Here is a 57,671-nt window from a genome sequence, read left to right as displayed (position 1 = left end):
CCGCTTCGATCTGATCCGGAATAATGGAGTACTCGGTCCCGTGGAACTTCGACACTCCTTTGATCTTAATGACGTCTGTACCTGCCCCGCGGATATTAGCTCCCATACTGTTAAGGAAGTTCGCAACGTCTACAACGTGCGGCTCCTTGGCTACGTTCTCCAGGATCGTCATGCCATCTGACATGGATGCCGCCATCATCACATTAATTGTCGCTCCAACACTCACCACGTCAAAATAAATATGGCTTCCTACAAGCCGTTCCGAATCAGCCAAGATCTTGCCATGCTCGATCTCCACCTCTGCGCCGAGCGCACGGAATCCTTTCAGATGCTGATCAATCGGCCTGCTTCCAATGTTGCATCCGCCAGGAAGCGCTACTTCCGCGTGCTTATATTTACCAAGTAGCGCACCCAGAAGATAATAGGACGCCCTGATTTTCTTGATATAGTCATAATCAATACTGAAATCATGCACAGAGCCACCGCTGATTTCCACCGTATGGCGGTCGATCCGCTTAATCCGGGCTCCGATTCCTTCCATCGCCTCTAATAAAACATTGATATCATTCACATCCGGAAGGTTATCAATGTGTACTGTCTCATCTGTCATAATGGCCGCCGCGAGAATCGCCAGCGCCGCGTTTTTGGCTCCTCCGATGACTACTTCGCCAACAAGCGGAGTCCCTCCCTTAATAATATACTGCTCCATATCACACCTCGACTACTATTTAATCGTATTCGTAATTTCGTCCAAATCTATCTATACATTCAACTGATGTTCACAAATCATTCACAAAACATAGCTTTACCGATCTAGTATAGCACAAAATCTGCCATTGTAAAACACCTAATTTCCAGCTCTGCCGGATCTATACCAAACCATCAGACAGACCGGACGGCTCATTCTCAGCTTTCTCCCCTGATATCACCGAAAATGGCAAGTACTTTTTCCACCGTTTCTCCCATGGACAGACCGTCTTCATTGATACGGATATCCGCGTACTGCTCAAACAGCCTGCACCGCTCGTCATAAAGATCCCGAAGCGTCTGCCCGTCTCTGAGCACCACGCCGCGGCTCCTTGCATTCTGAATTCTGGTCTCAATCTCTGTGTACGGTACGTGAAGATAAACAATGATCCCAATCTCCTGATAATGCCGCATGGCGTTCTCACAGTACACGACACTCCCACCCGGTGCGATCACTGTCCTCTCAGCCTGCACAGAAGCATTGACCTGGTCTTCTACCTCCAGGAAACCAGCCGTCCCTCTCTCCTGAATGATTTCCCGCAAAAGCTTTCCCTCCTGCTCCTGAATCATCAGATCCGTATCGATAAACCGGTATCCCAGACGCTTTGCCGCCACAATCCCGATCGTACTTTTTCCGGATGCCGGCATCCCTATAAAAATGAGATTCTTCTTCATCCGTCTTCCTCTTTTCTATTATCGATCCCTTTCTCCCTAGAAAAACGGTATCGCTTTTGTCTTTCGTTTTTATTTTATCATGCTTTAAACCTTGCGTAAACCCTGTATCCTGACGAAAAATTCAGGAAAAGTGTCTGCAATTTCTGCGATATCGGCATCTTCTTTGCACAATCTCCTGAAACAGCAGGATTTCCACCAAATCCATTACAGATTGTTCCCTTGTTTTCCTCTTTCCCCCCAGTTCCTGAGTCTTTATCTGTTCTTTTTCCAGTTCCATGGCGATCTCCTGCTTCTCCCCCTCTTTCATCCTGTCGTAGATCCTCCCCGCCATCAGATAAAGAAGCAGCCGATCCGGATATTCATCGTAAATCATACTGCCCTCATATTCCATCCGGTCGCACTCATCCTCCACATACGGCAGAATTTTCTTGGCAGACATCGGGTACATACTCTTCATGTATTCCATATCCCGGCGGTCCTGTTTTTCCTCACCGTACTCCTTCAAATCCATCGGATAGGTCATATAATAAGGTAGTTTATGTTCCATATTCTTCGCACTTCCTGTCTGATATAATCTACTTTACCATATGCAATAACTGGTATTTTGCAGCTTGGCCCCACGCTTTTCCGGGAAATTTCTTTATTCTTCTATTTCCTGTGTCAGAAAGCATGACGAAATTTTGCTTTTCTGCTATAATTCTTCATATCGCAAAACTGTGTACGAAAGGAAATTATTGGAAATGATAAAGAAACTGGCTGTTCTATTTAAAAATGATATTGTACTTCTGATCTCTTTTTGTCTGGCCTTACTATCGTGTCTGATCACGCCGCCCGGGCCGGAATACCTCGGCTATCTTGATTTTCATACCCTGATCTTACTCTTCTGCCTGATGCTCATTGTAGAAGGACTCCGGGAGGCCAATTTTTTCCCGTACATCGGAAATCTTCTGCTCTCACGAACTTCCTCCAAACGGGGGCTTTCCCTTGTTCTCGTGTTTTTATGCTTTGTGAGCAGTATGTTCATCACTAATGACGTCGCCCTCATCACCTTTGTGCCATTCGGCATCCTGATCCTGGAGATGGCCGGTATGGAATCGCGAATCTGTTATCTGATCGTCCTGATGACAATCGCGGCTAATTTGGGAAGTATGTTCACCCCGGTCGGAAATCCGCAGAATCTTTATCTGTACTCTCTTACCGGCCTGAAACTGCACGAATTTCTCCTGCTGATGTTGCCGTTTACCGCACTGTCTGCCGCACTCCTTGTTTTGTTTGCCCTCTTAGGCACGGAACGTGGATCCATCCGGATCCAGATGGAAAATACTTCCCTTACGAAAAAAGGGACGCTCCTGTTTCTTGGCCTTCTCTTTCTTTTCTGTATGCTCTCGGTAGCAGGCATCCTTTCCGACTGGATTTTGCTGATCCTCATCGTGATCCCGCTTCTGATCCATCAGAGGACCCTGTTTACAAGAGTGGATTATTCGCTGCTTCTTACCTTTATTTTCTTTTTCATTTTTGTTGGGAATATCGATCACTTTGAACAGTTAAGGGTTTTCATCAGCTCTGTCCTTGCGCACCATGAGCGGATCATCAGTATCCTTGCGAGCCAGGTTATCAGCAATGTTCCCGCCGCCATGCTGCTCTCCAATTATACGGCAGAGGTGCAGGAGCTGATTATCGGAACAAACCTCGGCGGTCTTGGAACTCTGATCGCCTCCATGGCAAGCCTCATATCCTACAGGCAGATTTCTGCCCGCTACCCACGGCAGAAAGGAAAATATTTTATCATTTTCACCATCTGTAATGTGATTTTCCTGCTGATTTTATATCTCGTATTCCGGTGTTTCTGATCCTGTTCTATGACAATGTAAGAAATGCACAATACGTTTTATCATCGCAATTCCCGGATCTTACACAGAATACATATTAACAAATGAACACGATCAAAGAGGGCGTTACGGACTGACAGTCCTTCATAGACTGCCACTCACGTATCCGCCCTCTTTACGATTACGCCTGATGCTCTTTATAATGATGTGCTTCTTCCAGCATCATATCTTTTACTTTCATCAGCCGGATCTGAGAACTTCTCTCATTTTCATCCAGCTTCATTGTGATATATCTGATATTTTCCCGTGTCTCAGGAATAATGACATGTTCCAGCGCGTTCACCCGGCGTCTCGTCTTCTCGATCTCGGACGCCATTAACTGACATGCCTTTTCCGTCTCCGCCAGCTTTAGCATATCCGGAAGGATATCAGCCAGTGACTTCACCGCTCCGTCCAGATCGCTGGACGTAAAGGCAAAGCCGTAAGAATAGATATCGTTTGCGTCCGCTGTTCTTGTCTTTGTTTCAAAAACAGGGATATCCACGCTCATAACATTCTTCTCTCCAACCCGAAGCTCAACAGACTGTTTCGGCATCATCAGAGCTGTACGCAGTGTCTCCCCGGACATACCTGCCCTGGCAATGACAAAGTTTTTATTAGCCGTCTTGATTCCGGCTTCTACCTTCTCTCGAAGAGCCATATTTTCCCTGACAAGATCCAGGAACTGGCGCATCAGCTCATCACGCTTATCTTTCAAAAGTTTATGGCCTCTCGTCGCAGTTACCAGCTTTTTCTTCAGCCTTGTGAGTTCCATACGGGTCGGTGTTACCTGTGTAGATGCCAAGCCAGTTCACCCCCATTTCTATTTGCCATAATACAGATCCAGATATTTATCGTCGATTCGTTTCAGCTCGCTTCTTGGAAGAATGGAAAGCAGTTTCCATCCGATCTCCAGCGTCTCCTCGATAGAACGGTCTGTTCCGTATCCCTGGGAAACATATTCCTTCTCAAATGCATCCGCAAATTTCGCGTAGATTAAATCGATCTCGGTCAACGCCGCTTCCCCAAGGATGACCATGAGTTCTTTCGCCTCTTTACCACGCGCATATGCGGCGAAGAGCTGGTTCATTGTGTTGGAGTGGTCCGCACGAGTCTTGCCTTCTCCGATTCCTTTGTCTTTCAGACGGGACAGGGACGGCAGTACGTCGATCGGCGGCTGTACTCCTTTCCTATAAAGGTCACGGCTTAAGATAATCTGACCCTCTGTGATGTATCCGGTAAGATCCGGAATCGGATGGGTCTTATCATCTTCCGGCATGGTCAAAATCGGAATCATCGTGATACTTCCGCTCTTTCCATTCTGGCGTCCTGCTCTTTCATACATAGACGCAAGGTCTGTATACATATATCCAGGATATCCACGACGTCCCGGTACTTCTTTCCGGGCTGCGGATACTTCTCGAAGTGCGTCCGCATAGTTCGTGATATCTGTCAGGATAACAAGGACATGCATGTTTTTCTCAAATGCAAGGTACTCTGCCGCTGTCAGCGCCATCTTCGGCGTGGAAATACGCTCTATCGCCGGGTCGTTTGCCAGGTTGATAAACAGGACTGTACGGTCCAGAGCTCCTGTCTCGCGAAAACTCTCAATAAAGAAGTTGGATTCCTCGAACGTAATACCCATTGCCGCAAATACAACGGCAAACGGCTCGTCAGTTCCACGTACCTTAGCCTGCCTTGCGATCTGCGCAGCAAGCTGTGCATGCGGGAGGCCGGATGCAGAGAAAATCGGAAGTTTCTGTCCACGTACCAATGTATTCAGGCCGTCGATTGCGGAAACACCTGTCTGGATAAACTCTTCCGGATAGCTTCTTGCCGCCGGATTCATCGGGAGACCGTTGACGTCCAGACGCGCCTCCGGCAGGATTTCCGGGCCACCGTCGATCGGACGTCCAAGTCCGTCGAACACACGTCCCAGCATATCTTCGGATACACCAAGCTCCATACTTCTGCCAAGGAACCGTACCTTACTGTTGGAAAGATTGATTCCTGTCGCACTCTCAAACAACTGTACCAGTGCGGTATCTCCGTCAATTTCCAGAACCTTGCAGCGACGTGTCTCCCCGCTTACAAGTTCGATCTCTCCCAATTCGTCAAACGCTACGTCTTCTACTCCACGGACCATCATAAGCGGTCCGGCAACTTCCTGAATGGTTCTATATTCTTTTGGCATTTAGAAGTCCTCCTTTCCGAATGTGTCCGCTACTTCTGCCGCGAGCTCTTCTGTTACCTTCTGATAAGCTCCATCCAGCTCATCTTCGTGGGTGTATTTAAAACGTCCGATCTGCTCACGTACCGGCATACTGATCAGCTTATTCATGGACGCCCCCTCTGCAAGCGCCTTAGAGGATTCCTCGTAGAATGAAAGCACCAGTTTCATCAGCAGATACTGCTTCTTCAGAGAAGAATAGGTGTCAATCTCGTGGAAGGAGTTCTGATGCAGGAAGTCCTCACGGATGGATCTTGCCGCTTCCATTTTCAGACGGTCGGACGGTGACAGTGCATCCATACCTACCATCTTCACGATCTCCTCGAGTTCTGCTTCCTCCTGGAGCAGCGCCATCATCTTCTGGCGGTTATCCATCCAGTCTTCTGCTACCTCTGAATTAAACCACTTTTCCATATCGTCCAGATACAGAGAATAACTCGTCAGCCAGTTGATCGCCGGAAAATGTCTCTTGTATGCCAGATTGGAATCCAGTCCCCAGAAAACCTTTACGATACGAAGGGTCGCCTGGGATACCGGCTCGGAAATATCACCACCCGGAGGGGATACAGCTCCGATTACGGAAAGGGCTCCCTCACGGTTATCCTTTCCAAGAGAAACCACGTGTCCCGCGCGCTCATAGAACTGTGCAAGACGGCTTCCCAGATAAGCCGGGTACCCTTCCTCACCTGGCATCTCCTCCAGACGTCCGGACATCTCACGGAGCGCCTCGGCCCAACGGGATGTGGAGTCTGCCATCAGGGCTACAGAATATCCCATATCACGGAAGTACTCCGCAATCGTAATACCTGTATAGATAGATGCCTCACGTGCCGCAACCGGCATGTCGGAGGTATTCGCAATCAGAACGGTTCTCTCCATCAGGGATTCTCCGGTTTTCGGATCCTTCAGTTCCGGAAACTCGTTCAGAACGTCCGTCATCTCGTTTCCACGCTCTCCGCATCCGATGTAAACAACGATATCAGCCTCCGCCCATTTTGCGAGCTGGTGCTGGATAACTGTCTTACCGCTTCCGAATGGTCCCGGAACCGCTGCCACACCGCCTTTTGCGATCGGGAAAAACGTATCGACAACACGCTGACCTGTAATCAAAGGCATCTTAGGCGGCAGCTTCTTCTGATACGGACGGCCCTTTCTTACCGGCCATCTCTGCATCATCGTGAGCTCCTTGTCTCCCTCCGGTGTGGAGAGTACGGCAACCGTCTCCTCCACTGTAAAGGAACCGGAACGGATCTCCTTTACAGTTCCCTTTACATTCGGAGGCACCATAATTTTTTGCTGTACGACAATCGTTTCCTGAACAGTCCCAAGCACGTCGCCGCCTTCCACTTCGTCTCCTACCTTTGCAACCGGGACAAATTCCCATTTCTTATCTCTTTTCAGAGAAGGAACTTCTACTCCACGTTTCAGGCTGTTTCCACCTGTCGCCTTCATAATATCGTCGAGCGGTCTCTGGATCCCATCGTAGATACTTGTGATCAGCCCAGGTCCAAGCTCTACGGACATCGGCACATCCATGGATTCTACCGGCTCGCCCGGTTTGAGTCCTGCCGTCTCTTCGTATACCTGTACAGAAGCCTGATCACCGTGGATCTCGATGATCTCGCCGATTAATCGCTGATCACTTACACGAACCACGTCGAACATGTTGGCATCACGCATTCCTTCAGCGATAACCAGCGGCCCTGCCACTTTCTTTATCGTTCCCTTACTCATTTCGACAATCACCTGCTTTCCTAATTACCACCAAACAGAATATCCGAACCTACTGCCTGTTCCACAGACTTCTTTACTCCTTCAATTCCCGATCCCGTGTTTCCACTGATTCCAGGAATCTGGATTATGGTCGGAACAATCGCATCCTTATATCTGTCTATCTCGTGTTTCAAAACAGCCGCCAGAGCCTCGGTGACATAGATGATCCCCGTCTTGGCCTCCGCAAGCTGTGTCAATGTTTGCTTTGCCTCCTCCGGGCCATTTACCGGAAAGATGTCAAGACCGAGGGCAGCAAAACCATAAATACTGTCATAATCTCCTAATACTGCTATCTTATACATACATCTCCCGTACCCTTTCCCGGATGGATTCTACCGGAAGATCGTTCTGCTTTCCGGTCAGTATAATCCTCACCGTTTTGATTTCGTTTTCCCGTGCCAGCACATATGCTACAACCGGGCCGATCGTAAACGGATTGTAAAGCTGCGGCCGGATCGTCTCGACAATCCGGTTGTCGCACCAGCACTCAAACGCCGAAGCCGACTCTTTGAGCGCCTTGGCTCCTCCTTTGTAAGCGGTGCTCTCCAGATATTCTTCGATGGCATCCATTCCGTTTTGTGCCGCTCTCATCAGGGCATTGATGTTGACACTGTCACATTCTGCCATTGCTCTTTTCATAAATTCCAAACTCTTTGCGGTCTTCTGTGAACGTACCGCAATTTTGATATCCGCAACCGCAACGGTAGATTCCGCATAGTCGCGGATAATCTCTTCTCCTGACCTTTTACCGGCCTCGTAAATTGCCTCCAGCGCGGCTTTGTCAACCATAATGTCGCAGAGCTGCCCGTCCTGCGTATGAAGCAGTGTCTCATACGCTTCCCGGGCGATCCCGGCCATAAAGCCCGGAAGTCTTCCAAATTCTTTCTTCTTAATGATGTCCAGCATCTCCTCCCCGGAAATCTGTGTATCGGGTATAAAGATATCGGACACAGCCCTCTCAGAAGCCGCCTGTTTAATGGCCGCTTTCAGATTCTGGAACAGATCCGCATAGGAGATCACGTCAAACACCGACGGATCATCCGCAAGGCTTTTGACCTCTTTCCATGTCTTTTCACGTTCACATGATAAAATCGCTTCTGCATCGAGCGGGGTATCCGCATTTCCCCATCCTTTCTCCTGAAGGAGCAAAAGACACTGCTTCTCATCTTTGCAGGCAAGAAGCTGGTCTATGACCGCCTGGGAAAACAGCGATACTTCCATCGCCCTGATCCGCGCAACCGCATAGGTGTATTGATTTTTTGCCATTGATTACATCCTCCTTTTCGCGGAATTGCGCTGTTTAAAAAAATAATACCTTGTGTACCCTGTCCTGAAGCTCATCCCTCTTTGCGTCAAAGATTGCTCTGAATGAGCAGTTCTCTTCGATTCCATTATACAGAAGGACGAATCCGCCTTCCATGCTTCTCGTCTCTTGGGAAACAGTAAGCTTGCCGCCCCTTTCATCCGCAATCCGGGCAAGCTCCACCGGAAAGCTTTCAGGCATTCTTGCCAGGTCCTTCTCAGAAAAGAGAATCTTTCCCTCCTGCGGAAGTACATATGTTCCAATCATCTTCCGGATGGTCTCAAAATACTCTCCCGGCTCCATGGAGCAGAACTTCTGATAGGCAGACTCGATCACCTCGGCGATGATCTCCTGTTTTGCGGCCAGAAGTGCGGTACGGCGTTTCTGCTCATCAGCCGATTTTAGTCTTGCCTGATAATCTTTCACGTCTTGTTCCGCTTTCTTCATAATTGCTTCCGTCTGCTTCTTCGTCTCCTGTTCCGCCTCCGCCCGGATGGCATCAGCCTCCTGGGCTGCCTTTGCTTCTTTTTCTTTCGCAAGGGATTGTGCTTCTTCCAGAATCTGGCTTATCATCTTATCTAATCCAGTCATTCTCAAGCTCTCCTTTACTTCTAGATTATCGTCCTTCTATTCATTAAACCTGAATTGCTGTTACAGCAAGGATAGAAATCAAAAGTGCAAGGATCGCATATGTCTCAACCATCGCCGGAAACAGCATCGCTTTACCGAACTGATCCGGTTTTTTTGCTACGATTCCGATTGCCGCTGCTGCTGTCTTTCCCTGGGAGATTGCGGAGAGAAGTCCTACAATTCCGATTGGCAGACATGCCGCAAGGATCAGAAGACCCGTCTTCACATCAAGGTCTGCTACACTTCCGCCAAGAAGTCCGACTTTGGAAAGCGTAATAAAACCTACCAGTAGTCCATAGATACCCTGTGTACCAGGAAGCAACTGCATGATCAATACCTTCGCGAATTTGCTTGGATCCTCCGTTACTACGCCTGAAGCCGCCTGTCCGGCAATCCCTACGCCAATAGCAGATCCGGTTCCCGCAAGGAATACCGCTACTGCCGCACCAAGTAATGCATAAACAATTCCTAATTCACTCATTATTTCGTTTCCTCCTTAATATCTACATATTTTGTATCTGCTCTAAGCGGATGAAATTCCCGTCCGCCGCCTTCATAAAACTTACCAAAGAATTCTACATACTGAAGACGGTTTGTATGGACATAGGCGCCAAGCAGGTTGATCGCCAGGTTAAATACATGCCCGATGATAAATACAATAATAAATACGATGGCACCAAAGATTCCCTTGCCAGCCATACTTCCCATCTGGTTTACTACGGACGCAATTACTCCGGTTGCAAGTCCGAGTGCAAGCAGTCGGGAATAAGAAAGCACATCGCTTAACCACCCGGTGATGTTGTACAGATCATATGCACCAAGCGCAATCCGAAGCCCCGGATTTTTGCTGCTTCTTCCTGACATCAGAAGAATTCCGACTGCTCCGATAATCGCAAGCCCCTTCGATAAAGTCTGCAGCGCCGGCGGAAATACGATTGTCATCTGTGAAATTGAATAAAAAAGACTGCTCGGTAACAGCATCAGGATCAATCCGATCAACAGCAGATACCAGAGCACCACGTCACAGAAGAAATCCAGGTAGCGTTTGTCGCGGATACACATGTATCCTTTAATTCCAAGTCCCGTAAACAGATGGATCATTCCAAGCAGCATGGAGAAAATCAACAACCTCATCGGATCGTTCAACGGGATAAACCAAAGTGCCGGAATGCTGACCTCATGGCCGAAGAAGACTCCGGACACCACATCCACCACATCTCCAAAGTAACCGCCGAAAAGAATCCCCCACACCAGTGTGGAAATTCCACAATACATGAACATTCGCAGGGACTTTGACATGCTCTCCGACATTCTCGGGTACTTTTTTAACAGTACAAAACATGCCACCGATACGATCAGACCGTACGCTGCGTCTGAAAGCATCATTCCAAACAGAACTACATAAAATATGAACATGATCTTTGTCGGATCCATCTCCCCTTTGGCCGGAAGTCCGAAAGACGCAAGCACACCCTCTACGGATCCTGCCGCCTTTCCATTTTCCAGAAGAACCGGAGCTTCCTCCTCTTCTTCCAGATCCTTCACCTCAACAAAAAGGCTGTACTTCTCATTCAGATATCCAGATATTTTTCCTGCAAGCTTGGCCGGGATATATCCGCTTAAAACAAAGGTTTGTTTTGTCTGAGGCATCTCCGAAAGCGCTTCATAGCGCTGCACTTTCATACGGTAATAATCGGACAGTAGTTTGAATGAACTGCGCTCATCGCTCTTTTTGATGATCTCTCCTGTGATCTTATGGATCTCCTGACGGATGTCGTCAAGTCTTTCTTCTATCTTCTGTATTTCCTCCGCCGGAATACCGGACGGTACATTCACCGGCTTCGCAAAACCGGCTGCCCTCAACGCTTCTTCCATACGATCCGCCTCTTCCCTGAGACAAACCACCGTCAGGCAGGTCTGATCTTTGTCTTTTGATACAATCTCAATATCTGCCGCTGACAGATCCGGCGCATACTCTGCGATCTGACCCGCAATCTCATCCTGATTCAGGACACTGCCTATACTTCCGATAAAGACTCTCGCTGCTTTCGTTCCCTCAAAACTCATCGGGATATCCAGCGCAAGCCACGGTCTGAGTATCTCTTTCTGGGTCTGCAGTCTCACGGTCTCCGCAAGAGCCTCGGACTGCTTCTTCCTAAGAGCAATCAGCTCTCCAGCCGCCTCAAGAATTCGGACATGGTCTGCCACTACTTTGGAGTACTCATCCTGCTCTACCAGTTTCTTCCCTTCCAGTGAAGAAAACATAGAGGTCTTTTCCGGGGTCTTTTCCTGCAGAACATCGAGTGCCTGTTCCAGAACAGAAATCCGCTTTTCAAACTTCTGTCTGTCTTCCAGTGTGTCCATCTTCGTAAGTCCGTCCCCTCCGGCCTTTGACGTCTCGATTTCAATCGCCCCAAAACCCTGAAGATCTTTCAGTATTGCTTTTCGGTCTTTTTTCATCGCGCAGATACTTATTCGCTGCATCTGCAATACTGACATACGAAAATTCCCCCTTTCTTTTGGAATCCACTACAGCAGTCCTGCCATCACCGCATCCACTGCCTGTGCTTCCCTTTGTTTCGCCACCGCCTTCAATGCCTCCACCTCTTTTGAAATCTCTGCTTCAAAAGCTGCTTCCCCTTCTCTGGCACTGTCTGAGGCGGCATCTAACTGTTGCTTCGCCGCTGCGTTCGCTTCGCTGACAGCAGCGGCCCTCTTCTCTTCGGCTTCCTGTTTCGCCTGTGCAAGCATTTCTTCCGCTTTTTCGTCGGCGTCCTTTACAATGGCGTCGGCTTTCGCCTCGGCCTCCTGAATCGCCTGAATTGTGTCATGTATCACTCGCTCACCACCTTTGTTTATCATTCTCTGCCCCATATAGGCCTATCTTATCACAAAATATTTTAAACTGCAATTTTTTTAATGTGCAATTCAGATAACAAAAAAGGCTTATTTCTTCCTATTATAATGCATATTTCACAAATGTAACTTTCCGTAACTTTTTTCGGCCTTTTTATACTTATTGATGAATCTTTTGAAACATCCTGACTCTAATTAGTTTATCTATAAGTTAAAATTTTTATTTGAATCTATTATATTTTTTTCAAATCGGCTCACTTTTTTCGTACTTTAGTCTAAAATAATGTTTTTTGAATGCACTCCCCAGCCACAGACCATAGAAAAAGAAATTCCCTGCCTCTCATCTCTGAGAGGCAGGGAGCTAAAAAAAGAATATCCTTTATAGCAGTTTCGCAAGGACTTGAAAACTTAACTTACACCTTCGTTGTATTACGGAGTAAAGGCAGAGCAGGCGTTGAAAATACCGGCTTTACAGACCTAATTTTCAAACGGTAAGGAGTTTATAGCTTTACCCACAAAAGCTGTTTTTAACTGCGTAACACCTCTCACAACATAAAACCGCTTATTCGTTGCTGCTATCGTCTTTCCGTTTCGTTCCTTTCCGATATCTTTATCGCAGAAAAGGACTGTAAAAACTCCGTAGCAAGCATAGGAAAAGGGTACCCTTTCCTAAAAATACCCCACGTTTTTGCCTGTTGGGATAATCCCAATCCCTTACAAATCGGAATTTGCTAATGTATATATCCCAACTTTTTCAGGAAATCAGCATAGCGAACCTTTTGAATAGGTATCATATCAGAGGAATTAACAAAGAGAATATATTCCTTTTCTGGTATCCACCTATATGCAACGGTTTCGCCCTATTGAAGAGATACTCCTGTTTTGTCGCAATCTGTAATACAAAGAAATTGATAATAGATTGTATCACTGGAAATATATCGACCTATTTCCTCTAACGAATTTTCAAGATGTAATTTTTCTACCACTACGATAAATAGCATAGTTATTTGTATTCGTCAATGGTCATGATGAACGGGCCTTGCCCGCCATTGACAAGTACAAATGATAATGCTTGTATGGTAGACAAGAAAGTGAAAGCAGCGAGTACTTTCGATAATTATGGCCTTTCTTTACATCTGTTTGTATCGTTTTATATCGCCGCGGAAAATCTGGGCACCATTTGGGTACCAAAGTACTAAAAACCAGAATGTTTTCAAATGCTCTAAAAGGCAAAAAATTCAGCATTTAAAGGCTTTTCACGGTGCAATGTCTTTTTGAAGCTTAAAATCAAATACTATTTTTTATTTTCTTCTTTCCAGCAGATTTCTATTCCTTCCAGTCCAGCCTGTGCAGATGTCCTTCCAGATTCATTCCGGCAAATCCATTCTGACGCAGTGCCTCATAGAGAACGATGGCTGCCGAATTACCAAGATTCAGCGACCGGATCTCTCCGATCATCGGAATCCGGATACAGGTATCTTCATAGTCCACAAGGATCTCCTCTGGAATCCCCGCACTCTCTTTGCCGAACATGATATAGCAGTCCGGCTCATAGTGGACTTCCGTATAAATCTGGTGAGCTTTCGTCGTCGCCATGTAAATCCTGGCTCCCGGATTTTGGTCCAGAAAATCTTCAAAATCAATGTAGGTCCGGACGTCCAACTGAGCCCAGTAGTCCATCCCGGCCCGTTTTAAATTTTTCTCTGTCAACCGGAATCCTAACGGCTCAATCAGGTGCAGTCTCGCACCGGCCGCCACACAGGTCCGCCCGATATTTCCGGTATTTGCCGGGATCTCCGGCTCATGCAGCACAATATTCAGCATCTGTACCTCCCCGCACAGCCTTCCTGTTTTTCAAATTAGCTATGCCTGTTTCTGATTTCTAAGTTTTATGATAAAAGATTCCAGCCGCCCGATAGCAACTTTCAGATCCTCCAGGGAATATGCGTACGAAATCCGAATAAATCCTTCTCCACTGTCCCCAAACGCCGTCCCCGGCACAACAGCCACCTTCTCTTCTTCAAGAAAGCGCGTCGCAAACTCTTCTGACGTCATACCGAATTTTTGAATACACGGGAACAGGTAGAAGGCGCCTTCCGGCTCAAAACACGGTAAGTCCATCCGTTCAAATTCGTGGAGCAGATATCTTCGCCTCTGGTTGTACGCCTTTCGCATCTCCTGTACTTCATCTTCGCAGTTTCTTAAGCCCTCCACAGCGGCATACTGGCTGTTGGTCGGTGCACACATGATGGCGTACTGATGGATTTTGAGCATCTGCTCCAGAATAACCTCCGGCCCGCACGCATAGCCAAGCCGCCATCCTGTCATGGCAAATCCTTTGGAAAATCCGTTGATGACAATCGTCCTCTCTCTCATACCTGGGAAAGATGCAATGGAAACGTGATCTGTCCCGTATGTAAGCTCGGAATAGATTTCATCGGAAATGACAAAAAGGTCGTACTCGACAGCCACCTCCGCAATCGGAGCCAGATCTTCTTTCGTCATTATGGAACCCGTCGGATTATTAGGGAACGGAAGTACAAGGATCTTCGTCCGGTCTGTGATCTTTTCCTCCAGGTCTTCTCTGGTGAGTTTAAATTTATTCTTCTCATGAAGCGGAATGACAACCGGCACCCCGTCCGCCAACATGGCACACGGCAGATAAGAAACATAACTTGGCTGTGGAATCAGCACCTCATCTCCCGGATTTAACATGGCGCGCATGGCGATATCGATTCCTTCGCTTCCTCCTACTGTGACGACAACCTCAGACACCGGATTGTAGGACACCTGGATCTTCCTCCTCAGATAGTCCACAATCTCCTCTTTTAATTCTTTCAGCCCTGCGTTGGAGGTATAGAAAGTCCTCCCTCGCTCCAAAGAATAGATTCCTTCCTCGCGAATTCTCCAAGGCGTATCAAAATCCGGCTCACCCACTCCCAGGGAAATAGCGTCCTTCATCTCATTTACAATGTCAAAAAACTTCCGGATTCCAGACGGCTGGATGTTTACGATTTTATCAGATAATGGATTTTTCATTACGGCATCACCAGTACCCTTTCTGCCTTCTTCTGTGGCGCAAGAATCGTCCCATGATCTTTATACTTCTTTAAAATAAAGTGGGTCGCCGTAGAAAGCACCGGCTCGATAGGGGAAAGCTTTTCCGATACGAAGCGGGATGCCTCTTTTAATGTCTTGCCCTCCAGAATAATCAGAAAGTCGTATGCTCCCGAAATCAGGTAGACTGCCGTCACCTCCGGAAACTTGTAGATCCGTTCCGCAATCCGGTCAAAGCCGAGATCTCTTTGCGGCGTCACACGGACTTCGATCAGGGCAGTCACTGACTCTTCCCCTGTCTTGTCCCAGTCAATCAGTGTATGATATCCGCAGATAATTTTCTCCTTTTCCATTTCCGCAATTTCATTTGCGACTGTCATCTCGTCCGTACCGAGAAGCACTGCCAGCTCTCCTAAATCTACACGGCTGTTTTTCTCCAGATATCGTAAGATCTCTGTTCTCATATTCATGCTATGTTCCTCCTTTACAGATCCGAAACCACTCATCCTCCGCCGGACGGTCTGTACACCGTCTCTCCTCCCCGTTGAGAATGATCTTGTCCTTCCCTGCTTTCATTCTGCCAATGACAGATGCCATAATCCCTTCTCTTTTACAGGATTCTACAAAACCGCGTCCATCTTCCAGAATTACAAGCAGGCATCCTCCCGATGCCATCTGATATGGATTCAACCGGAAAAGTTCACAGATTTCAATGACGTCCTGCCGGATCGGAAACTTCTTTAAGTCCACTTCATATCCGGTTTTTGTTTCCTCAGCCAATTCCCACAGCGCTCCGAACACGCCTCCTTCTGTTACCGGCTTTACAAAATCCGCATGAAACCCTGCCGCTTTTTCGGCCGCTCTTACTGCAAACAGATCGTTTTTGGAATTATAAAGTTTACTTAAGAATACTGGTACAAACCGTTCTCTTACTTCCTTTTCTTTCTCATAGAGCACCCGAAGGCTTCCCTCCAGAGCAACCGGATTGACAAGGACGATTTCCCTGCCTTCATACTTTCGTCTGTACGCTTTCCTTTTCTCTCCGGCCCAGCCCAACCCCGTGACCGACACGGTCATCGTCCGGATATCCGGCGCGGCCTGCACCAGGATATTCAGAATCTGAATGTCCTGCTTCTTTACCATCCCTTCCAAAATTTTTGTCATCTCTTTGACCGATTCTTCCTCTGTCTGCTCTGGGACGAGGACGGACACCCTTACCCCAAACGGATGCCCGCCCTTTGCGGCGACTGCTGTCACCGCCCTGGCCGCGGCATAGACAAAAAGCTCCTGCTCATTTCCAGTCATCAGGCTCTCGGAAACCACCAGCTCCTCACCGGAGGCCGGGATCTTTGTACAGTGCTCCCATACATACTCTGGAAGTCCCGGATGATCGTCTTTCAGTTTTCTATATACGGACCTCTGATACGCCGCCTGTGTCAAAATTCCATTCCTCATCGTTCTTATCCTTTACTCGTCCTTTTCCTCGTCATTTGCTGCCGCTCCATAGATCGTGCAGACAAGCTCCCCCTCCCCGTTTATATACGATTCAATATAGAGAGGTGCTTCTGTTTTATTCTCAATTTCCAGATCCTGCTCCCTGTCAAACCTGACAGTCAGTCCGTCCTTTTGGCCGCTGCCCAAAGACTGCGGCTTATGGAACTCGGAAATCACAATTCCGGCATCCTTTGCAGACTCATAAAGACAGGAAGCCATCATCTGTAACGCCTCCCCCGACGTACCGTCCCTTAAAAATTTCTCCAGGACACTCTGTAAGGAGAGCTTCTTCTCCGGCATCACAACCTGCCCGTTTAAGGCCGCGGTTAAAGGCAGCAATTCCTGTTTCCGGTCATCACGTTTCACTTTAATAGTGGCGCTCCCTTTTTCTACTTGAATTTTTTCCAGGTCCTTCCTGGAGATCTTTGGTTCCTCCTTCATAGAGGATACTTCCAGTTCGATCTCCCTGCCAGCCTCCAGGTCGTCCAATTCGTCCCTGATCCGGTCGAGAAGATCCTCTGTATCAGCCGTCTCCCCATCTTTTTCCCCTATAATCTGAAACACACCGCCCACTCTCGTGATACTGGCGTTCACCGCCCCTTCAAAAAAATCCACCGTCTTTTCTTTTAGCACACTCTTTGCCTGTTCTTCTTCGATCTCATAACCGGCCTCATACTCAACCTTCTCTTTCTTTGCCTTACGGATCTTGCGATAGCGCTGGTAAAGATTTCCCCTCTTTCCATAGGCCACAGCCTGATCTGCCAGCTTCTCCACGTCTCCCTGCCGGATCCCGAGTTCTGACAGCGTCACTTTGGCCGTCTTGTCCCCGGCTTTCAAGGTCATCGGCGTATTTCTTAAGACCGTCCACCGACCCTCAATCTGTGCAACCGCCTGCTTCTTTGTCAACCCCGATACATCAATCCCCTGTACAAACACGTTCTGCTCAATCTGATCTTTGTCCATCCTGTGTACATAACGATAAACCGAGGAATAAAAAATGCCGACTATAAAAACAGCGCATAGAAAAACAAGCCCCGCAAGAGCAATAAACTTTCTCTTCTGAGCCGCACTCATTCTCTTCGATGCAGTTTTTTCTTTCCTCCGCAGTCCCATAGGCGCTCCCACCATTCCTCTTATACCAGATAAGGTATAATCATTGTCGCAACCATCGCAAGAATGACCACGACGATAATGATCGAGATCAGTCTCCGTGTCTTTTTGTCATAAAAATTCATCCTATCGTCCTTTCTCCTGTCAGACTTTTCCTTTTATTTTATACTCTTTACAGTACTTTTGCAAGGAACAATCCCCACACTTTGGGTTTCTCGCCGTGCAGATCGTCCTCCCAAACTGGATGATCTGAATATTGTAAAGAATCCAGTGGTCTTTCGGAAGTTCCTTCATCAGATCCCTTTCGATCTTTTCCGGATCCTCCTGCTTCGTAAATCCCAGCCTCCCTGAAATCCGCTTCACATGGGTGTCCACCACCACACTCGGGACATGATAAATATTCCCCCGGATCACATTGGCCGTCTTTCGTCCCACTCCGGCAAGGGAAGTCAGCTCCTCCAGTGCAGACGGCACCTCATCCCCATACTTTTCGTGGATATCCCTCATACAAGCAATCAAATTTTTCGCCTTGTTATGGTAAAATCCGGTCGGACGGATATCCTCCTCCAATTCTTTGAGATCTGCCGCCGCAATCGCCCCCGGAGAGGTGTATTTTTGAAACAGATCTTTTGTCACAATATTAACTCGAGCGTCTGTACACTGAGCGCTCAGCATAGTAGCCGCCAGGAGCTGCCATGGAGTTTCATAATTCAGATAACATTTATATTCTGTACCAAACTGGCTGTCCAGAATATCCAAAATCTCTTTTGTCCGTTTTTTCATCGATCGTCTCTCCCATCTTCCCCAATCCGCATCATATGCGCTTCATAATTCAGCGGATTCCTTATTTGATAATCAAAGAGCAGAACAGTCCTGCACGGTTTCATATCCCGGTCCACCTCATAGTCAAATATTTCTATATGTGTCATCTTCCGAAGTTTCCGGCTCTCTGTCTGTCCGTAGGATTTCAAATATGCCGGTTCTTTTTCTTCCCGGTCATAAAATGCTTTCAAATACGCTTTATCGGCGGACGGTTCCCCCGCAAAGTCCGGCCTGTTCTTGACATTTTCCCTCAAATAAAGGTCAAAGACCAAAAGCTGTCTGTAGAATTCCTCTTTCCCACTTACCTGCTTCCGTATAAAAGCTGACAGGATCTCATACCGTGCGATCCTCGTATGATTTCTCTTAAACAGCCCGTTTTCTTCATAATATGAGCCAAGCGCTTTATACATGGAAAACGGAGAATCAAATTCCAGCACCAGCCAATCTAATGTGTGGGAAAACTGTCCACTATTATAGTAGACTTCCACCATTTCCTCGATCTGTTTCAGTCGGGCGATCTCCCCGTAGGAAAGCCAGTTTGTCCCAAGCACCTCGTACGGCGGGCGGTCTTTATAGATAAGCCCATATTCCCTTGCATGTTCCTGCATATACGAGCCTTTCAACACTTTCAGAAAACCTAGCTGAAGCTGGTCCGGTCCAAGTGCGTACACATCGTCAAAGGATTTTCCAAAGCTTTCATAATCTTCCATCGGCAGTCCGGCGATCAGATCCAAATGCTGGTGCGTATTGCCCATGGTTTTAATCTGCTTTGTCACTTCAGAAAGCCGCTTGAAATTCATGGTCCTTCGGATCTTGCGAATGGTATCCGGATTCGTGGACTGTACTCCAATTTCAAGCTGAATCAGTCCCGACCTCATCCGGGAAATCAGCTCCAGTTCCTCTTCATCGAGAAGATCAGCAGATACTTCAAAATGAAAGTTCGTCACCCCATTGTCATGTTCCAGAAGATAACGCCATATCTCTTTTGCATGGGTGTGATGACAGTTAAACGTGCGGTCTACAAATTTTACCTGCGGCACTTTCTGGTCAAGGAAGAATTGAAGCTCCTTTTTCACCAAATTCAGATCACGAAAGCGCAGACACTTGTCCACTGAAGACAGACAGTAGCTGCACCTGTACGGGCAGCCCCGGCTTGTCTCATAGTAAATGATTTTGTGTTCAAACAGGCTCAGGTCCTCATATACAAACGGTACCCGACTTAGATCCATAACGTCCCGCCATTCGTTTTCCCGGATCTCTCCATTCTCTGTACGAAACGTAATTCCAGCAATCTCCTCCAATGTTTCCCGTCTGCCATGGTAATATTCCAGAAGTTCCAGAAAGGTCTCCTCGCCCTCCCCCTTCATCACTCCGGTCACTTGTCGAAGACGGGTCAACACGTCCACGGCATCGTAGGAAACCTCAGGACCTCCAAGCCACAGAATCGTCTCAGGGAGAATTTTTTTGATCTCCCTTGCCAGCTCCTCCACATAATCCAGATTCCAAATGTAGCAGGAAAAGCAGAGCAGATCCGGCTTTTCCCGGTACAGATCCATAAGAATCTCATCCATCTGCTGGTTGATCGTATACTCTAAAATCTTCGTTTCGCTTACATAGGCTTTTGCAAAAGCCCGAAGCGAATAGACAGCCAGATTGGAGTGAATGTATTTTGCATTGACCGCCGCCAAAATGATTTTCATGTGTAAATTTTCTCCTTTTTATTTTGCCGATTTTATTGACATTTTCCTCAAAACACGGTAAACTTATGAAACGTGCAGCCGGGGTGTTAGCGGTACCCTGTACCTACAATCCGCTATAGTAGGGGTGATGCTGTGCCGAGGGCGTATTCTTGTGAGGCTGCCTTTGGAAAGTGGCGTTGATACTTCGGGTCTCGCGCAACTGGACTCCGTGAACCGTGTCAGGTCGGGAACGAAGCAGCACTAATCGGAACCTCCCGTGTGCCGCGAGGGCGCCTGGGTTGAGTTAACTGCCAAAGTAACGCTTGGGAGATGCGTTCGACGCACAGCGCACAAAAAAGAGCAGATGACTGCTCTATTTTTTTTGCCGTAATTCTTTAAAAAACGTCTTAAGCATCTGACTGCACTCCTCCCCCAGAACTCCCGTCGTCAGTTCCACCTGATGATTAAACTGAGGCACCTGTAAAAGATTGAAAATAGATCCTGCACAGCCCGCTTTCGGGTTCATACATCCTACTACCACACGCTTGATTCTGGACTGCACGATCGCCCCGGAACACATCTGGCATGGTTCCAGGGTGACATACAAGGTACAATCTTCCAGTCTCCAGTCATTCATCTTCCGGCTGGCCTTACGGATTGCCTGAAGTTCCGCGTGAGCCAGTGTATTCTTATCGATCGTCCGCCGGTTGTATCCCCGGCCGATGATCTTATCCTGATATACGATGATACAGCCGATCGGGACTTCCCGCAAAGCGTATGCTTTCCTGGCCTGCTTCATCGCTTCTTTCATGTATTTCATATCCAGCTTCGCCTGAAGCTCCTGCTGTAATCTCTGTTCGTGTTCTTTCTCTTCTTTTGACAGCTTTCGTCCCATCTGTTTCGCTCCTGTATATTCTCTACAGACCGCCCTCTCTCCGCCATGCCTCTGCGCTTTCACGGGTCTCGCCCTGCACCTGCCTTCTCCGGGCGGTAATTTCGTTTTTATTATACTCTAATTTGGTGAACCTGTCGACACCAATACCCGAAATCATCCTTTTCCTCTCTCTCCGTCTCCGGAAGACTGAACATTTCTTCATCGTAGTTTACAAATCCCGGAAATCCAAAGGCCTGTGCTGCTCTTCGTTCTTTTTCACTGTAGACTCCCGGCACCCCGAGGAAGAGCTTCTCACCCTCCTGTAAAAAAGCAAGATGATGATAATTATAATATCCATGGAGGAGAAAGCTGTTGTTGGCAAGCTGCCATTCCCTGCGGATAAGCCTTGCCAGATCCTGCCGTTCGATTTTGGTACATTGAAACCGACTCCTTGTCTGGCACTCCTGCTCTGCGATTTCCGGTTCCTCATCCTTTGGTTCCTCACCCTCATCCAGCATCTCTTCTTCGTACGCTTCTCTTTCGTCTGAGGCTCCGCCCATGTCCGCATAAATCTCCGTTACATCATCAGACACACCCGTCGATCCCTCCGGTATGGTTTCCTCAGATTCTTGCGTCACTTCTTCCTGATCTTCCGTTCCCTGCGGCATTTCCAGAAGCTTCTCTGGAGTTTTCGGCATTTCCGACTCCGGAAACTTCACTTGCTGCGCCGGCGCCGTCTGATCTTTTGTTTCCTCCTGTTCCTCTCCCATCTGGGTTTCCTCATACTGTGATTCTGTTTCCCTTCTCTGTTCTTCTGTATCCAAATGGAATCGATCAGGTATTTCCTTGCCGACCGTTTCCAGTCGCCCGATATCAACAGCCTCATCTGTCCAGGTCGCCGCATACCTCGGTCCGCTCTCTCCACATAGAATGATTCCTTCCACCCTGTCATACCGCTCCTTGCTTCCTACGTCTTCTGCAGTATAAGCAAGCCGGTAGTTCAGCGCCGGACTAATATTGCTAAGTTCCCCTTGATACACACCAAGACATCGTTCATTCTCTCTCCAGAACAGATACAGCGCAAGTTTCCTCGGACTGTTCATCCCCCATCCTTTCCCATGAATACTTACCGCACATCCTTCTTCTGCTGTTTCCACTTTACAAAATCCGATATTTCTGATCCGTCTTCCTTCCTGATACTCATAAAGATAACAGATAAAACGCTTCATGTCTCTCTTACCGCCTGTTTCTTTTTACCTCAGTCTATGCCCGTCCCCTCCAAAAAAGAACAATATTTTCTTCTCCCAGTAATCTGGAATCTCTCAACACCATCATTTATCCAACATTTTGCCATTCTATGGACATTTGAGTAATCAGCTCTTGACAGGGATTCCTGACAGGCGTATTATAACATTGTTACATATCACTGTTATACGGAGGCAGTTATGGAAGAAAAATTATCAGATACTATGGTAAAAATCCAACAAGCCGCTTTGGAGGAGTTTTCTGACAAAGGATTCCTTGGTGCTTCCCTGCGCCAGATTGTAAAGAACGCGGGTGTGACTACCGGGGCATTTTACGGATATTTCTCCAGCAAAGAGGCTCTGTTCGCATCCATTGTGGAACCGCATGCCACCGCTCTCATGGGCCGATTTATGGAAGCACAGATCGGCTTTGCCGAGTTGCCCGAGGAGGAGCAGCCCAGACATATGGGTGAAGCTTCCGGCGACTATGTGAATTGGATGGTGGATTATATCTGTGAACACCGGGAGCCGGTCAAGCTGCTGCTTTGCAGAGCGGAGGGGACTTCTTATGAGCACTTTATCCATAATATGGTGGAGGTCGAAGTAGAGTACACGCTGAGATATATGGATGTACTCCGCCGGTCAGGCAGGAATGTTCCTACATTAAATCAATCTCTCTGCCATATCATAGCCAGTGGAATGTTCAACGGTCTTTTTGAGATCGCAGTCCACGACATGCCCCGCGAACAGGCCATCCGTGATGTGGCACAGTTCCGGAATTTCTACACAGCCGGATGGCTGGAACTGATGAAAGAGTAACTGTATCTCATCCAGACCTGTGGTATGCGAAGCGCTCTGCCACTTTATTGACAGAGCGCCTGCGAGGGATGCTTCCCCTTATTTTTTTAATTTTTAGTTAGTTCTACCTAACCATTTTTACAATTTTTTTAAGGAGGGAAACCCATGAAAGAAAAAAAGAAAAGTGATGTGTCAGTTCTGCTTGACTATGCAGGCAGCCACAAAGGGCTGACCTTTCTCGGCCTGACCCTATCAGCGGTATCGATGGTGCTCTCCATGGCACCCTATATTTGTATCTGGCTGGCAGCACGGGATCTGATTGCCGTCGCGCCAGACTGGACACAGGCCCGTGGTGTAGCCCGGTATGGCTGGATATCTTTTGCCTTTGCATTTGCAGGAATCCTCCTGTATTTTGCCGGCCTAATGTGTACACATCTGGCAGCTTTTCGTACGGCATCCAATATCCGCAAACAAGGCGTCGCCCATGTGATGAAGGCGCCTCTTGGTTATTTCGACGCCAACGCTTCTGGACTGATCCGCGGACGGCTGGACGCGGCAGCATCTGATACGGAAACGTTGCTGGCCCATAACCTGGCAGATATCGTAGGAACGATTGTCCTGTTTATCGCTATGGTAATTCTGATGTTTGTGTTCGACTGGAGGATGGGAATTGCCTGCCTGCTGGCTGCCGTCATCTCTGTGGCGTCCATGTTCACCATGATGGGCGGCAAAAATGCCAAGATCATGGCAGAGTATCAGACCGCCCAGGACCGGATGACCAAGGCCGGAACCGAATATGTCCGCGGTATCCCTGTGGTTAAGATCTTCCAGCAAACAGTATACTCCTTCAAGTCATTTCAGAAGGCCATTGAAGATTACAGTGCAAAAGCCGAACACTATCAGGCAAATGTGTGTCGTATACCACAGTCCATCAACCTGACTTTTACAGAAGGCGCTTTCGTATTTTTAGTGCCAGCCGCGCTGTTTCTGGCCCCAAACGCTCTGAAACACGGTACATTTGCCGGATTTGTCACCGATTTTGCATTTTATGCGGTTTTTTCAGCTATCATTTCCACAGCACTGGCAAGAATCATGTTTGCTTCATCCGGCGTGATGCTGGCCGGCACGGCCCTCGGCAGGATCAACAGAGTCATGGAAGCGCCCTCTCTGAAAATCCCTGCTCATCCTCAGACGCCCCACAGCAACAAGGTGGAATTCCAAGACGTCAGCTTTACCTATGACGGTGCCGAATCAGCAGCCCTCACCCATGTCTCGTTTACTGCTGAGCCGGGACAGACTATTGCTCTGGTTGGTCCTTCCGGAGGTGGCAAAACCACGGCGGCCAGCCTGATCCCCCGGTTTTGGGATGTGACTTCCGGCTCCGTGAAAATCGGCGGTGTAGATGTGAAGAATATGGATCCCCATGTGCTCATGGATCAGGTTGCATTCGTATTCCAGAACAACCGTCTGTTCAAAGCCTCGATCCTGGAAAATGTCCGTGCCGCACGTCCAGATGCCTCCAGAGAACAGGTGAGAGCCGCCCTTATGGCCGCCCAATGTCAGGACATTCTTAATAAACTTCCCGACGGCCTGGACACTATGATCGGCACGGAGGGTACCTACCTTTCCGGAGGCGAACAACAAAGAATCGCTCTGGCCCGTGCCATTTTAAAAGATGCGCCGATCGTCGTCCTGGATGAGGCGACCGCATTTGCAGATCCCGAAAATGAAGTTCTGATCCAGAAGGCATTTTCCACACTGACAAAGGGACGCACTGTTATTATGATCGCCCATCGTCTTTCCACCGTAGTGGGAGCCGACAAAATCATCGTCCTGAATAAAGGCTGCATATCCGAAGAGGGCTCCCACAATGAACTTTTGACCTCAGATGGGCTGTACGCCCGGATGTGGGCAGACTATAACAAGGCAGTCCAGTGGAGAATCTCCAGCGAAAAGGAGGCAAGATAAATGTTCAGCAAAAAATTTCAAAGAAAATATGCTCTTACCGACCAGGGTGTCCAGAACACAAAAAAAGGCGCGTTCTGGACAGTGATCGTCAATCTCATTGTCATGGGTGGAATGGGTATTCTATATCTTCTTATGGGGGCTTTCATGGGAACCTTAACAGAACAGAAGCCTCTGCCCGGTACGGCGCTCATTATCACCTTGACAGTCCTGTTCCTATTTTTGTCGTTCATAACTCATCTTCAGCAGTACCGGGCCACTTACGGACTGGTATACAACGAGGTGAAAACGACCCGTCTTAGCATGGCGGAACGGCTACGTAAGCTTCCCCTCGGTTACTTTGGAAAGCGGGATCTTGCGGATCTGACCGAAACTCTAATGGGCGATGTCAATCGTATGGAACACGTATGGTCCCATGTTCTGGGATATCTGTACGGCTCCTACATCTCCACAGCTCTGATTGCCTTATGCCTTCTGGCCTATGACTGGAGGCTGGCCATTGCCTGCCTGTGGGGCGTCCCGGTAGCCTTTTGCCTCCTATTCGGCAGTCGCAAAATCGCGGCCCGGGCGTCCGAAAAGACAAAGAAGGCTGCGGTCCGTGTATCTGACGGAATCCAAGAAGCATTGGAAAATGTCCGCGAGATTCGTGCTACCAATCAGGAGGAACGGTATCTTAAAAGCTTAAACCGCAAGATTGACGAACATGAACGGATTATGATCCGAGGAGAACTTGGCACCGGCGTATTTGTAAATGCGTCCAGCGTGATTATGCGCCTGGGCGTGGCGACAACGATTCTTACAGGCGCCGGACTGACCCTCTCCGGTGAAATTGATTTTATGCTTCTGTTTTTGTTCCTTCTGGTCATCACCCGGGTTTATGCACCTTTCGACCAGAGCCTCGCCTTGATTGCAGAGATGTTCGTCTCTCAGGTGTCCGCCAACCGTATCATGGAACTCTACGACACTCCCATCGCCGAGGGGGCTAACCATTTTCATCCAAACGGACACGACATTGTTTTCGAACATGTGCATTTTGCTTATAACGTCAATTCCTCTGAAAGCCAAAGAGCGACTGGCTCGAACCGTGGCGGGAAAGAAGTACTCCATGATGTCAGCTTTACCGCAAAGGAAGGGGAAGTAACCGCCTTAGTCGGTCCTTCCGGCTCAGGGAAAAGCACATGCGCCAAACTTGCCGCCAGACTCTGGGACGTCACCGCAGGCAGGATTCTTGTGGGTGGCGTGGACATCTCGAAAGTGGACCCGGAAGTGCTGCTTACCGACTACTCCATGGTGTTTCAGGATGTTGTGCTCTTTGACGATACAGTAATGGAAAATATCCGCTTAGGGAAACGGGGAGCAACAGACGCAGAGGTACTGGCCGCAGCCCGGGCCGCCAACTGTGAGGAGTTTGTCCAAAGGCTTCCAAAAGGCTATGACACTCCCATCGGGGAAAATGGCGCAAAACTTTCCGGCGGGGAACGCCAGCGCATCTCTATCGCACGGGCTCTTTTAAAAGACGCTCCCATCATCCTGCTTGACGAGGCTACGGCAAGTTTAGATGTGGAGAACGAAACCAAAGTGCAGGAGGCTCTGTCTCACTTACTCACCGGCAAGACTGTTCTGGTCATTGCCCATCGGATGCGTACTGTGGAAGCCGCAGACCACATTATCGTCCTTTCTGATGGCCAGGTAGCAGAAGAAGGCTCCCCGGCGGAACTTATGAATCAAAACGGTCTCTTCTGTCGTATGGTGGAATTGCAGCGCCAGAGCCTTGGATGGCGATTAAAATAGGGAATAGCATCAAGCGGACTGAAAAGAAGTGCGGAAAACCGCACTTCTTTCTATCTCCCAGTATGCTATTTCATCAGCAGCCTCATTACCTGCTCCACGGCCTGGGCCAGATTCTTCCCTGCCTGTTCGGGCTGCATAGCAGACTTTCTCTATTCCCGCTTTTGCCGCCCTGCTAGCTTCAAGGGAACTCAGACTCCCCTTAAAAGAATCGATCGCAGTTACAATTTTCACTGCTGTTCCTATCCTTTTACTCATTTTGCCCATAGTACGCATTCGCACCATGTTTTCTGTGATAATGCTTGTCCTGCAATTCCTGAGGAGCCGGACGGACCTCCGGGTTAATCATCTCGCACTGTGCCGCCATCTTTGCCACTTCCTCCAAAACAACCGCATTATGTACTGCCTCACATGCGTCTTTCCCCCAGGTAAACGGTCCGTGATTTTTGCAGAGGACAGCCGGAACCGCCTCATAATCTTTCCCCTGGAATGTCTCTACAATCAGGAGACCCGTGTTCTTCTCATACTCGTCAAACTCCGTTCCTTGCAGACAACGTGCACACGGAATCTCTCCATACATATAGTCGGCATGGGTCGTTCCGTAACAAGGGATTCCTCTTCCTGCCTGAGCCCAGCTCGTGGCCCACGGAGAGTGCGTATGTACAACGCCTCCAATCTTCGGAAACGCCTTATAAAGCTCCAGATGGGTAGCCGTATCCGAGGAAGGATTGTATCTTCCCTCAATCTTATTTCCGTCCAAATCCATGACTACCATGTCTTCCGGCTTCAGCTTATCATAGTCCACACCACTTGGCTTGATGACAAAATATCCGCTCTCCCGGTCAATAGCGCTTACATTTCCCCATGTAAAAGTGACAAGCCCGTATTTCGGGAGATCCATGTTCGCCTCGTAAACAGTCTGTTTTAATTGTTCCAGCATCTTTCATCCCTCCGTCTTTTCCTGTTTGCTATCGTCAGTTTGCTATTACGAATTATACCACCTGATCTGCCCTCCTGTCATTCATTTTCCCGGATCACTCCATATTCGCTGATCTATGGGATACACTTCTACAGATATTTCTCCTCCAGGGCAATCAGATCTTCCGGTCCCTTTGCCTCTTTCAGTTCCGCAATTAACTCATCATTGGATAAAATCTCTGACAACCTTGCCATATTGTCAAGGTGCTGATCTGGATTGCAGGATGCAAAGGTAAAGAACAGCACCGCATCCTTGTCTGGATCACCTGGCTCGAAACTCACAGGATGCTCCAGCCTCATAAATGCGATTTCCGTCTTATGAACACCCTGCGCCCCCTCTTGGCAATGTGGCATAGCAAGTCCCGGCATAAGCACAATGTACGACCCGTACTTTTCTACACATTTGATAATATCCTCTTTGTAGTTCTCCTCAACTGTCCCGTCTGACTCCAGTACTTCGCAACTCATGCGAATGGCTTCCCTCCAGTCTTTTGCTCCCTCCACAAATCGGTAATGTTTCTTTTCCACCAGTTCTTTTAACATGTCTCCCCCCCTATTTATAAATAAAATTCATTCTCCCTGCGGACTGTTTTCAAGGCCCCAAGCTTCTCGTTCATCTGCTCCTGCAATGGCGGTGGAAGAATCCGTGCTCCTTGCGGACAAGCCACTGTACATGCCATACACAGAATACATGCTTCCGTGTCGGTAGTCACCATCCCGTCCGAGATAGAAATTGCTTCTGCAGGACAGATGGAAACACATCTTTTGCATTGATTGCACACTGGAAGAGAGATCGGCGTAGCCGGCATATTCATTGCTTCTTTATAAGGATCATTGCCCGGAACCTTAACTGTACCTTGAAAGGACGTCCTCAGCTTCTCCAGTACGCTCTTTGCAAAATCCCGGATCTCTTCCTGGTCTTTTTCGTCAGGCCTTCCGGCTCCGACCTCCGGCACAATCGAGTGTCGGGCAATCAGTGCCGCAGACGCAGCCACCTGAAATCCCTGCCCTTCTACGGCCCGGTTAAGTTCCAGAAGCGCGTCTTCATAAGCACGGGTTCCGTACACTGCCAGAGTCACCGCCCGTTTCCCGTTTCCATGAAGCTTCCTGATCTTGTCTGTCACCAGTTTGGGAATTCTGCCTCCAAACACCGGAGCAGCAAAGACGACGACCTCTCCCTCCGGTTCTCTCACTGTCTGCTTCGGCACCCCCAGATCAATCACTTCTACCTTTCCTGCCATCTCTTGGCAAAACGTCTCCCCCGCTTTTTTCGTCCCTCCTGTAGGACTGAAATAATATAGACTGATCTTATGCAGCATCTTCCTTTCTCCTTCCTGTATCCTTGCCGGATTACTCTGAAGATTATTATACTCTGCCACCGGAGTATACGCAAGTTAAGGGACGGTCGGCAATGACAAAACCCCGCCACCGGGCCCTTACGGAACCTGGGTTATGGCAGGGTTTGTCTTGTGAGGTATTTATTTATTAGAAAAGTTTTGACTGTAAAAATTCCATGATTCCCCGGATTGTTTCCTCGCAGAACGGATTTCCGATTCCTGAGTACTCCAGGGTTTCAAAATAGCCGCGGCTTCCGCCCGAACGGCAAAGCCTGTAATATTCCTCCCAGGCCGTCTTGGGGTCTTCATCCATCATACGGTAGAAATGGAAAGCTCCCATCTGTGCCAGCGCATAGTCTACATAGTAAAATGGGTTGATAAAAATATGTTGCCTTTGCATCCAGTATCCACCGGCTTCAAAGAACGCGTTGCCGTCATAATCTCTCCATGGCATATACGTTTGCTCCAGCTCATGCCAGATCTTTTTTCGTCCTGCCGCATCCGGTTTTTCCTCAAAAACACGGTGTTGAAATTCGTCCACCGTCACCATAAACGGAACAGCCTCCAATGCCTGGATCAGATGATCCTTTCGGTACAATCCGACCTTGTCCCCAAAGAATTTTTCCATCCACGGGTAGGTCAGAAATTCCATGGACATGGAGTGTATCTCATTTGTCTCACTGGACGCCCATGTCATAGAAGAAAGCGGATAAATCCGGCTTGCCGTATACGCCTCAAAGGCGTGCCCCATTTCGTGAGTCAGCACGTCCACGTCTGCGCTCGTCCCATTAAAGTTCGCGAAAATGAACGGCGATTTCACTCCTGGAAGAAAAGAACAGTATCCACCCGGCTGTTTGCCCGGTTTACTGTCCAGGTCAAACATTTCATGTTCCAGCATAAAATCGAAAAATTCTCCCGTTTCCTTGGAAAGTTCATGGTACATTTCCTTGGCGCTCTTTAGCATTTCCCCTTTTGTCCCTGTCGGAGCCGCATTTCCGTCCGGATGCTTTAACTGTTCATCGTAGAATGTCACGGCCGAAAGCCCCAGACTCTCAGCCTGTTCCTTAAAGAGCCGTTCGCAGACCGGAACAATCTGATCTTTCACATAGCCCCGGAACTTTTTGACGTCCTCCGGACCGTAATCATAGCGCCCGAAGCGTGTATAAATATAGGAAATATAGCTGTCAAATCCCAGTTTTTCCGCAATACGGCTACGTACTGCGACCATCCTCTCATAAATGTCATCCAGACGATCCCCAATACCTTCATACATGGACGCCCACACCTGGAATGATTCTTTTCGTACGCTGCGGTCTACGTTCTGCATGTATTTGGACAGTGTGGAGAAGGTGCAGGTCTCACCATGAAATTCAGCGGTACAGGAAGATACGAGCCGGTTATATTCCTGGCACAGTCTGGATTCCTCCGTCAAATCTTCCACCACGTTCGGTGACATCAGTTTTAATCCTGTCTCCATGTCCCGAAGAGGCAGCGGGCCAAATTTCTCCTCGATACCGCTTTTATACGGGGAGCGGAGAACCGCTTCCTCTGCCTGCTGTCCCAGAAGAGACAGTTCCCCGATCTCTTTGTAAAAGTTGGACATCTCCTGCTCATAAAACGGATCTGTCGTATCAATCGTGTTCCGAATATAGGCCAGATCGTACATCGTCCACATCATCCGACTACGCTCGTCTTCCTTTACGATGACATCCACCAGCTCTTCCTTACTTTTCGCCTGTTCAATCTGCTCCACATACTGTCTGCGGGCGGCCTTCTCCGCCTCAAAATCCGGTCTTTGATATTCCATGTCTACAAACCGTTTCATCTTCCCCATCCTTTCTTCTACCCCTGCTTTTCTTCCAGGAGACTGGAAAACTCATGGAAATAACGCTCTCTTTCTTCCGGCGTAAGCCTTACAAGTTCGCCAAAGCGTTCCATACTGATATACCCTGCGGAGAAGAGAAGCTCCGTAAAATCCTTTTTGGAAAATCCATATTCCTTCTCCCACCCACAGATTTTCTTCATACCATAATAATAGCAGGTAAAGTATCCAGGTGAATTCTGCTGTGCCTGCACCTGTCCTCTGGCTGTTCCCCTTTCAAAGCCAAGCTCCGTCTCATAAAGCTTCACCACCTCTTCCAGCGATACTCCAAAATAAAAGAGCATCAGATCCGCACAAATCCGCACAGATGCGTGGTGGCGCCGGTAGGCGACAAACAGAGGGAAGAATGGATCTTCCCCAAACAGGAATTCAAACGCACGCTCTGTCCGAAGGCAGGTCCCCTCCAGAAGCGGCACAAGCTTGGCGCCGATCTTCACTGTCTCCGGCGTTTCGTCCACCGCTGCCCGCACATACTGTACATGATGGCCGGGATATGCCTCGTGAAGAGAATTGAGCTTGATCCATCCGTCTGTGACATTCTTGTAATTATATGTGTTTAAGAACATCTGGCCACGGATCGGCCGGATAGAAAAATCTCCTCCCTCATAGCCGCCCCACGGATAGGAATCTTTGCAGCTCTCCGGCACCGCCACACAGCGGCAGCTCTCATCCTCCGGCAGTCGGACGTACTCATGGGCCAGCGCCCTCGTCCGTTTCAGATATTCATTTGCACGCTCAAGCATCTCTTGCGGACTGTCGCATGGACCCTCATAACGAAACAGCATCTCATTGACCTCCTGCATTGTCTTCGGCGCAGGTTCCGGAATATCCAGTTTTGCGGCAATGGCAAACACTTCATTACGTGTCCGATCCATTTCCTCTTTGTACCAGGACAGCAACTCATCCAGAGAGACGCCGTACCGTTTCTGAAGTAATGTTCGGTAATCTTCTTCTTTCATCTTCACGGTCACATTTAAATCATCGTTTTTTCTCTCTTCCTGCTTTTCGACGCCGTCCGTAAGCTCACCTGCCATAGAAGAAAGCACAACCCGGATCTCCTCAAGGGCCCCTTTGACACTCTCCATCTGTTCGTCAGAAAATGTTGGAAAAAACTTTTTCAGATCCGCCCGGTACTCCTCTACCATCCGGCTCTCCCGGACAAACTCTCCCGCGATATGGGAGAGCTCCTCTTGGGAATGTCTGCTTCTGATCAGATTCAAGAACTCTTCTCTGCTCTCGCAGCGCTCTTTTAAACTCTTTGTCAGCTCTTCACACCGCTCTTGATCCGGATGACGATTCAGGCGGGATACGTTTTCAATTTCCCAGTGCAGAGAAAGATATGTATATTCCGGATGCTCCTGCGTATCACGCAACGTATACGCAAAGGATTCCAGAAAATCCTGGAAATGGTGCTTTACCAGCGAAAAGACCGCATCCGGCTCTTCCAGTTTCTCCACACCCTCATTCAGTTGCTCCCAGCGCCCCCAAAGCCTGGACATCCTTTCATCGTCAGGAATAAAAAGACCCTGACGTTCCTCGCCCTCCTGGGTCTGATACCGGGAAAGCAGCGCACAATCTCTGTCCATCTCCCGGTACTTACGTACATATTCTGATTTCATCCTCTTGCCCTCCTTGACAATCACATTTTATTTTATATATTTTACCATTTCCGAGTCAGACAAGTAAACATAATGTCTTCCCTCTACATGATGCATGGACGGCTTTTCCACACTGTAATCGTGTACCGACGGATCATAGGTCACATACCCTCTCCACTTTTCGTAGGCCGGGTCCGGAACCGGAATCGCCGACAGAAGGGCTTTCGTATACGGATGAATCGGATGACTGTAAATCTCCTCCGGAGTTCCCTGCTCTACGAGCCGACCCTTGTTCATCACGCCGATATAGTCCGAGAAATATTTTACGACGGAAAGGTCGTGGGCGATGAACAGAATCGTAAGCCCCAGCTCCCGTTTCAGTTTGTTCAGAAGATTCAGCACTTGCGCCTGGATCGATACGTCCAGAGCGGATACCGGTTCATCCGCAATGATCAGTCCCGGATTGGAGGCCAGCACTCTTGCAATACCAATTCTCTGTCTTTGTCCTCCTGAGAACTCATGCGGATACCGACTCAGATGGTCTTTTGTCAGCCCGACCAGCTCAATCATCTCTTCGCAACGTTTTCTCAATTCGGTATCATTTTTTACAAGTTTATTAATCAGCAGTCCTTCTCCGATAATCTCCTGAATTGTCATACGTGGGTTCAAGGAGGAGATCGGATCCTGGAAAATCATCTGGATTCCCTGATGAACGGCGATTTTCTCCTCATGGCTTAGTTTACCGGAAATCAGCTTGCCTTTATAATAGACTTCACCTCCGGTCGGTTTATACAGCCGGATAATCGTCCTTCCTGTTGTCGTCTTACCACATCCGGACTCTCCTACAAGTCCGAATGTCTCTCCTTTCGGAATCTGGAAACTGACATCATCTACCGCTTTTACCACAACCTTGTTCTTTCCAATTCCATTGGAAAAATACTGCTGTAGATGACGCACATCCAATACGATCTCCTTATCAGCCATTTACTTTTCCCTCCCTCCGCTTGATGCTGTTTGCGATTCTTCTCTCCAGCACCTCCGGACGGTTTACCTTCGGTGCGTTTGGATGAAGCAACCATGTAGCCGCATAATGCGTGTCGCTTACCTTGAACATTGGAGGCTCTTTCTCAAAATCGATGGCGACAGCCCACGGATTTCTCTCCGCAAAGGCATCGCCTTTCGGCGGAAATAACATGTTCGGCGGAGTTCCGTGAAGGGCGCTCAACTCTTCTCCGGCTTTTAAGTTGGTATCCGGCATGGACGCCAGGAGGCTCCATGTATAAGGATGAAGCGGATCATAGAAGATGTCTTCCGCAGTACCATATTCTACAATTTTACCTGCATACATCACAGCGATACGGTCCGCTACATGAGCCACGACTCCAAGGTCATGCGTAATAAAGATCGTAGATACATCTTTCTTTTCTTTCAGATGTCCGATCAACGCCAGCACCTGTGCCTGGATCGTCACGTCCAGAGCCGTAGTCGGTTCGTCGCAGATCAGGATATCCGGATTAGATGCAAGCGCAATCGCAATTACAATACGCTGGCGCATTCCTCCTGAAAAATGAAACGGATACTGATTGTACCTCTTTTCCGGTTCCGGAATTCCGACTGCTTTCATCAGCTCCAAAGTCTGCTCCTTGGCTTCCGCCTTCGGCATCTTATGAAGCACCGTGAAAATTTCTGAAATCTGCTTCCCGATTTTCTTAATCGGGTTTAAGGAGGACAGCGGATCCTGGAAAATCATCGCAATATCTCTTCCCCTGATTTTTTCCCAGTCTTTTTCCGTAAACTTTGTCAGGTTTCTCCCTTTATACATAACGGTACCATTCTCAATGACAGCCGTCCTTCCCAGGAGTCCCATCAGTGTTTTTACGGTAACTGATTTCCCCGAACCGGACTCTCCTACAATCGCCAGCGTCTCTTTTTTATACAGATCAAAGCTGCTTTTTCTGACAGCCTGCACTTTCCCCGCATAGGTCTGAAAGGAAACTGTCAGATCTTTGACTTCCAGTACTTTTTCTTTCTCCTCATTCATAGCTCATTTCCTGTCCTTTCTGATCTGATCTCATCCTTCATTATTGCCTGAGCGTTGGATTGAAAGCATCCCGAAGGCCGTTCCCAAGGAGATTGAATGCCAGCATCAAAAATACAATAACAATACCAGGCGACACAATCATAAACGGATAGTCCAGAAGTGCTTTCTGTCCATCTGACAACAGCATACCGATGGATGGATTCGGCGCCTGCACACCAAGTCCCAGGTAAGAAAGTCCTGCTTCCTGGAATACAACACTTGGTACGGACAACGCACACTGTGTAATAATGGTTCCTACCGCATTCGGAAGTACATGGCGGAGCATGATCCGCACATCACTTGCTCCCATCGTCCTTGCCGCAAGGACATACTCCTTATTTTTATACCGGTAAAACTGCATTCGCACTCCATTTGCCATTCCCATCCATCCTGTCAGACAGAACACAAGCATCAACGGCAGAATCCCAGAACCAAACAGCATAATCAGAAGAATCGTAAGCGGCAGGGATGGAATATTCCAGATAACATCCATGAGCCGCTGGATAATCAGATCCACCCATCCCCCGTAGTATCCGCAGATAGCACCTACAATCAGCCCAACTGTCAGATTGATTGCTACAACGGCAAAGGCAAGAATGAGAGATACTCTTGTACCTTGCCACAGTCTCGAGAACAGATCCCGGCCAAGATTGTCTGATCCGAACCAATAGTAGACGTCATCCGCCCCTTTGTATTTGTACATGTTGATTTTGATCCGTTCCATCTCCACAGTTCCGAATGCGGATTTGTCCGTCACCGTACCAAGATTCTTGATGATACAGTCCTCATACTCAGAAAGATTGTCTTTCTTTACTTCAATCACTTCACTGCCGTCAAAAATACCAAGTTTCTCCAGTCCCTGGATGCGGGGCGGCATATTTTTTAATTCCACGTTTTGTTCCAAATAATTGTACGGACTGATATACGGTCCCACAATTCCCATCAAAATAATAAACAAGGTAATACATGCCGCTACGACAGTCGTCTTGCTTCTTAAAAATCTGCGGAACACGTCTTTTCCGTAGGAGACAGCCTCCGTCTTAAATTCCACATCCCTGATCTCCTGCTCTCTCTGAACCAGTTCAAATTCCGGTTTTTCGATGTGGATCAGCTCCTCGCTCAGAGGTGTACCATCTTCCATACATATCTTTCTATCAGTCATCTTTTTTCCCTCCCATCCGGATACGAGGATCCACAACTCCATAGGACAGATCCGCAAGTATGGCCATTAGAAGACCAATCAGCACATAAAAGATTACAATTCCCATCGTCAGCCAATGATCTTTCCCATTGATGGATTGCAGCAGTGTTTTACTAAGCCCCGGAACTCCAAAGATCTGTTCGATCACAAGAGAACTGGAAAGCACTCCCAGAAACAGATACAGGAAAGTACTGGCAAGTGGGACACAGGAATTACGCAGTGCATGGCGTAAAATCGTCTGACGATAATTCAGTCCCTTTGCCCGTGCCAGGAGCATAAAGTCCATTGTCAGCACTTCCGCAAGTTCTGCTCTTAGTGTTCTGGCAATACTTGCGATTCCACCGAAGCCTAGTGCCATAATCGGCAGAATCATAGAGTAGAATTTCGACCAGCTCAATGACTCTTCTGTCTCCAGCACAAGCGGAAACCATCCAAGCTTATAGCCTAAGAAGTACTGCATCAGAGCCGCAAGTACAAAGGATGGAACTGAGATCAGCAGAATGACAAAACTTCCCGCGATATGATCGTAGATCGTATCTTTTTTGATTGCCATTGTAATTCCAAAGAACAGTCCAAACGGCAAAATAAAAAAGGCCGCAAAATAGTTAAGCTGAATTGTAACCGGAAGTCTCTCCAGAACGCACTGGAATACTGGCACGCCCGGTCTTACTTTCAATGAGTACCCAAAATCAAAATGCAGGTAATCGGCCATTGTATATTGAAACTGCTCGATCAGCGAATCGTTCAGATGATATTTATCCATGATCATCTCCCGGATCGCCGGATCCAGTTTCGGAGAAAAGTCAATGATATCACCCGGCATAGAGTGAAGTACAAAGAAAACTACAATCAGAATCACAACGAACGTGAAGAACGCCGCTATAAGTCTCTGTATAACGTATTTAACCATCTGGTATCCCTCTTTCTAAAGTATGCCGCCAAAAGCATGGCCCTTTGGCGGCATTTGTGTGATATATTAGTTGAATTTTGCCTGCATCAGACAGAATTTCAGTTCTGGATCTCCCTCATCCATCAGAGGAGTAATCTTCTCGCTGAAGAAATAGCGGCTGCCTCCGGAGTAAGCCGGAATGAAACTACAGTCGTTATAAAGAATCTCTTCCATCTTCGCTGTTGCTTCCAGTTTCTTCTGCGCATCCCATCTGTAGTCATACATCGCACATTTATAGAAAAGGTCATCCCACTGTGCGGCCAGATTGTCATCCGCAATCACACAGTACTGAGTATTGTAAACGTATGGCCCGCTGTATACCCAGTTGGTATTGTTCCAAGGCGCGTCATAAGTATTTCCCCATCCACAGCTCAAGCACATATCGTAGTTCATCTTATCTCTCGCAATTTCTTCATAAATAATTGCTGATGGCGTTGCCTGAAGCTCGATTGCAATCTTGTCCTCTCCAAAAAGATCCTGGTAAGCAGACTGAATGGCCTCCGCCCAGGTCTTTGTGACGTCACTGCTGTCCGCGTAGATCGCCTGAATCGTAATTTTCTGATTTCCGTTCGCCTGATATGCCTTGTCAAAGTATTCTTTTGCCAGATCCGGATCATATCCTTCCTGTGTCACTTCATGTCCATCCATACGAATTGCTTTTGCTTCCTTAGTATCATGGTATACGACCGTCTTGTTGTCTTTGTCCGCCGGGTCCGGCATGGTAGAGAACGGTACATACATATAGGCACTTGGAAGCGCGGTCGGATATACTGCTTTTACAACTGTCTCTCTGTCAAGTCCCCAATAAAGCGCATAGCGCAGATTCACATCCTTTAGCGCCGTACAGGTTGGCGTCTCAGAATTCAGGTAAATTCCGTAATTATCGATGGTATAAACATAACGTGCACCATCGTATTCATCGTATGCCGGCTGGTTTGCGACAACCGCGTCAAGCTCACCTTTTTCAAACATCTGTACGATTGTGTTCGCGTCTGTAATCGCCTGATATTCCACTTTATCTGGTGTAAAGACATCCTCCAGAGGCGCCTTTCCATCTGTTCTTCTGGTCAGTTCCAGATACTGCCCCTGAATCAGAGAAGTTGGCTCATACAGCGCTGACGCCATAAATGTTTCCAGGCTGGAGCCGTAGGAACATTCTGTCTTATTCTCATTCAGACAGGATTCATAAAGTTCTGGTTTTACAAGCGCCGTCCCTACGAAGCAGAACAGATCTTTTACGTCCTTTTCACTTTCCGGCTCATAATTCTTTGCATATGTTACTTCCAATGTGTTCTCATCCACTGCCTGAAATCCCACTTCTTCCCAGTCACACTCCCCTTTCAGGTATGCATCTCCGTTTTCAAAATTGGTCGCGTTAACATTTCGATTCGCAAGCTTCGGATCATTCAACATCTTAATACTGTATTCTACCGTCTCAGCATTGATCTCGGTTCCGTCCGCAAAGGTGTATCCGTCTTTTACTTTGATCGTCCAGACTTTATGCTCATCATCATTGCAGACCGGATCCCCGTCCGCCAAAGATGCCACATACGTCTTGGCTCCTGTTTCTTCGTCCCACACCTCTCTGTACAAGGTTGCACTCATATCGAGCAAAAGTTCATAATTGTCTGCCGTTGTATGCGGATTCAAAGTCTGCGGAGTATCAGAAAAATATGTTTTCAATACTTTCTCCCCGTCCGAAGACTTTTCCTTATTTGACGTCTCTTTGGAAGAATCCCCGCCACCACAGGCTGTCAATCCCATCGTCGCTGACAATATTAATGCTGTCAAAATACGAGTTTTTTTCATCTGAGTCATCTCCTCCCGTTCTTTTAAAATGCTTTTCTAATATTCAGTTGAAACCCTCCTGCCCTCCTTTTTTCATATATTTCTTTCCTTTCATGGTTAAGGCCACATCCGGAAATGAACGTAATTTAAAATTGCCGATAAGAATGCACAGGTACAACCGGCACAAAGCGGAAACGCAACCGGTTTCTGTCTTCTCTCATCCATAACGACGTTGACGGTATAATCCGCCAGACTCATAGGGCGAAGTTCTTCGTTCCCCTTCAATTTGTGACGCCGCCTTTTATATGCAAGGTATGAAAATGTTTTGAATAATCCAACATTACGGATATATCTCGTCCCTCCGACCACGATATACACTGCGGACATCACGAACAGAATATTAGAAATGTTTAAAAGAATACTGGCGCACAGATGTGTCGCCAGATAGATCACTCCAAGACAAAGGGCAGTGACAAATACCCTCACTTTTTCCTTTTTTATATAATGTTTCAGCACCATGTCTTTCGCTCTTCTTTCTACTCCCTTACTTTTTCATAAATAAATTTTCTGATAGAAACATTTTACCCCCCCCCCCGTATATTTTTGTCAATTTTTTTTAGAAAGCAATGTATAAATTCAGATAAATATACAATTTTCGTCTCTCCGTTTTGTGCATTTTAAATAGCTATTTTATTCTTTCAGTTCATTTTCAATCCGTTTACTGCCATCAAAAAAGAAGGACATTTTCAAGATTACCATCAGAAAACTGTCCTTCTACTATACAATATTTATACTTGATTTTTATCTGTTTCCTCTGATAGATGTTCGTGAACCAATCGCCGAAGCAGCTCCTCAGGGCTATCTCCTCTTTTTTCAGCATAATCTCTAATTCTTTGAATCGTCGGAGCATCCATAATAATCGGCTTATATTTCTCCGGAAATGCCCAGCAGCAAGCCCTGCAATCCTGCCTGCAGTTTCGACAGGCAGTACTTTTGAAATTGTTGCACTCATCACAAAGAGGCTGCCAGTTTATCGTTTCATCGCTTCAGCCTCGGAATCTTGTGATCCTGCTGAAATCCAGTTGTCTCCGGAGTTCTTCCGCATACCGCACAAACCCCTCCATACCGTCTTCGTATTCTTTCCCATTCCAAGTCATTCAGATGTCCCCTCGGATGCCGCTTTTCTGATATTTCAAGGCTGATTAGCTGATACTTATTTCCACTCTTCACAATTCCGAGCAGCCCCTCTTCTCCTTGCAGCTCTCTCATCCGTCGGAAGGGATCCCGGTATGGGCTGCCTCTGTATGCATCAATCGCTTTCCTTATTTCTTTTTCAGAAACAAGAGGACCAGGTATCCCGTGTCCGACCGGCCACAAAGTTTCAAGAATTATGCGATAATACGCCTTGTTGGCTTTGCTTGGGGAAATAAATCCTGTACAAGTTTCACATATCCATTCATCTCTGTCACGCAGTTACGGAGAAGGATTTTTACATGGGCTCTGCGTAGGCTGATGACAGACCCGGGCGCGGCTCTTCTTACGAATTTCCATCATTTGTCAACCCCCCCTTGAATTAAAATCAGACTTGTATTCTATGATTCCTACTTTGTCTTATTGCCGGCAAAACAAAAGCTCGTAAAGATGGATTTTTGAGAAGCTCCGATCAGATTTCCGTTGTAAATGTACTATTTCTTGATTTTGAGTTACTACAAAAAGTCGGCCATTTAACACAAAAATTGAACCTATCCAATACACAGATGATACAATATTTTCCCTCCGGAGTCTACACCCCGGAGAGATTTCTTTAGTTCTTCACCACTCGTATCTGTACCCGGTCAATCCCGATCCCATAGATCCCGGCGTAGGCATCCGCGCCCGTGCTGTACTGGCTGGACCAGGAAAGCCATCCGGTCCGGTCGGTGAGCTGTACTCGTACCTCCGCATGATATCCCGGTTTATTGACAAGCTTTACCTGGATTCCGTCGATGACGTGTCCGTAGATCCCGGCGTAATCATTCGGAGCCTTTCCGGATGCGTCCGTCACCCACGGCAGCCACCGGCCTCCTCTCAGGTGTACCCGGTACTGTAAATTTCCAACTGCGGACTGGGAGCCAACTGTATACGCTTTCAGTCCGGTGACCGCCCTGCACGGAATCCCGGCGTAGCCGTCTGAACTGACATTATTATAGTTTGTCACCCACGGCAACCATTGCCCATTCACATATGCCTGATACCGAACATTGATTCCGGATGCGGACACAGATCCTCCAGTGGACGGTTTGGACGGTTTTGTGGATGTACTGGAACTTCCCGTATCCGGCGGCAGATCTTTGTCCCCGGCTACCATGCTCTTGAAAGAGCTCCATGTTACCGGGTCGTCGTTCAGTACAAACGGATTCGGACAGTATTTCCCGACCACATCATAGTGCCGGACCACACGGGACAGGGGAACATTGTACTTCTTCATCAGCTCCTGCACCAACTTCACTGTGCTGTTGATCGTGGCGTTTTCAAAGTACCAGTCCTTGGACGTATCACTCCGGCTCCCGGACGTCCTTACACACATCTCAATATTGATGCTGTTGTAGTTGGTGCATTTCCCATAGACACTTCCGCCCTTTGTGCCTGGGTATTTGTTGCCGCCTACCGACCAGGCCGCCAGACTGTCAGACACACTCTGCCAGACCTCTCCGGAATACCCGACAAAATAGTGGGCGGACGCCCCACGGTATCCAGTTGAAAAATAGGTCGCATTGTTTGCGGCACTTCCCGGAGCCCCGGTATAATGCACTACGATGTACTTGATCCCGTTCCCGTACCGGCTGGACGCATTGAAGGTCTGAAGCTTCTGGTTGATTGGTAATCCATTGATGGATGCCGCCTCCGCCCGAATCGGCGGCGCTAAGGCCATTGTCCCAAAAATCAGGGTACAGAAAAGGACGGCCGCCAACGCAACCGCCCTTCCTCGTTTCAGTAAGTTATTCTTCTTCGTCCGCATCTGCATCATCCCCCTTGTGCTGGAATCTCCAGAATAGATCTGCCACATAGGTCCAGCCCTTGGTCGCTACCAGTGCCAGGACAAATCCGATCACGATCATGGCAATGACAAAGTACCATGTCACCGGGAAGCCCGTCATATCCACATAGGCAAAGTACGCCACCAGGGTAAACGCCACAGACAGCACCAGAACCTGTAAATCGGTCGGGATGCTGCGCAGTCCCGGCAGTCCTTTTGTCACCTGGGTAATCACCACAGTTAGGAAACAGATGACCCCTGCCACAAAAATCAGGAGATTGAGATTCTCCATCACCATTTTAAAAATATCCAACTGCATCGCTTCTACCATAAGTCATTCCTCCTTTTACATTCCAATCAGTTTCAATACATAGCCCGTCACGATTCTGATCACTGCCGTAATCACATAACCGTTAACCTTACGCCACATTTCTCCGTCACGTTCCTCTTTCAGTCTGTGGATGGTTCTCTTACGTCCGTCCTGCATCCTGCAGTCAAACTCATCATGTTGCTGTCTGCTTATAACATCGTTTATTACCTTCTCTCCTTGTCGTTCACTGTCATTTTATGCATAAAAATAAGACCGGTTCACGGTCTCGCTTTGAAGAAAACACAAAAAAAGGGTGGCAAGTATATTAATAAATTACTACGCTTGCAACCGGCGAAGTTAAAAGTAGAAAACAAGCGCCGTAAAGAAAAAATCTACGGCTTCGCATAGAGAACGACTACCAAAAAAATGAACGCCTATTACTATCATTGTAAAAGAGTACAGTCTGAAGATAAATATAAGATGGCTTCTGTAAAGTTTCCAGACGGCAAGTCTATAAAATGGTATCTGGTAGTTACCAATGGGGGAATATAGGTTCTCTCCTTTTCCAGCGTTAGAGCAAAGAAATAGCAGGAAACCATTTTTCTGATTTCCTGCTGTAATCACCGATGGGTGACAGATACTTATCTTTACTGTTATGCCCAGAATGAACATTAAAAATGAAAACGGTTATCTTCCTTAAACTGTCGCCGCTTTGGATTGCCCTCACACCGATAAATCTTATGCCGCTTCAGATCATAAATCACGGACCATACCGTATCCTTTCCGGTGCCCCTATCATATTGACAGAGAAAACCATAATCGCCGGATAACAGCTTTTTCGCAAATGCCCGACTAAAGTCCTCATTCCCCCGACAAGCTGAAAACATAGTTTGGAACCGCGTTTCTGCAAGCCAGTCGTCAATATCAGAACTGTTATAACCTATCATCTCTGTAAGATGGAACTTATTTGTAGCACAAACAAAAGAATGATGATTACTTAAAGACATTGTAGTTTGTATACGCTCCGAATTACATTCAACAAGTGCTACTGATCCGGATGTATCTGCTAAAATCAGTGTCTGCGCAGAAGCGATCGGTAACTGGTACAAACAGGAAATCGCCTCCGATACATTTTGACATTTTTCTAACAGGTATCTAAGAATCAATCCCGCATTAAATCCTAGCTTGCGTTGGCGCGGATAAACAGATGTCAAACCAACAGCCAAACCATGTTCGTTGACTCCATCTTCAACCTCTACAAAGGCGGTTGTATTTCCCGTAAAAGAATATGCTCCATCGGTCAGCCTATAAATCACATTCATATTTAGTTTTTCCATTTCTGTCAGAAAATCACTGTTCCGTCCCAGCAGGATTTCCTGCCCTGTAGTGAATCCAAAACAGGAACAGTTACACGCTGGCGGAATGGAGTACATACTAAACAAGACTGCCTGTAAAATATGGACATCGCAATGTTGTCCATCTGCAAGCCCCTGGATTTCTTCTGTAATTTCACAGTAATATTGCTTATAGACGGGAAGACAGGATAACGCGTAGTCAATCCGTTCCTGCGTAATTTCAAACGGAATATTTTCCAAAATTATATTTTGATGTTTTAGCAGTAAAGAACCCCACCGAAAACCTGCTTCATAGTGTGTTCCCCTAAAATGTGCATGGTACATTTTTACACGCTCCTTATAAAATAAATGAGATAAAGAGCTACCGGTAACTCTTATTCAAGAGTAACTGAATAAAAATTTTAAGTCAAGTCTTATATTATTGTCAAAGTTCACCTGTGTGATTCAGATAATCGCTCTTGCTTTTTCGGATCATCAAAACATCCCCCATGCTCAACACGTTAAATTCATATATAAAAAAGAGCTTGTAAATACAAGCTCTTTTGAGAGGCGCAGACCGGATTTGAACCGGTGAATCGAGGTGTTGCAGACCTATGCCTTACCACTTGGCTACTGCGCCATACATTATATTATATTATCACATTTTACAAAAAATGCAAGCTTTTTTATAAATGACTCCGACGGGAATCGAACCCGTGTTACCGCCGTGAAAGGGCGATGTCTTAACCGCTTGACCACGGAGCCCTATTTTTCATTTGTCAGTGTGACGACCGATATTTATATTACCACATTCTTTTCCCTAAAGCAAGTACTTTTTTTATTTTTTTGTAATCCCTGTAACGATTCATCAAAATTGCGAAAAGACACATCACAGGATTGCTAACGGCTGCCAATACCTCTGACAAGCCCGGACTTTATCTCACGCCCATTACAAATAAGGGCTCGCCGGGAAAGAACCGACAGCCCTTTGTCCGATTATATTATATCTAAAAAGCGAAAGAAAACATGCTTAAAATTACTTTGGCCATGTCTAAAGTGTTGCCCAGACTCTATCCATCGCTTCTATGATCCGCCTATAATTTTCATACTTGGCTCGATAAATCTTTGTTTTTTCGATATCTGGATAGATTGTAATCCCTTCCCGTACGCACGCATCCACCGCTGAACCGTAATCCGCAAACAAACCGGCCCCAATTCCTGCTGCCATAGCCGCCCCCTTTGCACCCAATTCCACATCCTGAATCAGACGAAGCGGGATTCCAAATACATCCGCAAACATTTGAGACCATACTTTTGAGTTTGCTACGCCGCCTGCCAGACGGATCACGTCAGGTCTCTTTCTGCCCTTTAGCAAAGCACAAATATGAGTATAATGTGCAAATGCTACTCCTTCATAGACTGCCCTGCAAATATTTTGTGCAGTATGAAAACCATCCAAACCGATCATCATTCCCTTTGCCAGTGGATTTTCATTTGACGCATATAAAAACGGCATATAATACAGATGATCCGCTTCTACAGGAACATGCTCCACCATCTCATTAATTTTGTCGTAGTCCCTTTCGTTTACCAACTTTAAGAACCATTCCAGGTTTCCAGCCGAAGCGGCGCTGCTTTCTTCAACCAGACAATATTGCGGTTCACAGAAGATAGAATTCATTGCAACGGATCCATCATCAATTAATTTTTCAGAAACATATTCATTAATCCCCCATGTTCCTGCAATCACACACATATCAAGCGGCCTGATATTCCCCATGGCAAGTGCACAGGCGTCAATATCAAACATTCCACCCACAACCGGGGTCCCTTCCGAAAGTCCGGTCCACTTCGCCGTTTCCCTGGATATTCTTCCGCAAATATCAGAAGCCTTTCTAATTTCCGGCAGACATTCATACATCTCCTGTATCCCAAATTCCTGTAACAGCTCCCTGTCATACTTCCTTGTCCTGAGATTCAGCAAATTGGTTCCGGAAATATCTGTATACTCCGCATATACCTCTCCCGTCAGACAGAAACGGACAAAGTCTTTTATGGAAAGAATATACCCTATTTTCTCATAAACGATACGTTCATACTCCTTCAGCCATCTTAAAAGCGCAACAGGTTGACAAGCCATGACCTGCTGGGCCGTCTTTTGAAATACTTTTCTGGCTGTCCCATCTTCTTTCCATTTTAATTCGTATTCCAGCGCCCTTTTATCTGTCGATCCGATACCGAAGTACAAAAAATCCCGCTTTCTGTCAAGAAGATAGAGCCCTTTCCCATGTCCCGCAATGCCGACACCAAGAATTTCCCCATCACATGTTTTCACAAGCTCTCTGACAATTTGAAAGTTTGCATCCCGAATCTCTTCCAATTTCCTCTGGGTATATCCTTCTTTCGGGGCGTAAACCGGTATCTGAATCGATCTTTTCTCCACCTGGTTTCCATGAAGATCAAACAAAGCTGCTTTACTGTATGTCCCCCCATTATCAATTCCCAAAAGATACTTTTTTCCCATCTCTAAAAGCACCCCCTGATATACCGATAATTTCTCGTAATATATTCTTCCGGATCTGTCTTTTTATCATACCAGAACTCGCATGTAAACCTTGCTACGCCCTGGCTGCGAAATTGGAAAATACATGTTTTAAAATCAACTCTCCCTTGTCCGTATTCCATATCACGAAAAACATCTTCTACTGTTTCTTTCAAATGTGCCGCAACGATATGTCCATTTCCCTTTTTGATATCTCCCAGATAGTCATCGGTAGCATTATAAATATTTCCGATATCCGGGTATACTTGCAAATAGGGAGAATTTACTTTGTTGACGACCTGACGTGCCTTCCCTATCGTGTTCATAAACTCTGTTTCCATGGTCTCAAATGCAAGAATAATTCCAAATTCTGATGCATATTCGACACATTGCCTTAATGCCATATGAAAATTTTTACGAGTCTGCCTGGTTCCTTTCTCGTAATATACATCATAGCCGGCAAGCTGGATTACACGAATTCCAAGATCTCTGGCAAACACAATCGCCTTTCTCATAATATCCAGACTTTTCTTCCGAACCTTCCGATCTGCACTTCCTAATGGATATTTTCTGTGAGCGGACAAACACATGGTCTCAAAGAAAATTCCCTGTTCTGTCATAAACTGATGCAGTTCATTTTTTCTTTTTTTGTCAAAATCCAGTCTTGAAATTTTCTCCTCTGTCTCATCAATACTAATTTCCACATAGTCAAACCCGATTTTTTTTGCTAAAAGAAGCTTCTCTTCCAGACTCAGTTCATCCGGCATTGCTTTTTCATAAAGTCCTAATCGATATCCTTCCATAATATTTACATTCTCTTTTTCAAAACAGTTTCTTCATATTCACGAATCTGTGACATCCATTCTCCACCTGCGGGTACTTGATTCCTCCTGCAAAACTCATTCCAAATATCCTCAAATGGATAAAACTTTAGTTCCTCCTGGAGAACCATCAATTCTGTAAATTGTTCTTCATCCTGTAATCTGGTCATTATTTCATTTGGCTGTAGGAAAGCATACAGGAATGCCTTTTGTACATTTCTCATCCCAATAATCCATGCAGCAACTCTGTTGATACTGGCGTCAAAATAATCTGTGGCAAGGAACACCCGATCCATTGCATTACATCTTACAATCTCTCTGGCAAGCTCCTTGGTCTCGTCATCAAAGAGGACCACATGATCGGAATCCCAACGCACCGGGCGTGTAATATGCAACCCCAGCTTCTTGTGAAACAGCAGCATGGAAGATATTTTATCAGATACCGTCTCTGTCGGATGATAATGTCCGTTGTCCATCAGTGCCATAATCCCATGCTTCGCCGCATAGTTAATACAGAATTCACTGGATCCCACCGTACACGACTCAAACCCGATTCCAAAAACTTTTGATTCGAGACTGACGAACACTTTTTCCTTGTCATAATCAATCGACAGGATTTCGTCGAGGGAATCACTGAATCTTCTTCTTGGTTCTAACCTGTTTCCCGGAACATCTTTGAAACCATCCGGAATCCAAATGTTCAGTACACATGGTTCTCCCAGTTCCTCCGCAAAATACTGTGCAATTTTGACACAAGCCTGTCCATGCCGAACCCAGAATTTTCGAATCGATTCATCCGGACTCGACAGTGTGAATTGTTTTGCTTTTTCATGTGAAAAGAATGTCGGATTAAAATCAATCCCCAGGCTCCTCTCTTTTGCATATTCCACCCATTTCCGGAAGTGCTCCGGACGAAGTTTGTCACGATCCACCCACTGTCCCGCTTCAAATACCGCATAGCTGGAATGAAGATTAAGTTTCTTCTTGCCGGGGATCAGAGAAAACGCAAGGTCCAAATCCTTCATCAGCTCTTCTACATTTCTCGGTTTTCCGATATAATTCCCTGTGGCCTGTATTCCACCTGACAAAGGCCCATCGTGGTCAAATCCACCCAGATCGTCCCCCTGCCAACAATGCATGGAAATGGTTAAATTCTGCATGTCTTCCAAAACCTGTTCTGTATCAATTCCTAATCCGCGATATTGTTCTTTCGCTTCTTCATATTTCCCTACCACTTGATTTCCTCCTTCCTGTCTGTAGATAGTCCAGATAAATTTCTGTCATACGGAATACCATACTTCCCTAGTTTGTCCATTCCATAATCATATTGGCAAAGGTTTCAATCGCTTCAAAATACTGCTGCTTCGACAGATACTCGTTATATACATGTGCATTATGGCAGATACCCGGTCCGCATACTACTGTCGGGACATGTGCTACGTTGGTAAAATGCCGTGCGTCACATCCTGCCGACATTCCATTAATCACCCGTTTTCCGGTCACTTCTTCCGCTACATCCGCAAGCTGCTGCACCAGTGGGTGACTGGTATCCGTCTCAAACGGAGAGCAATCCTGAAACCACGTAATTTTAGGCAAATGATCTTTCATCCATGGATCTCCTTTCGCCATTGCAAGGATATGATCTTCCACCTCCTGTCTCACATCTTGTTTATCCACTTTATGCCAGCAGCCAAATTTATCTATCTCTGACGGGAAGTAATCGACTTCAAACTTCAGGATACAATGATCCGCAACTGTAGATGCCGCAACACCCCCCTGGATATATCCATAGTTGAACGTTGGGGGAGCTAGAAGTGGATTTCGTTTCGTTGTCATCCATTTCTTTTCCAGCTCATCCAGAGAATACATAATTTTCACCATTTTCTCAATGGCGCTTTCCCCAAATCCTTTCAGACTTGCATGAATCGGCTTGCCATCCACCTGTATTTCCCCGAGCCAGCAGCCCCGGTTCACGGGAAATACCTCCATATTCGTTCCTTCCGCAATAATCACACCGTCCGCATTACAGCCACGTTCTACAATACAAGAGAGACTTCCATTCCCTCCTCCTTCCTCATCCACAACGCTTTGAATGATAATATTTCCTCTTGGCTGGTATCCGCTTTCGATCACGGTCTGGAGTGCGAGGATGGCCGAAGCCAATCCTCCCTTCATATCATCCGTTCCTAATCCATATAGTTTTCCGTCCTCTTCTGTCATTTCCCAAGGGTTGTATTTCCAACGTGCCAGATCTCCTGATGGCATAGTATCAACATGTCCGTTCAGCACAAGCGTCTTTCCTCCACCGCTCCCTTTATATGTGGCAATCAGATTAGGGCGGTTCACATAACTGTGTCCGGCATTATATCCCGGATATTCCTTCAACTTTTCGTTATCCGGCTCAAACATCTCAATCTCGCATCCCAGATTTTCTAAATACTTCGCAAGCCATTCCTGGGCTTTGGCCTCCTGACCATCCTCTCCGTGCCGAATAACAGATGTATCGAAGGCAACTAATTTCGCTAAAAAACGAATATACTTCTCTTCATTGTCATGAATTATTTTTTTTATTTTGCTCATATTGTTATCCCCGTATGTTAATCGTTACTCTTGATTCGGTCTAATCCTACCGCAATGATAATGATGACTCCCTGCATGACATACTGCCAGTTCGTAGAAATACTGAGAAGGTTCATACCATTAGTGATAATTCCCATAATCACCGCACCAAGCAGCGTGCCCCATAATCTGCCCTTACCGCCGGAAGTACTTGTTCCTCCAATGACACATGCGGCGATGGCATCCAATTCCAGACCATTACCCGCACTTGGTTGTCCCGAAAACAGACGGGATGCGAGTACTACCCCGGCGATCCCAGCGGTAAGACCACTGATCGTATGGATGAGTACTTTATTTCTGGCCACCTGGATTCCTGATAATTTGGCAGCTTCTATGTTTCCTCCGATCGCAAAAATACTTCTTCCAAATTTCGTATATTTCAGCACGGAATGACCGAATATATAACAAACTGCCATAATGACAACCGGAATTGGTATAAAAGCAAGGTATCCACGCCCAAATGTTTTAAAAGAATCTGGCAGTCCTGTAATTGGGTAGGAGTTTGTGATTACAAGTACAATTCCTCTTGCAATATTCATCATTCCCATTGTCACAATAAATGATGGTATTTTTGCAAATGTATGAATTGCTCCATTTAAAAATCCACATCCTACGCTGACAAGAATTCCTGCTAAAATAGAAATTGGTATTGGTACTCCTGATTTTAACATCATCGCCACAACAACCCCGGACAGCGCCACCAGAGAACCTACACTCAAATCAATTTCTGCGGAAATCAAAACATAAGTCATTCCGATTCCGAGGATCGCGACAATGGATACCTGCCTCATAATATTTAATAAGTTATTCGGTGTCAGGAAAACCGGCCTGATAAATGCCAGAATGACCACCAATACGACAAGAATCAACAAAATTGCCAGGTCATTCCAATTCACTTTCTTTAACTGTGTTTTTTTATCTTTCATGCTTAACACCCTCCTGTCGCAAACTTCATGATTCTTTCCTGACTCAATTCCTCTCTGGATAACTCTCCGGAAATTCTTCCTTCGGACATAATATTTACCCGGTCACACAGACCAATGATTTCGGACATTTCTGATGAAATCAAAATAATTGATTTCCCCTGTTCTGCCAGCTTTACAATAATGTTATAGATCTCCCGTTTCGCATTTACGTCAATTCCCCTGGTAGGCTCGTCCAAAATAATAATTTCCGGTTCACAGTTCAGCCACTTTGCTACAACCACTTTCTGCTGATTTCCACCACTTAAGAATTTTGCTTTTTGCTGATCAGAAGGCGTCTTAATCAGGAGTTCTTCAATATACTTTTGGCATATTTCTTCGGCTTTCTTCATAGAGAACAGTCCATGATGCATTGCATTTTCTGGCTTTACCATCAGAACATTATCTACAATGGCCAAATCTGTCACAAGGCCTTCCTTTTTTCTTTCCTCCGGCAGGAAACCGATTCCATACCGGATCGCATCTTTTGGAGAACGGATATTGACCCTTTGACCCTTCATGTAAATTTCCCCTTTGGCCTTTTTATCCGCACCAAACACTGCTTTTAATGTTTCGCTTCTTCCTGCTCCAACCAGTCCTGCAAATCCCAGAATCTCTCCTTTTCTTAATGTAAACGAAACGTCCTTTACTTCCTTCCCATTGCTGATATTTTTCGCCTCCAAAATGACGTCCCCGATCTTATTGTTTCTCTCCGGGAATACTTGTGTCAGAGGTCTCCCCACCATATCCTCGATAATCTTATCCAGTGAAACATCCGCAATATCACCCGAGCTGATGAATGTTCCGTCTCGGAGAATCGTGTAGGAATCACAGATTTCAAATATCTCATCCATCCGATGACTGATATAAATGATCGTAATTCCTCTTTGTTTCAACGAAGAAATGACTTGAAATAATTTTCTTGTCTCACCTTCTGTCAATGTCGAGGTGGGTTCATCCATGATGACCAGACGTGCGCCCAGGGAGACCGCTTTCGCAATCTCCACCATCTGCCGCTGTGCTACACTTAATGTGGAAACAATCATTTTCGGCGGAATCTTCATGTCGATCCCCTCCAAGATTTTTTCCGCATCCTGATTCATTTGCTTCCAGTCAATAAAACCGTTTCTCTTTGGCTGGCGATCCAAAAAAATATTCTCGGCTACTGACAATTCCGGTATCAGGTTTAATTCCTGATAAATAATAGAAATTCCCAATCGCTCTGATTCTTTCGTGTTTTTCACCTGAATTTCCTGTCCATCCAGAAACACCTTCCCTGCATCTTTCATATAGGCGCCGGACAAGATCTTCATCAGTGTGGATTTGCCAGCTCCGTTTTCCCCTAAAAGAGCATGTACTTCTCCTTCTCTTACTGAAAAACTGACATCGGAAAGAGCTTTCACCCCAACAAATGATTTGCTGATATTCTGAAATTCCAGTATTTTCTTTTTTTCCATATTTATCATCCTTTATTGTAACTCGTCCGCATAAACAATGCCGTCGGCTGTATATACGCCAACCTCTACTCCAATATCCTCTTCCAATGTTTCTCCATCTAACACTTTTTCCACACATTCCACAGCAGTCTCAGCCAGCTTCTCCGGGAACTGCTTAATGCTTCCCTTGTAGCATCCCCCCTCATTAATCACCGACTGTTCTTCGTCTGACGCATCAAATCCAATGACCGACACTTCATCTTCTCTTCCCGCTGCCTGAATCGCGTCATAGGATCCTAGGCCTCCGTCCGCACTATAGGAGAACACAAGATCTACCCTGTCGTTCGCCATCAGGACATCTTCCATAATACTCATAAAAGCTTCTCTGGAGTCTCCCCCCTGTTCTGCTACAATCTTCGCCCCCGGAACCTCTTTTTCAAGAATATCCTTGAATCCATTGACACGTTCTACGGAAGCAACGGACATTGGATTATTTAAGAACACTATATTAGGTTCCTCATTTCCATCTAATACATTTTTCAAAGCCCATTTTGCGGCCAGTTGTCCACCAAGAAAATTGTCTGAGCCAATATATGTTTCATATTTTCCTCCACTTGGCTTGTAATCAACTGTAATAACCGGAATATCAGCCTCTTCGCATGTATCCAATGCAGGAATAATTCCCTCCCCGTCTACACATGTAAGAATAATCGCGTCGACTTTCTGGGCACAGAAATTCTCAATCGCGTCAATTTGTGCCTGAAGATCCATGTTCGGGTCATTAAATACAATTTCATAATCATCCCCGGCTGCCTTTTCAATTCCCGCTTTTATATCCTGGAAAAACTCATACTGCAAAGTCATAAGGGAAACGCCAATTACTTTTTTATCTCCACCTTTATCGTCTCCCCCTCCTTCTTCTGTTGAACAGCCCGTCATTACAAACGCCATAGTGGCAATCAGCAATACAGCTAATAATTTCTTCATTCTTCCCATAATGTGCCTCCAATCTTAATTCGTATCTCTTTGTATCACACCAATCCGCTCTAAAAGTTCTAAGTTGAGCCGAACCATCTTTTCCATATTGCGCAGCTTTGACTTCTCAATGATATCTTCCGGAGTATGTAAAATCCCCTGATCGTTAAACGTCAGCATACACACCGGAATCCCTTTCTCATAAAACGGCGCGTGGTCGCTTCCTGGAGGTGGCGGGCAAATATACCGCGGAATAAATTTTTCCTTGCTTTTATCAAGCACTGCTCTTACTTTTCGTTCAAAAGTTTCCGGTCCACACCATACTTCCAGAATGTCTTCTCTCCCGACTCCATCGATATTCAACACAAAGGAAATATCCCCCCGCTCTTCTGCCGCTCTGAATCTGGCGCCTTTCAAGTTAAATTCTTCTCCATCTGTCAGTAAGATCTCGATTTTCTTGTTCAGCCCATACTGAGTCAGTTGTCTTGCCGTTTCCAAAACCACCGCTGTGCCGGCCGCATTGTCATATGCTCCTACCGTAGAATAAACAGTATCATAATGGGCACAAAGAATGACTTTTTCCCTTCCTTCTCCTATCTCACCAGACAAATTCCTACAATACCCGCTTTTATTTATCTTTGTTTCCGCAAATCCTCTTAAAAGCGCTCTGCTTTTTTCTGCCTCTTTCAAGATTGCTTCCTCTTTACTTCCCACCATAAAGTGCGGTAAATCTGATTTTGCAAATAGCATCTGCGGAATTGCTCCTTCGTTCTCCCGAACAGTAATATACGCACAGATTCTCCCTTCTGCATCTACAATTTTATATCGTCTCCATACATACATATCCCAGACCCGGTGATACCCAGCAAATTCAACATAACCTTCAAACTTCTCAGAAGATCCGCTTTCTAAAAATAAGTATGATTTGATTTCCTTTCCATTTTGGTCTTCCAGTCTCCAGTCCTTTACTTCCCAGCAAGGTACCTGATACTGATGTATTTCAACTTGGTCACAAATTTCCGCCATGACCTGATATAAATATTCTCCTGCCCTTTGCAGATTATCTGAGCCCATCGGCTTGATTCCAAAATCTACTAACTTCTCCCAGACTTCCTGCATGTTACTCCTATCGTGTTTCTGCATTCCTCTCTCCCTCTGCCGCTAATCAGGAGGAAGCTCTGATCACCAGTTCCGACTGCATAATAACCTTTTGTCCCTTATGCTCCTTTTGCCCTTTTTCTTTGATTCTCTCAAGTAATAATCTCGTCGCCACACCGGCCAGCTCCCACACCGGCTGTCTGACTGTAGTCAAAGACGGCGTTACCATTTTCGAAACCATGATGTCATCATATCCGACCAGCGCCACATCCTGGGGTACTTTGTAATTATGCTCCATCAAAAATCTCAGTGCGCCCATCGCCATATAGTCGTTCGCACAAAATACCGCTGTCGGCTTTTCCCTTAATGCCATCAGAGCCTGCATCCCTGCATAGCCGCTCTCCAGCTTATAGTTGCCTGACACGATAAATTGTGGCCATACCTCAATGCCATAGTCTTTCAGGCACTCCTCATATGATTCTTTTCTTTCCATCGCCATTGTGGAAATAAACGGTCCTGTAATATGAGCAATTCTCTGATGCCCTCTTTCAATCAGATGTTTTACTGCTTCATATGCCCCTACCTTATTGTCGATCTGTACCGAATCCAGATTGGTCTTTCCTGGATCCCGCTCCATAAGAACAATCGGAAACTCTGTCCGTATTTTTTCAATATGTGAAACCGGCATATTCATTCCGATTAAAATCACACCATCAATCTGTCTCTTCTCCAACATCTTCAAACACTGTAACTCCATCTCTACATTCGTGTCAGAATTACATACGAGAAGATTATATCCTGAATTCTTCAGCTCCATCTCAATCCCTCTGATAATCTCAAGGAAAAAGAGATTACTCATATCATTTACTACAAGTCCAATCACTTTTGTTGATTTCTGTTTCAGGCTTCTCGCGATACTGTTTGGCTGATAATCCAGCTCCTTAATCGCAGCAATAATCCGCTCCTTTGTTTCTTCGGACATGTGCCCAACATTCTGCCCATTCAGATAACGAGATACCGAAGTCTTTGATACCTTTGCCAGTTTTGCTACATCCATAATCGTCGTCATGACATCATCCTCCTTAGGAAACCGTTCCCCTTTTTGACCGCAATTTACTCTTCTCTTTCAACTGCACTACATTAAAGTTTTCGACAAGATTTTCTTTCTACCAATTCAGCCGATAAAATGATCTTCAGAGTTCCCACATTCTCTCCTTTCATCTTTTCCATCAACCGCTTTACAGATAATTCCGCAATTCTTTCCCAGGAAATATCCATCGTTGTAAGCTCCGGTGTCACCAGATCTGCTACCACAATATTATCAAATCCCATGACTGACATTTCCTCTGGAACTTTGATTCCCGCCTGCTGAAATTCTTTAATCACATCGACCGCAAGATAGTCGTTTTCTGCCAAAAAAGCACTTGGCCCTTCCAGTCGGATTGTTTCGATTAGCTCCTGATTCAACCCGTTTTTCTCCCAAACAAAATGCCTTTTATTCATCTCCAGGTCCAGATCTGACATAGCCGCATCGTATCCCTTTTCTCTGTCCTCCAGACTTTTACTCTTGCCCTCTGTTTTAATATAACTGATTCTTTTATGATTCAGCTCATTCAAATAGGTAACAGCTTCATATGCCCCCGCATAATTATCAAAGGCAATACAATCCAGATTGTTTTGCCGAAAGCTTTGTCCTACCACAACCATCGGGATATTCATGTTTGCAATCTTTTTGATTTGCTTTGACAGAAGTCCGTTTCCGACGATCAGCATCCCCTCGATTTGATAGAATGTTATAATCTTTTCGATTTCCGTACAATCATCATTCACCATTGAGATCGATTTATAAAACAAATTGTACTGGTATTTATGTATTTCCTTTTCCACTTTCTGCATAATCTCATAAAAGGAAAAGGTGTCTTCCGTTTCCTCTACGTTACTGTCTGAGTTTGTCAGATGTAAAAGCATGATAAGTTTCGAAGCATTCTTTACTTCTTTATCAAATCGTTTCTCCCGTTTTTCTAATACTTTTGATGTATATCCTGCCTCCTCCACAATGCGTAGAATCTTTTCTCTTGTCTGCTCGCTAATCCCCTCTTTTCCATTTAACGCAAATGAAACTGCCGTAGTAGATACTCCTGCCTTTTTGGCAATGTCTTTTATCTTTAATTTCACCAGGTCCTCTCCTTTCTTTCTATTACTATCCGAAGAAAATCTCATCTACACAGCAGCTAATTTGTATGAATGATTTTGCTTTTAAAGTTGCTTCATGTAATTTTCTGACCATTGACTCAGCGGTTCACATCCGGCTTCCGTAATGAGAAATCCACTTTCATATCTCATTCCGCCCCAATCGTTCAAAAACAGTGGTATGTCGACCGAAAATACCATATTCGGCTGCAAAACAACCTCGCTTTTTGAAGAAAGGATCGGCGCTTCAAATTCAATGACTCCAACACTGTGTATACCTGAATATGCAAAATTCCTGGCAAATCCTGCCCGGTTCATATGCTCCCTGGAAATAACATCCATTTCTTTTCCTGTTATGCCCGGTCCAAGTCTTTTTACGGTTTCAGCCTGCGCAAACATCACAAGTTCGATATACCGTTTCATTTCATCCGGCAATTTCCCCAGCCCAAAAGGCCTTCCGATTGCCCCATGATACCCCTCATATCGCGGTGCCAAAGTTGCCACAACCAGATCGCCCGCCTGCAATTCCCGAAAGGTTGTTCTTGACAGGATTGGTGATGTGTTTACCGGACCTGAATTGATCATCAACTCAATCCCTAATCCTTCCGATCCCATCTTTCTCATCGCATATTCCGCTTCTGCTGCCAGCGCTCTTTCGGATATTCCTTCTCTTAAATTGTTATATACCGTATCCATTCCATGATCCGCAATCTTATATGCATAACGAATTACTTCGATTTCATCGTTACTTTTGACTGCTCTTAACATGGAAATCTCTTCATCCACATCGTTGACGTGATCATTACCAAATAATTCCAGTAATCGTTTAAATAAATCATACGGTATAAACGACCTTCCTGCAACCCCAATATTTGCAATGGAAATATCGGACTGCTCCTCCAAAAGTTTGAGGACTTCCCTAAAATCCCTAGTCTCACAATAAGGATAATCCTCGTCTGGATGTAAAAACTCATAAATGGCATAAACATTTTTACACCTTGACGTGCACAGAGCAAATTCTACTGATTCTGCCCCTGTCACAATCGCAATCTCACCTTTTCGTGGAACGAGCACAAATGCAGCTTCAAATTGCGGCTGATAGTCTACCATCCATCGGGCGAATGCCTGACCATATACATAACGATCGTCAGCATACATCACAACCAAATCGAGCCCCTGATCCTCCATGAATCCCTGGACTTTATGCTTCCGCTCCAGAAATTCACTTTCACTAATCCTTGGTTTCATTTCCTCCTCCTTTTTATATAAATTATTTTAGTTAATACTAGCATTTAACTAAATTTATGTCAATTAATCACCTATATTTTCTTATTTTTCGTTAGATTAGCTAATATTTTTCTTTCTTTTTTAGTAATATTTTAGTTATTTCCTAAAATTTTAGTTCATTTCTTCATTGTTTCCTCTTTAAAAGAAACAAGTTAATTTTTTGATGGGAATCCTACATTTACGAAATACGCAAAAAAAGATATCACAAATCATTAACAATTTGTGATATCTCCTTATTTTCCAGCTCCCCCTGTTGGACTTGAACCAACGACACTGCGGTTAACAGCCGCATGCTCTACCGACTGAGCTAAGGAGGATTATTCAGATACATGTTCCTGTACCTTCAAAACCACAT

The 57,671-nt window shown here is 46.3% G+C and carries 52 protein-coding genes, 3 tRNA genes and 1 other RNA gene (1 of these 56 running past the window's edge); 5 read left to right on the top strand and 51 right to left on the bottom strand.

Annotated features, from left to right (window positions below; genetic code table 11):
- The 3 genes from AOA56_RS12865 to AOA56_RS12855 all read right to left on the bottom strand — a co-directional run.
- Positions 1-709, bottom strand: the 5' portion of a protein-coding gene (locus AOA56_RS12865; protein ID WP_024731563.1) for a UDP-N-acetylglucosamine 1-carboxyvinyltransferase. The gene continues 584 nt to the left of window position 1, outside the view; 709 of the gene's 1,293 nt are visible here — the first part of the coding sequence; the start codon lies at positions 707-709; its stop codon lies off the left edge, out of view.
- A gap of 197 nt (positions 710-906) precedes the next feature.
- Positions 907-1,422: a shikimate kinase gene (locus AOA56_RS12860; RefSeq protein WP_024731562.1), complete on the bottom strand. Its 516-nt coding sequence runs from the start codon at positions 1,420-1,422 to the stop codon at positions 907-909.
- A 121-nt stretch (positions 1,423-1,543) separates the two neighbouring features.
- Positions 1,544-1,969: a hypothetical protein gene (locus AOA56_RS12855; RefSeq protein WP_024731561.1), complete on the bottom strand. Its 426-nt coding sequence runs from the start codon at positions 1,967-1,969 to the stop codon at positions 1,544-1,546.
- 193 nt (positions 1,970-2,162) lie between these two features.
- On the opposite strand from AOA56_RS12855, the gene AOA56_RS12850 reads away from it, so the two are divergent.
- Positions 2,163-3,272, top strand: a complete 1,110-nt coding sequence (locus AOA56_RS12850) for an SLC13 family permease (protein WP_053769821.1) — start codon at positions 2,163-2,165, stop codon at positions 3,270-3,272.
- Between the two features lie 160 nt (positions 3,273-3,432).
- On the opposite strand, the gene AOA56_RS12845 is transcribed toward AOA56_RS12850, so the two are convergent.
- From AOA56_RS12845 to AOA56_RS12770, 16 genes are all read right to left on the bottom strand, one after another.
- A complete protein-coding gene (locus tag AOA56_RS12845; protein ID WP_024731559.1) occupies positions 3,433-4,095 on the bottom strand; it encodes a V-type ATP synthase subunit D in 663 nt (220 codons plus the stop codon).
- A gap of 18 nt (positions 4,096-4,113) precedes the next feature.
- Positions 4,114-5,484 carry a V-type ATP synthase subunit B gene (locus AOA56_RS12840; RefSeq protein ID WP_024731558.1) on the bottom strand — a complete coding sequence of 457 codons (1,371 nt, stop codon included), beginning with the start codon at positions 5,482-5,484 and terminating at the stop codon, positions 4,114-4,116.
- Complete coding sequence (locus AOA56_RS12835) at positions 5,485-7,254, bottom strand: V-type ATP synthase subunit A (protein WP_024731557.1); 1,770 nt, start codon at positions 7,252-7,254, stop codon at positions 5,485-5,487.
- Between the two features lie 20 nt (positions 7,255-7,274).
- Positions 7,275-7,595: a V-type ATP synthase subunit F gene (locus tag AOA56_RS12830; RefSeq protein ID WP_024731556.1), complete on the bottom strand. Its 321-nt coding sequence runs from the start codon at positions 7,593-7,595 to the stop codon at positions 7,275-7,277.
- On the bottom strand, positions 7,588-8,559 hold the full coding sequence (locus tag AOA56_RS12825; RefSeq protein WP_048620536.1) for a V0D/AC39 family V-type ATPase subunit: 972 nt from the start codon (positions 8,557-8,559) through the stop codon (positions 7,588-7,590). The genes AOA56_RS12830 and AOA56_RS12825 overlap by 8 nt, the downstream gene beginning before the upstream one ends.
- 34 nt (positions 8,560-8,593) lie before the next feature.
- The gene (locus tag AOA56_RS12820; protein ID WP_024731554.1) at positions 8,594-9,187 is read right to left on the bottom strand and encodes a V-type ATP synthase subunit E; all 594 of its coding nucleotides are present in this window, start codon (positions 9,185-9,187) and stop codon (positions 8,594-8,596) included.
- Positions 9,188-9,230: 43 nt separating this feature from the next.
- On the bottom strand, positions 9,231-9,707 hold the full coding sequence (locus AOA56_RS12815) for a V-type ATP synthase subunit K (RefSeq protein ID WP_024731553.1): 477 nt from the start codon (positions 9,705-9,707) through the stop codon (positions 9,231-9,233).
- Positions 9,707-11,725 (bottom strand): V-type ATP synthase subunit I, encoded by a 2,019-nt coding sequence (locus AOA56_RS12810; RefSeq protein WP_024731552.1) that lies wholly within the window; start codon positions 11,723-11,725, stop codon positions 9,707-9,709. The genes AOA56_RS12815 and AOA56_RS12810 overlap by 1 nt, the downstream gene beginning before the upstream one ends.
- 30 nt (positions 11,726-11,755) lie before the next feature.
- Positions 11,756-12,064, bottom strand: a complete 309-nt coding sequence (locus tag AOA56_RS12805; RefSeq protein ID WP_024731551.1) for a hypothetical protein — start codon at positions 12,062-12,064, stop codon at positions 11,756-11,758.
- A gap of 1,344 nt (positions 12,065-13,408) precedes the next feature.
- On the bottom strand, positions 13,409-13,906 hold the full coding sequence (locus AOA56_RS12800) for a tRNA (cytidine(34)-2'-O)-methyltransferase (RefSeq protein ID WP_024731549.1): 498 nt from the start codon (positions 13,904-13,906) through the stop codon (positions 13,409-13,411).
- Between the two features lie 39 nt (positions 13,907-13,945).
- The gene (locus AOA56_RS12795; RefSeq protein ID WP_053769820.1) at positions 13,946-15,121 is read right to left on the bottom strand and encodes an aminotransferase class I/II-fold pyridoxal phosphate-dependent enzyme; all 1,176 of its coding nucleotides are present in this window, start codon (positions 15,119-15,121) and stop codon (positions 13,946-13,948) included.
- A complete protein-coding gene (locus tag AOA56_RS12790; protein ID WP_048620799.1) occupies positions 15,121-15,603 on the bottom strand; it encodes an Lrp/AsnC family transcriptional regulator in 483 nt (160 codons plus the stop codon). Before AOA56_RS12790 ends, AOA56_RS12795 begins: the two co-directional genes overlap by 1 nt.
- Before the next feature lie 7 nt (positions 15,604-15,610).
- Positions 15,611-16,594 (bottom strand): AIR synthase-related protein, encoded by a 984-nt coding sequence (locus AOA56_RS12785; RefSeq protein ID WP_024731546.1) that lies wholly within the window; start codon positions 16,592-16,594, stop codon positions 15,611-15,613.
- A 12-nt stretch (positions 16,595-16,606) separates the two neighbouring features.
- Positions 16,607-17,746, bottom strand: coding sequence for a peptidoglycan binding domain-containing protein (locus AOA56_RS12780; RefSeq protein WP_053769819.1), 1,140 nt, complete (start codon positions 17,744-17,746; stop codon positions 16,607-16,609).
- 141 nt (positions 17,747-17,887) lie between these two features.
- On the bottom strand, positions 17,888-18,526 hold the full coding sequence (nth, locus tag AOA56_RS12775; protein ID WP_024731544.1) for an endonuclease III: 639 nt from the start codon (positions 18,524-18,526) through the stop codon (positions 17,888-17,890).
- On the bottom strand, positions 18,523-20,265 hold the full coding sequence (locus AOA56_RS12770) for a B12-binding domain-containing radical SAM protein (RefSeq protein ID WP_053769818.1): 1,743 nt from the start codon (positions 20,263-20,265) through the stop codon (positions 18,523-18,525). Before AOA56_RS12770 ends, nth begins: the two co-directional genes overlap by 4 nt.
- 70 nt (positions 20,266-20,335) lie before the next feature.
- On the opposite strand from AOA56_RS12770, the gene ffs reads away from it, so the two are divergent.
- An RNA gene (gene ffs, locus AOA56_RS15630) (signal recognition particle sRNA large type) lies at positions 20,336-20,598 on the top strand.
- Between the two features lie 19 nt (positions 20,599-20,617).
- On the opposite strand, the gene tadA is transcribed toward ffs, so the two are convergent.
- Both tadA and AOA56_RS12760 read right to left on the bottom strand, forming a co-directional pair.
- Complete coding sequence (gene tadA / locus AOA56_RS12765) at positions 20,618-21,064, bottom strand: tRNA adenosine(34) deaminase TadA (protein ID WP_034594192.1); 447 nt, start codon at positions 21,062-21,064, stop codon at positions 20,618-20,620.
- A gap of 185 nt (positions 21,065-21,249) precedes the next feature.
- Positions 21,250-22,347, bottom strand: a complete 1,098-nt coding sequence (locus AOA56_RS12760; RefSeq protein WP_053769817.1) for a hypothetical protein — start codon at positions 22,345-22,347, stop codon at positions 21,250-21,252.
- Between the two features lie 216 nt (positions 22,348-22,563).
- Here AOA56_RS12760 and AOA56_RS12755 point away from each other — a divergent pair, with 216 nt between their 5' ends.
- From AOA56_RS12755 to AOA56_RS12745, 3 genes are all read left to right on the top strand, one after another.
- Positions 22,564-23,181, top strand: coding sequence for a TetR/AcrR family transcriptional regulator (locus AOA56_RS12755; RefSeq protein WP_048620528.1), 618 nt, complete (start codon positions 22,564-22,566; stop codon positions 23,179-23,181).
- A 144-nt stretch (positions 23,182-23,325) separates the two neighbouring features.
- The gene (locus tag AOA56_RS12750; RefSeq protein WP_024731540.1) at positions 23,326-25,128 is read left to right on the top strand and encodes an ABC transporter ATP-binding protein; all 1,803 of its coding nucleotides are present in this window, start codon (positions 23,326-23,328) and stop codon (positions 25,126-25,128) included.
- On the top strand, positions 25,129-26,916 hold the full coding sequence (locus AOA56_RS12745; protein ID WP_053769816.1) for an ABC transporter ATP-binding protein: 1,788 nt from the start codon (positions 25,129-25,131) through the stop codon (positions 26,914-26,916).
- A gap of 247 nt (positions 26,917-27,163) precedes the next feature.
- On the opposite strand, the gene AOA56_RS12735 is transcribed toward AOA56_RS12745, so the two are convergent.
- From AOA56_RS12735 to AOA56_RS12585, 30 genes are all read right to left on the bottom strand, one after another.
- Positions 27,164-27,853 (bottom strand): L-ribulose-5-phosphate 4-epimerase, encoded by a 690-nt coding sequence (locus AOA56_RS12735; RefSeq protein ID WP_053769814.1) that lies wholly within the window; start codon positions 27,851-27,853, stop codon positions 27,164-27,166.
- Positions 27,854-27,981: 128 nt separating this feature from the next.
- Positions 27,982-28,434: a PTS sugar transporter subunit IIA gene (locus AOA56_RS12730; protein ID WP_024731536.1), complete on the bottom strand. Its 453-nt coding sequence runs from the start codon at positions 28,432-28,434 to the stop codon at positions 27,982-27,984.
- Between the two features lie 14 nt (positions 28,435-28,448).
- On the bottom strand, positions 28,449-29,210 hold the full coding sequence (locus tag AOA56_RS12725; protein WP_082350006.1) for an EFR1 family ferrodoxin: 762 nt from the start codon (positions 29,208-29,210) through the stop codon (positions 28,449-28,451).
- A gap of 166 nt (positions 29,211-29,376) precedes the next feature.
- Complete coding sequence (locus tag AOA56_RS12720; RefSeq protein ID WP_053769837.1) at positions 29,377-31,053, bottom strand: M3 family oligoendopeptidase; 1,677 nt, start codon at positions 31,051-31,053, stop codon at positions 29,377-29,379.
- Positions 31,054-31,070: 17 nt separating this feature from the next.
- Positions 31,071-32,729, bottom strand: coding sequence for a DUF885 family protein (locus tag AOA56_RS12715; RefSeq protein WP_024731533.1), 1,659 nt, complete (start codon positions 32,727-32,729; stop codon positions 31,071-31,073).
- Positions 32,730-32,756: 27 nt separating this feature from the next.
- Entirely contained in the window at positions 32,757-33,692 is a 936-nt protein-coding gene (locus tag AOA56_RS12710) for an ATP-binding cassette domain-containing protein (RefSeq protein WP_024731532.1), read from the bottom strand.
- Positions 33,685-34,749: an ABC transporter ATP-binding protein gene (locus AOA56_RS12705; RefSeq protein WP_024731531.1), complete on the bottom strand. Its 1,065-nt coding sequence runs from the start codon at positions 34,747-34,749 to the stop codon at positions 33,685-33,687. Before AOA56_RS12705 ends, AOA56_RS12710 begins: the two co-directional genes overlap by 8 nt.
- A gap of 40 nt (positions 34,750-34,789) precedes the next feature.
- Complete coding sequence (locus AOA56_RS12700) at positions 34,790-35,950, bottom strand: ABC transporter permease (protein ID WP_202030814.1); 1,161 nt, start codon at positions 35,948-35,950, stop codon at positions 34,790-34,792.
- Positions 35,943-36,899: an ABC transporter permease gene (locus AOA56_RS12695; protein WP_024731530.1), complete on the bottom strand. Its 957-nt coding sequence runs from the start codon at positions 36,897-36,899 to the stop codon at positions 35,943-35,945. The genes AOA56_RS12700 and AOA56_RS12695 overlap by 8 nt, the downstream gene beginning before the upstream one ends.
- A 66-nt stretch (positions 36,900-36,965) precedes the next feature.
- Positions 36,966-38,747, bottom strand: a complete 1,782-nt coding sequence (locus tag AOA56_RS12690) for a peptide ABC transporter substrate-binding protein (protein ID WP_053769813.1) — start codon at positions 38,745-38,747, stop codon at positions 36,966-36,968.
- Positions 38,748-38,843: 96 nt separating this feature from the next.
- On the bottom strand, positions 38,844-39,245 hold the full coding sequence (locus AOA56_RS12685; protein WP_024731528.1) for a DUF3899 domain-containing protein: 402 nt from the start codon (positions 39,243-39,245) through the stop codon (positions 38,844-38,846).
- A 208-nt stretch (positions 39,246-39,453) separates the two neighbouring features.
- Complete coding sequence (locus tag AOA56_RS12680) at positions 39,454-39,738, bottom strand: hypothetical protein (protein WP_051411823.1); 285 nt, start codon at positions 39,736-39,738, stop codon at positions 39,454-39,456.
- Between the two features lie 792 nt (positions 39,739-40,530).
- Positions 40,531-41,724 carry a peptidoglycan recognition protein family protein gene (locus AOA56_RS12670; protein WP_053769812.1) on the bottom strand — a complete coding sequence of 398 codons (1,194 nt, stop codon included), beginning with the start codon at positions 41,722-41,724 and terminating at the stop codon, positions 40,531-40,533.
- Positions 41,705-42,073: a hypothetical protein gene (locus AOA56_RS15930; protein ID WP_053769811.1), complete on the bottom strand. Its 369-nt coding sequence runs from the start codon at positions 42,071-42,073 to the stop codon at positions 41,705-41,707. Before AOA56_RS15930 ends, AOA56_RS12670 begins: the two co-directional genes overlap by 20 nt.
- Positions 42,074-42,088: 15 nt before the next feature.
- A complete protein-coding gene (locus AOA56_RS16145; RefSeq protein WP_167337753.1) occupies positions 42,089-42,229 on the bottom strand; it encodes a hypothetical protein in 141 nt (46 codons plus the stop codon).
- 494 nt (positions 42,230-42,723) lie between these two features.
- Positions 42,724-43,731, bottom strand: coding sequence for a C45 family autoproteolytic acyltransferase/hydolase (locus AOA56_RS12655; RefSeq protein ID WP_024731524.1), 1,008 nt, complete (start codon positions 43,729-43,731; stop codon positions 42,724-42,726).
- 223 nt (positions 43,732-43,954) lie between these two features.
- Positions 43,955-44,026: transfer RNA gene (locus AOA56_RS12650), tRNA-Cys, on the bottom strand.
- Between the two features lie 53 nt (positions 44,027-44,079).
- Positions 44,080-44,151 (bottom strand) — tRNA-Glu (locus AOA56_RS12645).
- 286 nt (positions 44,152-44,437) lie between these two features.
- Positions 44,438-45,910: an FGGY-family carbohydrate kinase gene (locus tag AOA56_RS12640; protein WP_024731523.1), complete on the bottom strand. Its 1,473-nt coding sequence runs from the start codon at positions 45,908-45,910 to the stop codon at positions 44,438-44,440.
- A 2-nt stretch (positions 45,911-45,912) separates the two neighbouring features.
- The gene (locus AOA56_RS12635) at positions 45,913-46,731 is read right to left on the bottom strand and encodes an L-ribulose-5-phosphate 3-epimerase (protein ID WP_024731522.1); all 819 of its coding nucleotides are present in this window, start codon (positions 46,729-46,731) and stop codon (positions 45,913-45,915) included.
- Positions 46,732-46,736: 5 nt separating this feature from the next.
- Entirely contained in the window at positions 46,737-47,984 is a 1,248-nt protein-coding gene (locus tag AOA56_RS12630; protein ID WP_024731521.1) for an L-rhamnose isomerase, read from the bottom strand.
- A gap of 67 nt (positions 47,985-48,051) precedes the next feature.
- Complete coding sequence (locus AOA56_RS12625; RefSeq protein WP_053769810.1) at positions 48,052-49,329, bottom strand: ArgE/DapE family deacylase; 1,278 nt, start codon at positions 49,327-49,329, stop codon at positions 48,052-48,054.
- A gap of 17 nt (positions 49,330-49,346) precedes the next feature.
- Complete coding sequence (locus AOA56_RS12620; RefSeq protein WP_024731519.1) at positions 49,347-50,294, bottom strand: ABC transporter permease; 948 nt, start codon at positions 50,292-50,294, stop codon at positions 49,347-49,349.
- 2 nt (positions 50,295-50,296) lie between these two features.
- Positions 50,297-51,787 carry a sugar ABC transporter ATP-binding protein gene (locus tag AOA56_RS12615; protein ID WP_024731518.1) on the bottom strand — a complete coding sequence of 497 codons (1,491 nt, stop codon included), beginning with the start codon at positions 51,785-51,787 and terminating at the stop codon, positions 50,297-50,299.
- A gap of 12 nt (positions 51,788-51,799) precedes the next feature.
- Positions 51,800-52,762, bottom strand: a complete 963-nt coding sequence (locus AOA56_RS12610; protein WP_053769809.1) for a substrate-binding domain-containing protein — start codon at positions 52,760-52,762, stop codon at positions 51,800-51,802.
- A 15-nt stretch (positions 52,763-52,777) separates the two neighbouring features.
- A complete protein-coding gene (locus AOA56_RS12605; protein ID WP_082350000.1) occupies positions 52,778-53,884 on the bottom strand; it encodes a M28 family metallopeptidase in 1,107 nt (368 codons plus the stop codon).
- Between the two features lie 22 nt (positions 53,885-53,906).
- Complete coding sequence (locus AOA56_RS12600; RefSeq protein ID WP_024731515.1) at positions 53,907-54,908, bottom strand: LacI family DNA-binding transcriptional regulator; 1,002 nt, start codon at positions 54,906-54,908, stop codon at positions 53,907-53,909.
- Between the two features lie 71 nt (positions 54,909-54,979).
- Positions 54,980-56,014, bottom strand: coding sequence for a LacI family DNA-binding transcriptional regulator (locus tag AOA56_RS12595; RefSeq protein ID WP_024731514.1), 1,035 nt, complete (start codon positions 56,012-56,014; stop codon positions 54,980-54,982).
- 81 nt (positions 56,015-56,095) lie between these two features.
- Positions 56,096-57,277, bottom strand: coding sequence for a M24 family metallopeptidase (locus tag AOA56_RS12590; RefSeq protein ID WP_024731513.1), 1,182 nt, complete (start codon positions 57,275-57,277; stop codon positions 56,096-56,098).
- A 283-nt stretch (positions 57,278-57,560) separates the two neighbouring features.
- Positions 57,561-57,633, bottom strand: a tRNA-Asn gene (locus AOA56_RS12585).
- Between the last annotated feature and the right edge of the window lie 38 nt (positions 57,634-57,671).

Origin of the sequence: Sellimonas intestinalis, assembly GCF_001280875.1 — a bacterium.
Classification (GTDB): domain Bacteria; phylum Bacillota; class Clostridia; order Lachnospirales; family Lachnospiraceae; genus Sellimonas; species Sellimonas intestinalis.
Note: the sequence above shows the minus strand (reverse complement) of the source record. Positions and strands in the feature narration are given on the sequence as shown.

What these genes read in the sequence shown, in the direction of transcription:
- AOA56_RS12860 (WP_024731562.1), bottom strand. Translation starts at nt 1,422, where the DNA reads ATGAAGAAGAATCTCATTTTTATAGGGATGCCGGCATCCGGAAAAAGT.
- AOA56_RS12855 (WP_024731561.1), bottom strand. Translation starts at nt 1,969, where the DNA reads ATGGAACATAAACTACCTTATTATATGACCTATCCGATGGATTTGAAG.
- AOA56_RS12850 (WP_053769821.1), top strand. Translation starts at nt 2,163, where the DNA reads ATGATAAAGAAACTGGCTGTTCTATTTAAAAATGATATTGTACTTCTG.
- AOA56_RS12840 (WP_024731558.1), bottom strand. Translation starts at nt 5,484, where the DNA reads ATGCCAAAAGAATATAGAACCATTCAGGAAGTTGCCGGACCGCTTATG.
- AOA56_RS12835 (WP_024731557.1), bottom strand. Translation starts at nt 7,254, where the DNA reads ATGAGTAAGGGAACGATAAAGAAAGTGGCAGGGCCGCTGGTTATCGCT.
- AOA56_RS12830 (WP_024731556.1), bottom strand. Translation starts at nt 7,595, where the DNA reads ATGTATAAGATAGCAGTATTAGGAGATTATGACAGTATTTATGGTTTT.
- AOA56_RS12825 (WP_048620536.1), bottom strand. Translation starts at nt 8,559, where the DNA reads ATGGCAAAAAATCAATACACCTATGCGGTTGCGCGGATCAGGGCGATG.
- AOA56_RS12820 (WP_024731554.1), bottom strand. Translation starts at nt 9,187, where the DNA reads ATGACTGGATTAGATAAGATGATAAGCCAGATTCTGGAAGAAGCACAA.
- AOA56_RS12815 (WP_024731553.1), bottom strand. Translation starts at nt 9,707, where the DNA reads ATGAGTGAATTAGGAATTGTTTATGCATTACTTGGTGCGGCAGTAGCG.
- AOA56_RS12810 (WP_024731552.1), bottom strand. Translation starts at nt 11,725, where the DNA reads ATGTCAGTATTGCAGATGCAGCGAATAAGTATCTGCGCGATGAAAAAA.
- AOA56_RS12800 (WP_024731549.1), bottom strand. Translation starts at nt 13,906, where the DNA reads ATGCTGAATATTGTGCTGCATGAGCCGGAGATCCCGGCAAATACCGGA.
- AOA56_RS12795 (WP_053769820.1), bottom strand. Translation starts at nt 15,121, where the DNA reads ATGAAAAATCCATTATCTGATAAAATCGTAAACATCCAGCCGTCTGGA.
- AOA56_RS12790 (WP_048620799.1), bottom strand. Translation starts at nt 15,603, where the DNA reads ATGAGAACAGAGATCTTACGATATCTGGAGAAAAACAGCCGTGTAGAT.
- AOA56_RS12785 (WP_024731546.1), bottom strand. Translation starts at nt 16,594, where the DNA reads ATGAGGAATGGAATTTTGACACAGGCGGCGTATCAGAGGTCCGTATAT.
- AOA56_RS12780 (WP_053769819.1), bottom strand. Translation starts at nt 17,746, where the DNA reads ATGGGACTGCGGAGGAAAGAAAAAACTGCATCGAAGAGAATGAGTGCG.
- nth (WP_024731544.1), bottom strand. Translation starts at nt 18,526, where the DNA reads ATGAAAAAACGGACAAAAGAGATTTTGGATATTCTGGACAGCCAGTTT.
- AOA56_RS12770 (WP_053769818.1), bottom strand. Translation starts at nt 20,265, where the DNA reads ATGAAAATCATTTTGGCGGCGGTCAATGCAAAATACATTCACTCCAAT.
- tadA (WP_034594192.1), bottom strand. Translation starts at nt 21,064, where the DNA reads ATGAAATACATGAAAGAAGCGATGAAGCAGGCCAGGAAAGCATACGCT.
- AOA56_RS12760 (WP_053769817.1), bottom strand. Translation starts at nt 22,347, where the DNA reads ATGAAGCGTTTTATCTGTTATCTTTATGAGTATCAGGAAGGAAGACGG.
- AOA56_RS12755 (WP_048620528.1), top strand. Translation starts at nt 22,564, where the DNA reads ATGGAAGAAAAATTATCAGATACTATGGTAAAAATCCAACAAGCCGCT.
- AOA56_RS12750 (WP_024731540.1), top strand. Translation starts at nt 23,326, where the DNA reads ATGAAAGAAAAAAAGAAAAGTGATGTGTCAGTTCTGCTTGACTATGCA.
- AOA56_RS12745 (WP_053769816.1), top strand. Translation starts at nt 25,129, where the DNA reads ATGTTCAGCAAAAAATTTCAAAGAAAATATGCTCTTACCGACCAGGGT.
- AOA56_RS12735 (WP_053769814.1), bottom strand. Translation starts at nt 27,853, where the DNA reads ATGCTGGAACAATTAAAACAGACTGTTTACGAGGCGAACATGGATCTC.
- AOA56_RS12730 (WP_024731536.1), bottom strand. Translation starts at nt 28,434, where the DNA reads ATGTTAAAAGAACTGGTGGAAAAGAAACATTACCGATTTGTGGAGGGA.
- AOA56_RS12725 (WP_082350006.1), bottom strand. Translation starts at nt 29,210, where the DNA reads ATGCTGCATAAGATCAGTCTATATTATTTCAGTCCTACAGGAGGGACG.
- AOA56_RS12720 (WP_053769837.1), bottom strand. Translation starts at nt 31,053, where the DNA reads ATGAAACGGTTTGTAGACATGGAATATCAAAGACCGGATTTTGAGGCG.
- AOA56_RS12715 (WP_024731533.1), bottom strand. Translation starts at nt 32,729, where the DNA reads ATGAAATCAGAATATGTACGTAAGTACCGGGAGATGGACAGAGATTGT.
- AOA56_RS12710 (WP_024731532.1), bottom strand. Translation starts at nt 33,692, where the DNA reads ATGGCTGATAAGGAGATCGTATTGGATGTGCGTCATCTACAGCAGTAT.
- AOA56_RS12705 (WP_024731531.1), bottom strand. Translation starts at nt 34,749, where the DNA reads ATGAATGAGGAGAAAGAAAAAGTACTGGAAGTCAAAGATCTGACAGTT.
- AOA56_RS12700 (WP_202030814.1), bottom strand. Translation starts at nt 35,950, where the DNA reads ATGACTGATAGAAAGATATGTATGGAAGATGGTACACCTCTGAGCGAG.
- AOA56_RS12695 (WP_024731530.1), bottom strand. Translation starts at nt 36,899, where the DNA reads ATGGTTAAATACGTTATACAGAGACTTATAGCGGCGTTCTTCACGTTC.
- AOA56_RS12690 (WP_053769813.1), bottom strand. Translation starts at nt 38,747, where the DNA reads ATGAAAAAAACTCGTATTTTGACAGCATTAATATTGTCAGCGACGATG.
- AOA56_RS12685 (WP_024731528.1), bottom strand. Translation starts at nt 39,245, where the DNA reads ATGGTGCTGAAACATTATATAAAAAAGGAAAAAGTGAGGGTATTTGTC.
- AOA56_RS12680 (WP_051411823.1), bottom strand. Translation starts at nt 39,738, where the DNA reads ATGAGTGCAACAATTTCAAAAGTACTGCCTGTCGAAACTGCAGGCAGG.
- AOA56_RS12670 (WP_053769812.1), bottom strand. Translation starts at nt 41,724, where the DNA reads ATGCGGACGAAGAAGAATAACTTACTGAAACGAGGAAGGGCGGTTGCG.
- AOA56_RS15930 (WP_053769811.1), bottom strand. Translation starts at nt 42,073, where the DNA reads ATGGTAGAAGCGATGCAGTTGGATATTTTTAAAATGGTGATGGAGAAT.
- AOA56_RS16145 (WP_167337753.1), bottom strand. Translation starts at nt 42,229, where the DNA reads ATGCAGGACGGACGTAAGAGAACCATCCACAGACTGAAAGAGGAACGT.
- AOA56_RS12655 (WP_024731524.1), bottom strand. Translation starts at nt 43,731, where the DNA reads ATGTACCATGCACATTTTAGGGGAACACACTATGAAGCAGGTTTTCGG.
- AOA56_RS12640 (WP_024731523.1), bottom strand. Translation starts at nt 45,910, where the DNA reads ATGGGAAAAAAGTATCTTTTGGGAATTGATAATGGGGGGACATACAGT.
- AOA56_RS12635 (WP_024731522.1), bottom strand. Translation starts at nt 46,731, where the DNA reads ATGGAAGGATATCGATTAGGACTTTATGAAAAAGCAATGCCGGATGAA.
- AOA56_RS12625 (WP_053769810.1), bottom strand. Translation starts at nt 49,329, where the DNA reads ATGAGCAAAATAAAAAAAATAATTCATGACAATGAAGAGAAGTATATT.
- AOA56_RS12620 (WP_024731519.1), bottom strand. Translation starts at nt 50,294, where the DNA reads ATGAAAGATAAAAAAACACAGTTAAAGAAAGTGAATTGGAATGACCTG.
- AOA56_RS12615 (WP_024731518.1), bottom strand. Translation starts at nt 51,787, where the DNA reads ATGGAAAAAAAGAAAATACTGGAATTTCAGAATATCAGCAAATCATTT.
- AOA56_RS12610 (WP_053769809.1), bottom strand. Translation starts at nt 52,762, where the DNA reads ATGGGAAGAATGAAGAAATTATTAGCTGTATTGCTGATTGCCACTATG.
- AOA56_RS12605 (WP_082350000.1), bottom strand. Translation starts at nt 53,884, where the DNA reads ATGCAGAAACACGATAGGAGTAACATGCAGGAAGTCTGGGAGAAGTTA.
- AOA56_RS12600 (WP_024731515.1), bottom strand. Translation starts at nt 54,908, where the DNA reads ATGACGACGATTATGGATGTAGCAAAACTGGCAAAGGTATCAAAGACT.
- AOA56_RS12590 (WP_024731513.1), bottom strand. Translation starts at nt 57,277, where the DNA reads ATGAAACCAAGGATTAGTGAAAGTGAATTTCTGGAGCGGAAGCATAAA.